The 57,671-nt window shown below is 40.1% G+C and carries 58 protein-coding genes, 1 tRNA gene and 1 pseudogene (1 of these 60 running past the window's edge); 42 read left to right on the top strand and 18 right to left on the bottom strand.

Features of this window, described 5'->3' with window-relative positions:
• The 6 genes from N8M93_RS16940 to N8M93_RS16965 all read left to right on the top strand — a co-directional run.
• A partial coding sequence (locus tag N8M93_RS16940; RefSeq protein WP_261133798.1) for a hypothetical protein occupies nt 1–785 on the top strand: 785 nt, incomplete at its 5' end.
• 691 nt (nt 786–1,476) lie between these two features.
• Entirely contained in the window at nt 1,477–2,067 is a 591-nt protein-coding gene (locus tag N8M93_RS16945) for a hypothetical protein (RefSeq protein WP_261133799.1), read from the top strand.
• Between the two features lie 21 nt (nt 2,068–2,088).
• Nucleotides 2,089–2,280: a hypothetical protein gene (locus tag N8M93_RS16950; protein WP_261133800.1), complete on the top strand. Its 192-nt coding sequence runs from the start codon at nt 2,089–2,091 to the stop codon at nt 2,278–2,280.
• Between the two features lie 89 nt (nt 2,281–2,369).
• Nucleotides 2,370–2,816 (top strand): hypothetical protein, encoded by a 447-nt coding sequence (locus tag N8M93_RS16955; protein WP_261133801.1) that lies wholly within the window; start codon nt 2,370–2,372, stop codon nt 2,814–2,816.
• A 66-nt stretch (nt 2,817–2,882) separates the two neighbouring features.
• Nucleotides 2,883–3,044, top strand: coding sequence for a hypothetical protein (locus tag N8M93_RS16960; RefSeq protein ID WP_261133802.1), 162 nt, complete (start codon nt 2,883–2,885; stop codon nt 3,042–3,044).
• A gap of 649 nt (nt 3,045–3,693) precedes the next feature.
• Nucleotides 3,694–3,831, top strand: a tRNA-Ser gene (locus N8M93_RS16965).
• A 116-nt stretch (nt 3,832–3,947) separates the two neighbouring features.
• Here N8M93_RS16965 and N8M93_RS16970 read toward each other — a convergent pair.
• Nucleotides 3,948–4,946: a glycosyltransferase gene (locus tag N8M93_RS16970; protein ID WP_261133803.1), complete on the bottom strand. Its 999-nt coding sequence runs from the start codon at nt 4,944–4,946 to the stop codon at nt 3,948–3,950.
• Between the two features lie 245 nt (nt 4,947–5,191).
• Nucleotides 5,192–5,365, bottom strand: coding sequence for an aspartyl-phosphate phosphatase Spo0E family protein (locus tag N8M93_RS16975; RefSeq protein WP_261133804.1), 174 nt, complete (start codon nt 5,363–5,365; stop codon nt 5,192–5,194).
• 175 nt (nt 5,366–5,540) lie between these two features.
• Between N8M93_RS16975 and corA the strand changes: the two genes are divergently transcribed.
• Nucleotides 5,541–6,596, top strand: a complete 1,056-nt coding sequence (corA, locus tag N8M93_RS16980) for a magnesium/cobalt transporter CorA (protein ID WP_261133805.1) — start codon at nt 5,541–5,543, stop codon at nt 6,594–6,596.
• A 79-nt stretch (nt 6,597–6,675) separates the two neighbouring features.
• A complete protein-coding gene (locus tag N8M93_RS16985; RefSeq protein WP_261133806.1) occupies nt 6,676–8,199 on the top strand; it encodes an MDR family MFS transporter in 1,524 nt (507 codons plus the stop codon).
• Nucleotides 8,200–8,527: 328 nt separating this feature from the next.
• On the opposite strand, the gene N8M93_RS16990 is transcribed toward N8M93_RS16985, so the two are convergent.
• Nucleotides 8,528–8,896 (bottom strand): VOC family protein, encoded by a 369-nt coding sequence (locus N8M93_RS16990; RefSeq protein WP_261133807.1) that lies wholly within the window; start codon nt 8,894–8,896, stop codon nt 8,528–8,530.
• A 1-nt stretch (nt 8,897) separates the two neighbouring features.
• Nucleotides 8,898–9,638: a sulfite exporter TauE/SafE family protein gene (locus N8M93_RS16995; RefSeq protein ID WP_314728302.1), complete on the bottom strand. Its 741-nt coding sequence runs from the start codon at nt 9,636–9,638 to the stop codon at nt 8,898–8,900.
• A gap of 122 nt (nt 9,639–9,760) precedes the next feature.
• On the opposite strand from N8M93_RS16995, the gene N8M93_RS17000 reads away from it, so the two are divergent.
• From N8M93_RS17000 to N8M93_RS17020, 5 genes are all read left to right on the top strand, one after another.
• Nucleotides 9,761–10,636 carry a LysR family transcriptional regulator gene (locus N8M93_RS17000; RefSeq protein WP_261133808.1) on the top strand — a complete coding sequence of 292 codons (876 nt, stop codon included), beginning with the start codon at nt 9,761–9,763 and terminating at the stop codon, nt 10,634–10,636.
• 76 nt (nt 10,637–10,712) lie between these two features.
• A complete protein-coding gene (dapD, locus tag N8M93_RS17005) occupies nt 10,713–11,432 on the top strand; it encodes a 2,3,4,5-tetrahydropyridine-2,6-dicarboxylate N-acetyltransferase (protein WP_261133809.1) in 720 nt (239 codons plus the stop codon).
• A 21-nt stretch (nt 11,433–11,453) separates the two neighbouring features.
• Entirely contained in the window at nt 11,454–12,581 is a 1,128-nt protein-coding gene (locus N8M93_RS17010; RefSeq protein ID WP_261133918.1) for an N-acetyldiaminopimelate deacetylase, read from the top strand.
• Between the two features lie 946 nt (nt 12,582–13,527).
• Entirely contained in the window at nt 13,528–13,776 is a 249-nt protein-coding gene (locus N8M93_RS17015) for a YkuS family protein (protein WP_261133810.1), read from the top strand.
• 106 nt (nt 13,777–13,882) lie between these two features.
• Complete coding sequence (locus N8M93_RS17020) at nt 13,883–15,232, top strand: TrkH family potassium uptake protein (RefSeq protein ID WP_261133811.1); 1,350 nt, start codon at nt 13,883–13,885, stop codon at nt 15,230–15,232.
• Nucleotides 15,233–15,353: 121 nt separating this feature from the next.
• On the opposite strand, the gene N8M93_RS17025 is transcribed toward N8M93_RS17020, so the two are convergent.
• Complete coding sequence (locus tag N8M93_RS17025; RefSeq protein ID WP_261133813.1) at nt 15,354–15,557, bottom strand: ChaB family protein; 204 nt, start codon at nt 15,555–15,557, stop codon at nt 15,354–15,356.
• Between the two features lie 55 nt (nt 15,558–15,612).
• Nucleotides 15,613–16,455, bottom strand: coding sequence for a mechanosensitive ion channel family protein (locus N8M93_RS17030; protein WP_261133815.1), 843 nt, complete (start codon nt 16,453–16,455; stop codon nt 15,613–15,615).
• Nucleotides 16,456–16,784: 329 nt separating this feature from the next.
• On the opposite strand from N8M93_RS17030, the gene N8M93_RS17035 reads away from it, so the two are divergent.
• The 6 genes from N8M93_RS17035 to N8M93_RS17060 all read left to right on the top strand — a co-directional run bounded on the left by N8M93_RS17035 (nt 16,785) and on the right by N8M93_RS17060 (nt 24,605).
• Nucleotides 16,785–17,333, top strand: coding sequence for a peroxiredoxin (locus tag N8M93_RS17035; RefSeq protein WP_221563948.1), 549 nt, complete (start codon nt 16,785–16,787; stop codon nt 17,331–17,333).
• A 242-nt stretch (nt 17,334–17,575) separates the two neighbouring features.
• On the top strand, nt 17,576–19,330 hold the full coding sequence (locus tag N8M93_RS17040) for an ABC transporter ATP-binding protein (protein ID WP_261133817.1): 1,755 nt from the start codon (nt 17,576–17,578) through the stop codon (nt 19,328–19,330).
• Between the two features lie 13 nt (nt 19,331–19,343).
• Complete coding sequence (locus N8M93_RS17045) at nt 19,344–21,146, top strand: ABC transporter ATP-binding protein (RefSeq protein WP_261133818.1); 1,803 nt, start codon at nt 19,344–19,346, stop codon at nt 21,144–21,146.
• A 376-nt stretch (nt 21,147–21,522) separates the two neighbouring features.
• The gene (locus N8M93_RS17050) at nt 21,523–22,851 is read left to right on the top strand and encodes a cytochrome ubiquinol oxidase subunit I (protein WP_261133819.1); all 1,329 of its coding nucleotides are present in this window, start codon (nt 21,523–21,525) and stop codon (nt 22,849–22,851) included.
• A 12-nt stretch (nt 22,852–22,863) separates the two neighbouring features.
• Complete coding sequence (locus N8M93_RS17055; RefSeq protein WP_261133820.1) at nt 22,864–23,883, top strand: cytochrome d ubiquinol oxidase subunit II; 1,020 nt, start codon at nt 22,864–22,866, stop codon at nt 23,881–23,883.
• Nucleotides 23,884–23,942: 59 nt separating this feature from the next.
• Nucleotides 23,943–24,605: a TrkA family potassium uptake protein gene (locus N8M93_RS17060; protein WP_221563958.1), complete on the top strand. Its 663-nt coding sequence runs from the start codon at nt 23,943–23,945 to the stop codon at nt 24,603–24,605.
• A 629-nt stretch (nt 24,606–25,234) separates the two neighbouring features.
• Here the strand turns inward: N8M93_RS17060 and rnjA are convergent.
• Both rnjA and N8M93_RS17070 read right to left on the bottom strand, forming a co-directional pair.
• The gene (rnjA, locus tag N8M93_RS17065) at nt 25,235–26,902 is read right to left on the bottom strand and encodes a ribonuclease J1 (RefSeq protein ID WP_261133821.1); all 1,668 of its coding nucleotides are present in this window, start codon (nt 26,900–26,902) and stop codon (nt 25,235–25,237) included.
• A gap of 3 nt (nt 26,903–26,905) precedes the next feature.
• Nucleotides 26,906–27,115 (bottom strand): DNA-dependent RNA polymerase subunit epsilon, encoded by a 210-nt coding sequence (locus tag N8M93_RS17070; RefSeq protein WP_261133822.1) that lies wholly within the window; start codon nt 27,113–27,115, stop codon nt 26,906–26,908.
• Nucleotides 27,116–27,570: 455 nt separating this feature from the next.
• On the opposite strand from N8M93_RS17070, the gene N8M93_RS17075 reads away from it, so the two are divergent.
• Both N8M93_RS17075 and N8M93_RS17080 read left to right on the top strand, forming a co-directional pair.
• Entirely contained in the window at nt 27,571–28,503 is a 933-nt protein-coding gene (locus N8M93_RS17075; protein WP_261133823.1) for a DMT family transporter, read from the top strand.
• On the top strand, nt 28,493–29,272 hold the full coding sequence (locus tag N8M93_RS17080) for a Cof-type HAD-IIB family hydrolase (RefSeq protein ID WP_261133824.1): 780 nt from the start codon (nt 28,493–28,495) through the stop codon (nt 29,270–29,272). Before N8M93_RS17075 ends, N8M93_RS17080 begins: the two co-directional genes overlap by 11 nt.
• Before the next feature lie 56 nt (nt 29,273–29,328).
• Here the strand turns inward: N8M93_RS17080 and def are convergent, their stop codons facing one another.
• Nucleotides 29,329–29,880: a peptide deformylase gene (def, locus tag N8M93_RS17085; protein WP_261133825.1), complete on the bottom strand. Its 552-nt coding sequence runs from the start codon at nt 29,878–29,880 to the stop codon at nt 29,329–29,331.
• 736 nt (nt 29,881–30,616) lie between these two features.
• Here def and N8M93_RS17090 point away from each other — a divergent pair.
• The 5 genes from N8M93_RS17090 (at nt 30,617) to lpdA (ending at nt 36,952) form a co-directional block, all read left to right on the top strand.
• Nucleotides 30,617–31,288: a YkyA family protein gene (locus N8M93_RS17090; RefSeq protein WP_261133827.1), complete on the top strand. Its 672-nt coding sequence runs from the start codon at nt 30,617–30,619 to the stop codon at nt 31,286–31,288.
• 793 nt (nt 31,289–32,081) lie between these two features.
• Nucleotides 32,082–33,167, top strand: a complete 1,086-nt coding sequence (pdhA, locus tag N8M93_RS17095; protein ID WP_261133828.1) for a pyruvate dehydrogenase (acetyl-transferring) E1 component subunit alpha — start codon at nt 32,082–32,084, stop codon at nt 33,165–33,167.
• A 3-nt stretch (nt 33,168–33,170) separates the two neighbouring features.
• Nucleotides 33,171–34,148, top strand: a complete 978-nt coding sequence (locus tag N8M93_RS17100; RefSeq protein ID WP_261133829.1) for an alpha-ketoacid dehydrogenase subunit beta — start codon at nt 33,171–33,173, stop codon at nt 34,146–34,148.
• Nucleotides 34,149–34,202: 54 nt separating this feature from the next.
• Complete coding sequence (locus N8M93_RS17105) at nt 34,203–35,537, top strand: dihydrolipoamide acetyltransferase family protein (protein ID WP_261133830.1); 1,335 nt, start codon at nt 34,203–34,205, stop codon at nt 35,535–35,537.
• A gap of 2 nt (nt 35,538–35,539) precedes the next feature.
• Nucleotides 35,540–36,952 carry a dihydrolipoyl dehydrogenase gene (gene lpdA, locus N8M93_RS17110; protein ID WP_261133831.1) on the top strand — a complete coding sequence of 471 codons (1,413 nt, stop codon included), beginning with the start codon at nt 35,540–35,542 and terminating at the stop codon, nt 36,950–36,952.
• A gap of 163 nt (nt 36,953–37,115) precedes the next feature.
• On the opposite strand, the gene N8M93_RS17115 is transcribed toward lpdA, so the two are convergent.
• Nucleotides 37,116–37,505: a thioredoxin family protein gene (locus N8M93_RS17115; RefSeq protein ID WP_261133832.1), complete on the bottom strand. Its 390-nt coding sequence runs from the start codon at nt 37,503–37,505 to the stop codon at nt 37,116–37,118.
• A gap of 201 nt (nt 37,506–37,706) precedes the next feature.
• Here N8M93_RS17115 and N8M93_RS17120 point away from each other — a divergent pair, with 201 nt between their 5' ends.
• Nucleotides 37,707–37,946 carry a hypothetical protein gene (locus N8M93_RS17120; RefSeq protein WP_261133833.1) on the top strand — a complete coding sequence of 80 codons (240 nt, stop codon included), beginning with the start codon at nt 37,707–37,709 and terminating at the stop codon, nt 37,944–37,946.
• Between the two features lie 81 nt (nt 37,947–38,027).
• Here N8M93_RS17120 and N8M93_RS17125 read toward each other — a convergent pair.
• A pseudogene (locus tag N8M93_RS17125) lies at nt 38,028–39,533 on the bottom strand (BCCT family transporter).
• 233 nt (nt 39,534–39,766) lie between these two features.
• Between N8M93_RS17125 and N8M93_RS17130 the strand changes: the two are divergent.
• A complete protein-coding gene (locus N8M93_RS17130; RefSeq protein WP_261133834.1) occupies nt 39,767–40,618 on the top strand; it encodes a polysaccharide deacetylase family protein in 852 nt (283 codons plus the stop codon).
• 314 nt (nt 40,619–40,932) lie between these two features.
• On the opposite strand, the gene N8M93_RS17135 is transcribed toward N8M93_RS17130, so the two are convergent.
• A complete protein-coding gene (locus tag N8M93_RS17135; RefSeq protein WP_261133835.1) occupies nt 40,933–41,346 on the bottom strand; it encodes a DUF1885 family protein in 414 nt (137 codons plus the stop codon).
• A 255-nt stretch (nt 41,347–41,601) separates the two neighbouring features.
• Between N8M93_RS17135 and N8M93_RS17140 the strand changes: the two genes are divergently transcribed.
• Both N8M93_RS17140 and N8M93_RS17145 read left to right on the top strand, forming a co-directional pair.
• Nucleotides 41,602–41,901 carry a DUF3055 domain-containing protein gene (locus N8M93_RS17140; protein ID WP_261133836.1) on the top strand — a complete coding sequence of 100 codons (300 nt, stop codon included), beginning with the start codon at nt 41,602–41,604 and terminating at the stop codon, nt 41,899–41,901.
• Nucleotides 41,902–42,678: 777 nt separating this feature from the next.
• On the top strand, nt 42,679–42,807 hold the full coding sequence (locus N8M93_RS17145) for a GapA-binding peptide SR1P (RefSeq protein ID WP_261133837.1): 129 nt from the start codon (nt 42,679–42,681) through the stop codon (nt 42,805–42,807).
• Nucleotides 42,808–42,881: 74 nt separating this feature from the next.
• Here N8M93_RS17145 and N8M93_RS17150 read toward each other — a convergent pair whose 3' ends face one another.
• Nucleotides 42,882–44,357 (bottom strand): aminotransferase class I/II-fold pyridoxal phosphate-dependent enzyme, encoded by a 1,476-nt coding sequence (locus N8M93_RS17150; RefSeq protein WP_261133838.1) that lies wholly within the window; start codon nt 44,355–44,357, stop codon nt 42,882–42,884.
• Nucleotides 44,358–45,165: 808 nt separating this feature from the next.
• Here N8M93_RS17150 and N8M93_RS17155 point away from each other — a divergent pair.
• Nucleotides 45,166–46,122, top strand: a complete 957-nt coding sequence (locus tag N8M93_RS17155) for a nitronate monooxygenase family protein (protein WP_261133839.1) — start codon at nt 45,166–45,168, stop codon at nt 46,120–46,122.
• A gap of 341 nt (nt 46,123–46,463) precedes the next feature.
• Here the strand turns inward: N8M93_RS17155 and N8M93_RS17160 are convergent, their stop codons facing one another.
• A complete protein-coding gene (locus tag N8M93_RS17160) occupies nt 46,464–47,105 on the bottom strand; it encodes a YktB family protein (RefSeq protein ID WP_261133840.1) in 642 nt (213 codons plus the stop codon).
• Nucleotides 47,106–47,312: 207 nt separating this feature from the next.
• Between N8M93_RS17160 and N8M93_RS17165 the strand changes: the two genes are divergently transcribed.
• The 3 genes from N8M93_RS17165 (at nt 47,313) to N8M93_RS17175 (ending at nt 48,887) form a co-directional block, all read left to right on the top strand.
• Nucleotides 47,313–47,501, top strand: a complete 189-nt coding sequence (locus N8M93_RS17165) for a hypothetical protein (protein ID WP_221563994.1) — start codon at nt 47,313–47,315, stop codon at nt 47,499–47,501.
• A gap of 125 nt (nt 47,502–47,626) precedes the next feature.
• Nucleotides 47,627–48,424, top strand: a complete 798-nt coding sequence (locus N8M93_RS17170; protein ID WP_396125656.1) for an inositol monophosphatase family protein — start codon at nt 47,627–47,629, stop codon at nt 48,422–48,424.
• Nucleotides 48,402–48,887 (top strand): GNAT family N-acetyltransferase, encoded by a 486-nt coding sequence (locus tag N8M93_RS17175; protein WP_261133841.1) that lies wholly within the window; start codon nt 48,402–48,404, stop codon nt 48,885–48,887. The genes N8M93_RS17170 and N8M93_RS17175 overlap by 23 nt, the downstream gene beginning before the upstream one ends.
• Before the next feature lie 260 nt (nt 48,888–49,147).
• Here the strand turns inward: N8M93_RS17175 and N8M93_RS17180 are convergent, their stop codons facing one another.
• Nucleotides 49,148–49,339, bottom strand: coding sequence for a YlaF family protein (locus tag N8M93_RS17180; RefSeq protein WP_261133842.1), 192 nt, complete (start codon nt 49,337–49,339; stop codon nt 49,148–49,150).
• 192 nt (nt 49,340–49,531) lie between these two features.
• Between N8M93_RS17180 and typA the strand changes: the two genes are divergently transcribed.
• From typA to N8M93_RS17195, 3 genes are all read left to right on the top strand, one after another.
• Nucleotides 49,532–51,373 carry a translational GTPase TypA gene (gene typA, locus N8M93_RS17185; RefSeq protein WP_261133843.1) on the top strand — a complete coding sequence of 614 codons (1,842 nt, stop codon included), beginning with the start codon at nt 49,532–49,534 and terminating at the stop codon, nt 51,371–51,373.
• Nucleotides 51,374–51,394: 21 nt separating this feature from the next.
• Complete coding sequence (locus N8M93_RS17190; RefSeq protein ID WP_261133844.1) at nt 51,395–51,721, top strand: YlaH-like family protein; 327 nt, start codon at nt 51,395–51,397, stop codon at nt 51,719–51,721.
• Nucleotides 51,722–52,064: 343 nt separating this feature from the next.
• Nucleotides 52,065–52,334, top strand: coding sequence for a hypothetical protein (locus tag N8M93_RS17195; protein ID WP_261133845.1), 270 nt, complete (start codon nt 52,065–52,067; stop codon nt 52,332–52,334).
• Nucleotides 52,335–52,338: 4 nt separating this feature from the next.
• Here N8M93_RS17195 and N8M93_RS17200 read toward each other — a convergent pair whose 3' ends face one another.
• On the bottom strand, nt 52,339–52,539 hold the full coding sequence (locus tag N8M93_RS17200; RefSeq protein ID WP_261133846.1) for a YlaI family protein: 201 nt from the start codon (nt 52,537–52,539) through the stop codon (nt 52,339–52,341).
• A gap of 278 nt (nt 52,540–52,817) precedes the next feature.
• On the opposite strand from N8M93_RS17200, the gene N8M93_RS17205 reads away from it, so the two are divergent.
• Nucleotides 52,818–53,273: a pyridoxamine 5'-phosphate oxidase family protein gene (locus tag N8M93_RS17205; RefSeq protein ID WP_261133847.1), complete on the top strand. Its 456-nt coding sequence runs from the start codon at nt 52,818–52,820 to the stop codon at nt 53,271–53,273.
• Nucleotides 53,274–53,412: 139 nt separating this feature from the next.
• Here N8M93_RS17205 and N8M93_RS17210 read toward each other — a convergent pair whose 3' ends face one another.
• Nucleotides 53,413–54,036, bottom strand: coding sequence for a YhcN/YlaJ family sporulation lipoprotein (locus N8M93_RS17210; protein WP_261133848.1), 624 nt, complete (start codon nt 54,034–54,036; stop codon nt 53,413–53,415).
• A gap of 244 nt (nt 54,037–54,280) precedes the next feature.
• Complete coding sequence (locus N8M93_RS17215) at nt 54,281–54,772, bottom strand: peptidyl-prolyl cis-trans isomerase (RefSeq protein WP_261133849.1); 492 nt, start codon at nt 54,770–54,772, stop codon at nt 54,281–54,283.
• A gap of 141 nt (nt 54,773–54,913) precedes the next feature.
• Here N8M93_RS17215 and glsA point away from each other — a divergent pair, with 141 nt between their 5' ends.
• The 4 genes from glsA to ftsW all read left to right on the top strand — a co-directional run.
• Nucleotides 54,914–55,843, top strand: a complete 930-nt coding sequence (gene glsA / locus N8M93_RS17220) for a glutaminase A (RefSeq protein ID WP_261133850.1) — start codon at nt 54,914–54,916, stop codon at nt 55,841–55,843.
• Between the two features lie 89 nt (nt 55,844–55,932).
• Nucleotides 55,933–56,211, top strand: coding sequence for a YlaN family protein (locus tag N8M93_RS17225; protein ID WP_261133851.1), 279 nt, complete (start codon nt 55,933–55,935; stop codon nt 56,209–56,211).
• Nucleotides 56,212–56,779: 568 nt separating this feature from the next.
• Complete coding sequence (locus N8M93_RS17230; RefSeq protein ID WP_261133852.1) at nt 56,780–57,256, top strand: site-2 protease family protein; 477 nt, start codon at nt 56,780–56,782, stop codon at nt 57,254–57,256.
• An 83-nt stretch (nt 57,257–57,339) separates the two neighbouring features.
• Nucleotides 57,340–57,671: the 5' portion of a putative lipid II flippase FtsW gene (ftsW, locus tag N8M93_RS17235; RefSeq protein WP_261133853.1), read on the top strand. The gene runs 859 nt beyond the window's last position; 332 of the gene's 1,191 nt are visible here — the first part of the coding sequence; the start codon lies at nt 57,340–57,342; the stop codon falls past the right edge of the window.

Below are 57,671 nucleotides of genomic sequence, written 5' to 3' on the forward strand. Positions count from 1 at the left end.
CTAAAATAAAAGAATTACTAACAGAAAGAAATCATTTGTTAGAAGCAATGAGAGAATATGTTATTGAAAATAAAACTGATCGTTTTGCTGTCACAAACAAAATTTTCACGTGGTTAAAAGCTGAAAATGATGAACAGACAATTGAATACTTGCTTGAGACTGGTTTTATAACTTATGAAACTGCACCTAAGATTTATGAAAGAGGTTTTTTAGGTATGTTTATGAACGATATTAATTTTATTTTTGCGGACTCAGAAATAGAAATAATTGATTTAGATGATTCCATAAATTCGTATATTATCAAACCTTTCGTAAATAGAAACTTTAAAATTTCATGCTCATATAAGAATTTTATACATTATTTTGGCTGGGTGTTATTTGGTGCAAAAAGGTTTGTTGCATTCGAAGTAAAAAACATATTAAAAGTTAGTACCATTTATGATAATCCATCACTAGATTTAGCTTTTGATGAGTTAAGGAAAGTATCTAGGAGCCCAGGCTCGCAATTTAATTTACGAAGGGAGCAATACAGTGGTGATGGATTCGCTTTAAACACAATCGACATATATGATAAAAAAAGAAAAAAAGTATGGGTGCTTAATAATAAAAGAAAATTTTTAAATAAATTTAAGACCTATGCTTTTGAAGTTGAGGATTTTAGCAATGATGAGTTTGAATATTATTTAACTAATCTTAGCCCAAGTGAATTTGATTTATACACTGATGAAGAGTTGAAAGACCTTCGAGAAGTAAGTAAAGAAATGGATCAAATTAAAAAACGGTAAAGTAATATGCCGAACTTCCCATAATATATAAAATGGGGGATGTGGTTATGAGTAATGAAAAAGGGCTTACATAATTAGATTACAAGATTTTAAAAGCTTTATTTGAAGTTTAATTATGGAGAGAGGTTAAACTTTAAGGAAATGGGATTGAGAATAATCAACACGCTGCTTATCATTTAGAGTTGAGAGATCTACAAAATTGTACAAACCGAAACCGGTAAATGATGTAAATTGTTGTTATTTCAAGTTATACCGACCAATCAGCCTATCTTTGGACATCATTATATTGATTACGATAAAAGTAAAACATTTGGTACCAGTGGAATGAAGCATGAGATGTACCACAACAATGTAGTTAACATCTGGGATGAAAATATTGATATTCTAAAAGATGGACTAGAAGTAATTAAAGTAAAATAAATAATTATTAATTGGCATCTCCTATGAGGTGTCTTATATTATGGAAAAAGAAGGGGTTCAAATGCTTCTTGGAGAATATTGTAAGTAATTATCTTTAAGGAGTGATTTTGTTGTCAAGTATTTAGGAAGATCAACAACATTCAGAAAAAGTATTACATGAAAGTGAGAGCAATTATAGTCTGGATAACATATAGGGGCTGATCTTTAGTTTTTAGGATTAGTGTTGTAATACCATAAGCCTTATAATTTGCTATAAAAAAAGAGGGGTTTCATGGAGAGCATAAACATTACTACATTTAAAGAATTCTGGGTACAATTTAATCTACCTATTATTATGGGGTTAATAGGTGCTGTTATTGGTCACTATCGAAATCATGGTGTTATTCAATTACCTACAATTTCAATACCTTATAGAATTCCGATTCAATTAAAAGGTTGGTATAATATTACTAAATTTCCTTTACATATTATTATATTGATTGTAATTGATTTTATTTGTTTTATAATTGGTCTTAGGATATGGAAAAGAGATACAGATGATGAAGAAATATTAGATGAAACGATTATGATTGATTTAGGCTTTTTGGGAGATATGTTAATTGGGGTTGCGGCAGGAATACTTGCTAAAACTGCAATTGAATTGGCTGATGTTCAAAGTCAGTTTGCTTTAATTTCAACTTCTTTATTAGCAGGATTTGCTGGATTGTCATATTTAAAATCCCAACAGCTAAATAATTGGCTTTTAAATTTAGAAAGTACAGAAGACACATTAGAACAAGTGAGATCCAGATCAGCCGCAAAAGAAGAAATGTCACAAAGTTATGATCAAACGGGCAGTGGTAAACATAAAGATATTAAATAAGACTAAATGAGGTGGTTAAGAATGTCAACAGAAATGTTGCCTCATAAAAAACAAAAAGAGGAAGAAATTTTAGGAGTATTAGAAAATCTATATAAAATAATAAATAACCCCGGTATTTCAATGGGGAGAAGACGTATTGCAATGGCAAAGTTTAATAAAATCGTAAAAAAATATCGATTAAATATTCGTGAACTAAATCAAAGGAATCATTAAGGCACCCTTAAGGTGCTTTTTATTTTTTATAATATATTTATAATAAATAAGTCCCGACCTGAATACATTCAATTTGGGAGGGAGTAAACATGACAATTGAACCAAAAGAATTGCTTTTAAGGATGAAGGAATGTGAGTATTTATTTGATTCAAAATTAGGGCAAACAATCAACAAAAATTATGAAGAGGACAAAAAACATGTCTTGAAGATCCTTGATTTATTGTATCAAAATTATGAAAGAGTAAGATATGTTGATGATTTAAGTGACAGTAAAATTGGTAAAAAAAAGTGGGGTTTGTTGATTTCTGAGAAATTTGCAATGATGGATAAAAGGGTACCTATTCCTCAAGTACCTTTTCACCTTGTAGCAGAAGGGAAAAATAAAGTATTAATAAAACCTAAACATGCATATTTAATGCTCCAAGGATTCTTTCATGAGTTAGAGGATGAAATATGTGTAGTGCTAAATTTTAAAGATAAAGAATGTAGGAAGGTATTTAGAGAGAATGTGTCATATGAAAACTTAGCTAAATAACAATTTTATTGAGCATCCGGAAGGGTGCTTTTTATTTTGTCTATTTTATTGAGAGGAGTGATAATAATGGCGTTAAGGAATTTATGGACAGAGCATTATATTGCTATTGAATATCTTGTTATGCCTGACCGTGGTGGATTAACCTTAGAAGAAATCGCAGAGAAATGTTCTGTAACAAGGAAAGTCTTATACAATTGGAGACAGGATGATTTATTAATAAGGAATTAAAAAAGAAGATAGTCCGTATTACAATTGACAGGTTGCCTGAAGTAATGGAAATTAAGGATGGTAACATAGTAATGTTAAAGAATTTCCTTCAAGTGCATGATTTATTTACTGAGAAGCAAGGAGTGGTGAATAAGAATGATGGGCAATGTTATAAGATGAAGATGAAATGAAGAAGAAGATCGAGGAATATAAAAGAAAGAATAAAAGTAGGACTATATATAGTTGTAAATGAATTGAGGTAGTGTGAAATGTGCTGTGGGAATATGTGTGGTAATGTGCTGATGTGGTTATAGTGCTATGAAAGGGCTTACGACAATCCGATTTAGTGTAATAAAGGATAAATTCCTAGTGTGGAACAATAGGGTGAATACATCGACTGTAATACGCTGACGGACAACTTACAAAAATTTTTCATGATTGGGGCTGATAATTCAACACCTCACCTAGTTTTATAGGTGAATAATGCTATGGGATATGCAGGATTATATGCAATATGTTATGGCTACTGGTAATAGAGAAGTGTTGATATTAAAGAATGTATAATATAAACTGATTAATTCACAATTCAATGCGGTGATTGGAATTAGAAATCAAAACGTAAAAAAATGCTTTTACTAATTAGAATTTGTTGCATGGCAGCATTCAAGAAGACAATAGTCAATCGGTAAATCAAGGTGTGTGATAGTCAATCTTTATAAATGTTGGCTAACCCTTTATACATCAAGTTTCGTGTTTCGCCACCTTGACAGGGTGGAGGTCACTGGTTCGAGCCCAGTACGGGTCACCATACATACGATAACAAAACCACGAAGCACAAAAATGTGTTCCGTGGTTTTTTATATAGGCTTTTTTCTAAGTTTACGAAAACAGCACTTATATAAGAACGTAAAAAGTGTTTTTCACTTATCCCCAATAGCCAGCCCAAATTTTAAAAAGGTTCTTGTTCAATTCCATCCCTTTATCCTCTAGAGCTTGAAACGTGGTATTGAATTGGAGCCCTTCCAATACGACCACGCCATCGATTTTGTTTTCATGAAAAAGCCGATAGATTTTTTCACTGTTATCAGAACCAGTCGTTTTTATATAGCTGTGAACCTTCATATTACTGACCATAGATACTTCCTTGAATTCATTACATGCTTGGGAATTACCCAAAACAATGATCTGGGGATCACGTCCTGAGTTGCGTTCGTTCTTTACAGACTTTTTTATATAATTGGATGCAACGACCCAATCTTCATTATAAAGTTGCTTTTTATTGCTTATGGAATCAGCATGTATTCTATATTGATAAAGTTTCTTGTTGATTTTGTGGATTTCACCTACTTCAAACATCCTCATCCATAAATCGTAATCATAGCAAATTCTGTAAGAAGTATCATATCCACCAACTTCCTCAAAGATTTTCTTTGAAAATAGGACGGATCCATGACATAAGGGGTTGATGTAGAATCTGTATGCTTTCATATGCTCACTTGAAATGAGAAAATTACCGAATTCTTCGGAACGTAATCGCTTAGACGGAATTTCTTTATTACCGCTAAAACATTTTTTAAGTGTCCCGAGTGCTGCTAGATGAGGATGTTCTTGTATATAAACGGCTTGTTCTTCCAGTCGGGTGGGGATGCTTATGTCATCTGCGTCTTGGATAGCGATCCATTTACCGGTAGCCTTCCTGATTCCGATGTTCAACGCATTCGCGGCACCCTTATTTTCAGGAATGTGGATGATCCTTACTCTTGAATCTTGTACGTCCTTCAAAATTTCAGCGGTATTATCGAATGAACCATCATTGACAATGATGAATTCAAAGTCCTGATAAGTTTGATTTAAAATGCTTTCTATCGCTTCTTGTAGATAATGGTCCCCATTGTATACAGCCATTACGACAGAAATGAGCATATCAAGTCTCCTCACTCATTTTTTAGTATGTATATTACTTCATTTACTGTATATGTCACTACACGGGATGGATGCAAAAAGGAAACCTCTCCGATACTTGGATCGAAGAGGTTTTATTTGCGCCACACTTTTTTGAAGTGTGGGAATGAGTAAATTGGGGAATAGTTTTCTCCATAAGATCTGCCCAATTTTAATCTTTGAAATGCTCTTTCAAGTTCATATGACCATATTTCAATATATTAAAATCAGGAAATCTTGAGTTTGTTCAAGTTTCGTTCACGAATGTTGTTTGCTAAATGTAGTTGTAGAAGCTTGTCCAACTCTTGGCTGCATTTAAGGGTTTCGCTAGATGACATGCCATAAACACGAGCTGTCTCTAGCATTTGTTCTCTTTTTCGTTCGATTGTGTGAACTAACATTTTTTTACCTCCATACCTAAGTTTCGAGTTGACCTTGTACATTATCTTACAAAAACAAGATCTATGGAAGTCTTTCGCCGAAACTTCTGATGATTCGACAATAATAGAATAAAATTAACATGCGTTACAATCAGCATTTAGATAAAAAGTCATAGATGGATAAGGAGATGATCGAATGGGGAAACAAGAAGATTTGGAAAAGAAAAAGGGATTACCCCCTGGTTCATTAGTATATGTCGGGGATGAAGAAGCCTCGTTTACAAAAGTCTCTTTGATCGACTATGAAGGTGATGCATTAGAAGAAAAATCTGTCGATACGATCCAGGAAGCATTAGCGTACGCAGAAACAGACAGTGTGACCTGGATTAACATTGAAGGTCTTCACAATAAGGAGGTATTTAAAGGAGTCCGTGATGATTTCGGAGTACATCCTTTACTTATAGAAGACATATTGAATACAGAACATCGCCCGAAGATCAATGTGTTAGATAATTATGTGCTGATGATTTTGAAAATGGTCTGGTATGATCGTGAGGAAATTGATATTAAAGAAGAACAAATCAGTATCATTGTAAAAGATCAAGCCATAATCACTTTCCAGGAGAAGGAGGGGGATGTACTGGATCCTGTCAGGCAAACAATTCGACAGAATCTAGGGAATATCCGGAACATGAGTGCTGGGTATCTGGTCTATTCCATTTTGGATGCAATCGTCGACCAGTATTTAGTTGAATCTGAGCGGATTTCATCTGATATCGAGCAGGTAGAAGAGGAAATGGTCTTGCACCCCGATCAAACGGTTCTACAGAAGATCTATAATTATAAGAATGTAGGTATGTATCTTCGAAAACAAGTGTGGCCTGTAAAAGAAATCATAACCGGGCTTGAAAAATCGAAAATCATTGATTTGAATACAGGCTTTTATTTGAAAGATGTATCCGATCATGTCATTCATGTGATGGATATGGTGGAAATGACACGTTCGATGGCGGCCAATCTGTTGGATGTCTATTTTTCAAGTGTCAGTAACAAGATGAATGAGGTCATGAAAGTATTAACGATTGTTTCAACGATTTTCATTCCGCTGACATTCATTGCTGGAATTTACGGGATGAACTTCGAGTATATGCCAGAATTGAATGACCGGTGGTCGTATCCGATCGTGTGGGGTGTCATGATAGCAATGACTTTGGGGATGATCCTCTTTTTCAAAACAAAACGTTGGTTCTGATGAATTGTCTAACAAATAAAGGAATAAAGTTGATATAATGGGAGGGCATTATTAATACGTAATAAACGGAAGTGAATCTATGACGAAAGAAGATATTCTGATTGGAATCAAGGAAAAGACTACGCTGAGACCACTTGTTCTAACAGCGGTCATTTTGGCGATGTTCATGGCCGCCATTGAAGGTACGATCGTTTCAACCGCCATGCCAAGTATCGTCGCTGATTTGGGAGGCTTCAGGTTATACAGTTGGGTGTTTTCAGCTTATCTGTTAATGCAGGCTGTGACGATATTGATTTATGGAAAATTATCCGATTTGTTCGGTCGAAAACCCGTTTTCACATTCGGAATCAGCATGTTCATGATCGGTTCGGTGATGTGCGGTTTTGCAGGAACGATGGAAATGCTCATCATCTCCCGTTTAATCCAGGGATTCGGTGCAGGAGCAGTGATGCCGATCGCAACTACGATAGTTGGAGATATGTATACGATGGAGGAACGGGCGAAAATCCAGGGGTATTTAGCAAGTGTCTGGGGAATTTCGGCTGTCCTTGGACCAGCTCTCGGCGGGTTCATCGTCCTTTACTGGGAGTGGGCCTGGGTTTTCTGGCTCAATATCCCACTCGGCATCCTCGCGATATTGGGGACGAATTTATTTTTACATGAGGACATCGAGAAGAAAAAACACAAGATTGATTACATAGGCGCATTGTTGATTTTCGTTGCTGTCAGCAGTTTGATGATTGCCCTGATCCAGGGGGGAGTCTCACTTCCTTGGACTTCCTGGCAAATCATCGGGTTGATCGGAACATTTGCTGTAAGTTTCTTATTGTTCATCATCCAGGAACGTCGTGCTGCTGAACCGACAATGCCTCTCAGTATTTGGAAGGATCGCTTGATCACTTTAGCGAATCTTGCTTCACTGACCACCGGTGCAATCTTATTCGGTATTTCTTCTTTTTTACCGGCTTATGTACAAGGGGTCATGGAGGAGTCCCCTCTTGTAGCAGGTTTCACGCTTACAACCATGTCGATCGGTTGGCCGATTGCCTCTACCTTGGCTGGAAGATTGATTATAAAGCTAGGTTTCCGGACAGTCGCTCTTGGTGGAGGGATCGCACTTGTATTGGGATCGTTGTTTTTTGTTGCGCTTGACCCGGTAAAAGGACCGATCTGGGCTGCCATCGGTTCATTCATCATCGGTGTTGGAATGGGCCTCTCGACTACGACTTTCATCGTTTCTATCCAATCCTCGGTCAACTGGGAAAAACGAGGAGTCGCAACAGCTTCAAATATGTTCATGAGGATCCTTGGAAGTGCAATCGGTGCAACGCTTTTAGGAGGTATTCTGAACAATCGGCTTCAAAATTACTTAGAGGAACATGGAGCGAATCTGGATGACTCATTATCAATTGATGCCGCAAACATCCTTCTTGAAAAATCGCAGCGGGAGAAATTATCCCCGGAGACCCTTGAGATTTTACAAGAAGGTTTGACGTTTTCGCTTGATAGTGTCTACATCGGAGTGTGTATATTAGCGATCATAAGCTTTCTGTTAATTGCTTTTCTTCCGAAGAAGGATGAGCAGAAGCTAGAACACAAATAAGGGGATGATCTTTTTGCCGGCTTGACTGACTGAAAAGTTTCAGCTCATGACAGTCCGGTCGTTTGTGTGGTATTAACACAACATTAGGTGTGAACTTTTTAGAATTAGAGGACAATCGTGCCGCTATTTTTGATAAAATGGGTTGTTTTAAAAATTTAGAGGACATCTGTTCCGTTATCCGGGGTAAAAATAGACTTTATTTTAATGAATAGAGGTAGATAAGGTCTCTGGTGTCCTCTAAATTCCCAATGTAAGTGTTTTTGGAGCAAATAAGGTCTCTGTTGTCCTCTAATTGTAGGGATGATTTCTCCGTTTAACAACTACCATGTCAACGGTTCTTTTCAAGAAGTTCGATTCGATTATGAAAGGGATCGAGAAAGGAAAAGCGCTTGATTCCTGGAATTTGTGTTTCTTCCTTGACCGATACACCACTTGCTACAAGGTGTGCTTTTACATTGTCAAGCTCGGTAACCTCGAAAGCGGGATGACGTTTGCTTTTTTCCGTATAAGGTTCCGTTCCAATATGCAATTCGATGTCCGCAACCTGGAACCATAATCCGCCATTCCTTTTCAATGCTTCCGGTTTCTCGATTTCTGTCATTCCCAAAACCTCGCTGTAAAACCTGCGAGCTTTCTCCTCTTCCCCAGTGGGTATACAGATCTGAACATGATGAAGTCTTTTGAATTCGATTTTCATCCTATAATTTCCCTCCTAGAAACTGATAGATGAGTTGAGTGAAAAGTAACACTGTGATAATCCGTAAAATCAATTTCACTACTGATTTTGATAACTTGCCAGCAAGCCGGACGGCGACTTGAGCTCCAATCAATGAACCGATGGATAACGGAATTGCTACATCCCATCGGACATATCCTGTGACATAGAAACTGATGAAGCCTCCGAAACAGCTTAGAAAAGTATTGAATCTAGTATAAGCGATGGTGCGCAGGTATGAGATTCCTTGATAAAAGAAAAGGTACATTTGAAAGGTTGCCTGACCAGGCCCGAACATGCCATCATAGGTCCCGATTCCTAATAATCCCGGATAACTCCATAATGATAATTTTTCATGTCCATCCTCTTGTTGTGGCGGTTTCTTGATGAAAGAGGTGAGAAAAGCGATAACCAAAAGGCAGATTCCTATGATGATCATCGTCCGTTCTGATAGTGACGAAGCAATCAAACCGCCCATGATTCCTCCAATAAAGCTGAAAGGGGCGATTTTCAAGGCGGCGTTCAGCTTTACTTCTTTTCTTTTCAAGAGGACGAAAAAACTTGAAAAGGAACTGAGCATATTAGAGAATTTGTTAGAAGCAATGGCATTATGAACTGGGATTCCAGCCAGCAGCATGGCTGGCAGATTGATGAGACCACCGCTTCCAGCAAGTGTACCAATAAATGTAGCCACAAAACCGATGAAGATTAATAATAGAGTCATAATGGTACCTTCTTCCATTTTAGCGTCTATTGTTATCATATGGGAAAGTCAGCTATAATAAAATGACGGTTTTTTTATGATCTATGATAAGAATAACTTATCAGTGAAGGTGTGAACAGTGCATGCAGATGACCGAATTTAGAGTATTGAATGTGTTGGCTGCCGAATTGAATATGCGTAAAGCCTCTGAACGGCTTTATGTCTCACAGCCAGCTCTGAGTCAGAGATTGCAATCGATCGAACAGAGATGGGGAGCCAAGATTTTTATACGATCCCAAAAAGGATTGACATTAACTCCAGCGGGGGAAAAGGTCATTGAATTCGTAAACCAGACCCTCCAGACTGAAGAGGATCTGCAGGATGAAATTTTATCGCTTGGGGATGTCGTACACGGAACGTTGAAGATCGCTGTTGCATCGATCATTGGTCAATACTGGCTTCCGAACGTCCTTAAGGAATATGTGGAACAGTATCCGAATGTGAAAATTTCACTTGTTACAGGGTGGAGCAGCGAGGTCCAGCGGCAGCTGTTCAGTGATCATTACCATGTGGGGATCATCCGGGGTTATCCAGATTGGAAGGGACCAAAAGAGCATTTGATGAGTGATGAGCTTCATCTCGTCGATACGAAAATCCAATCTCTTGAGGAATTGAATGATACCTCCAGACCTTTCATCCAATTCAAGAGTCATTCCACCTATTATCAGGAGATACAGGACTGGTGGGTGAAGAAATTCAAGTCTCCCCCCAAACGGACAATTGTCGTCGATCAGATCGAAACCTGTAAACAGATGGCCTTGAATGGTATTGGTTATGCGATCCTTCCTTCAATAAGCTTGACCAGGCAAGACAGGAATATCCACACAATCCCGATATTGAATGAGCATGGTGAACCCTTGAGCAGGGACACTTGGATCATCAATAGTGAGGCTTCCCATCAATTGAAGCAAGTCCGAGCATTCATCGATCTGATCAAGTCGGTGAAACATAGAACGTAATACTTAACATCCGTAGGAAAATACGATAAAATGAACGCGATTGAAAGAAAAAACGAGCCTATAGGAGGATACACACATGAAAATGATGGATGCAAACGAAATTATCTCGTTTATTCAAAATAGTGAAAAGTCTACACCCGTAAAAGTACATATCAAAGGTGTTCTGGAAGGAATTGATTTCGGATCGAATACGAAATCATTCATTACAGGAAATACCGGAGTACTTTTTGGTGAATGGAAAGAAATAAAGGAAGCAATCGAAAAGAATGAAAAAGCGATTGAAGATTACGTGGTAGAAAATGATCGCCGTAATTCAGCGATTCCTTTGTTGGATCTGAAAGGTGTACAAGCTCGTATCGAACCAGGCGCAGTCATTCGTGACCAAGTAGAAATCGGGAAGAATGCAGTCATCATGATGGGCGCGATGATCAACATCGGTTCTGTCGTCGGAGAAGGTACGATGATCGATATGAATGTCGTCCTTGGTGGACGTGCGACGGTCGGGAAAAACTGCCACATCGGTGCAGGTTCAGTCCTAGCCGGTGTCATTGAACCACCTTCTGCAAGCCCAGTCGTTGTTGAAGATGGTGTTGTCGTTGGAGCGAACGCGGTCATCTTAGAAGGTGTACGTGTCGGTGAAGGCTCTGTGGTAGCTGCAGGAGCGGTCGTTACAGAAGATGTACCTCCAATGTCCGTGGTTGCTGGAACACCAGCTCGCGTCATCAAGAAGATTGATGAAAAGACGAAAGGGAAGACTGAAATCAAGCAAGAGCTTCGTCAATTGAAAGAAGACTAATAAAGGGGAGAGCGACAGATGATGCCTCTCGAACAACTGATACAAATCCGACGTGCATTGCATCGGATTCCTGAGCTGGGTTTTCAAGAGGTGAAAACCCAGCAATTTTTATTAAAATACATTGATACACTTCCTCAAGATTTTCTTCAGATTACAGAGTGGAGAACAGGGTTTCTGGTGAAAGTGGCTGGTTCTGCCCCTGAACAGACGATCGGTTATAGAACCGACATTGATGGCTTGCCGATCAGCGAGGAAACCACTTATGATTTCCGTTCTGAACATCCTGGAATGATGCATGCTTGCGGTCATGATTTTCATATGACAATCGCTTTGGGTGTATTGACACACTTTGCAACAAAACGCCCGAAAGACAATCTTTTATTCGTATTCCAACCTGCTGAAGAAGGTCCTGGAGGAGCATTGCCGATGCTGCAAAGTGATGAATTTAATGCGGAGCGCCCGGATATGATGATGGCACTGCATATCGCTCCAAACCTTCCAGTAGGGACGGTTGGTATTAAAGAAGGGTTGCTGTTTGCTAATACTTCTGAGCTTTTCATCGATTTGAAGGGCAGGGGAGGGCATGCGGCATATCCCCATGAGGCGAATGACATGGTAGTGGCAGCAAGTCATCTGGTAACGCAGCTGCAAACGATTGTGTCCCGGAATATGGACCCGCTCGATTCTGCGGTAGTGACCATCGGTAAAATTACAGGCGGAACAAAGCAGAATATCATTGCAGAAAACGCTCGAATCGAAGGAACGATCCGAACACTATCACCAGAAGCGATGAGTATTGTGAAGAAACGGATCGAGGCACTGGTAAACGGTATAGAATCCGGTTTTGAATGTCACGCTGCCATTGATTATGGTGCTAACTATTATCAAGTTGATAATCACCCAATACCTACGAGGGAATTTTGTGAGTTCATGGAAAGTAATCTGCCTCAATATCCCATACGTGTTGTTGATAAAGCAATGACAGGGGAAGATTTCGGTTATTTCTTGAAAGAAATACCGGGGTTCATGTTTTGGCTAGGTGTTGACACGCCTTACGGCCTCCATCATTCGAAAATCGAACCGCAAGAAGATGCGTTAGAGGTAGCGACTACCGTCTTGATCGGTTATTTAGAAGATAAAATGAAGTAGGTAATCAGAGTCCTGTGATTAAAGGGTTCCGTTAAGAGGTGCAAAATCAAAAATAGTGATCATAATGACACGCGTTTTGTCACTGTAACTGGAATAGAGTATAAAAAAAGACTCGTTTATTTGACGAGTCTTTTTGTCTTTACAGAAAGGGATCTTAATTTTCTTCTTATTCCATTAAAGCTCCCTTTAAATGACTCATTTATAAAACCTAACGGACACAGAGGACCTTATTTTTATGAAATACATGTGATTACAAAATCTAACGGACACAGGAGACCTTATTTGCTCCAAAATCATCCAAAACAATAGACTTTTTTACAAATAACGTCTCTGGTGTCCGTTAGCATACTGAAATTGGCTTTTTTGTCACAAATAACGGCTCTCCTGTCCGTTACGCCCAATCTGCATTCCTTCTTCAACAATCCGGCCTTTTAATGGAATTACAATATTCATTTACACATCCTTATTTTACCGCAAGAAAGAGCTGCTAAAGAAAAAATGACATCAAAAATGGCAACACAAACGGCACGCATTTTGACAACCTCCTTTGATCGTACAATAACTGTTGTCCAATAAAAATACCGTGTCATTTGTACTGTCAATTTCTCATTAATTATTTGAGAAGCCTTGATATTAAAGCAAAATTTTCTGTAGTCAATTCACAGAACATTTCTGATGTCATTAATAGGTTTTGCACCCCAAAACGGAATGGGCTCTTTTTTTATATTGGCACTTTACTAAAAGATTGTTGCTTTTGAGTCCTTTTAATAAACTACCTTGTGCAAGTTGATGGGAGAGCAAGGTGCGAGACTCCTGTGGGATCCATCTGAACTATTTGGACTACCTGAATAGATTTTTTAGCAAACAGATTTCCGAGCTTCCATATTATGTATAGCACTCCTTTGATGAGGTTACATTAACAATATTCGCAGAGGAGGTGGATGAAATGCCAAGAATCGGAGTAGAACAATCGTTGACAGATGTCCAGGAGGCATTGCAAAGCAAAGGGTATGAAGTAAAGCAATTACGCCAGGAACAGGATGCTGAAGATTGTGATTGCTGTGTGATCACTGGCCAGGATCAAAATGTAATGGGGATCCAAAATGCAGTAACAAAAGGTTCAGTAATCAATGCACACGGCTTTTCGGCAGATGAAGTTTGCCAACAGGTTGACCAACGTTTGAATCAACAGTAGGGGATGGCATCAGCTGTCCTCTTTTCTTTTTCAAATGTACATAATGGGCATATTTGGGTATACTTAGTTCTCAAGAATGTTTGTGATTTGAGAGGGTATTGTACATATGAATCTTCAGAATATAGGTATTCCTGAACAATTTAAACGAATTGTATTAACACCGCCAAGGATTTTAGCGTTTTCTTTTATCGCTTTGATTACACTTGGAACGTTATTGTTGAAATTACCGATAGCTACCGAGAAAGAGATTACCTGGCTGACCGCCTTGTTCACATCGACCTCAGCTTCTACGATTACGGGGCTTGTTGTGGTTGATACAGGTTCCGTTTATACGCTGTTCGGTGAAATCGTCATTTTATGCTTGATACAAGCAGGCGGCGTAGGAATCATGACCTTTGCGGTGTTGATTGTTCTGATGCTAAGTAAAAGAATAGGGATACGATTCATGCTTTTGATCCAGCAAGCACTAAACCAATCATCCTATGGGGGAATTCTCCGGTTGGTTAAAGTCCTGTTGATTTTTGCATTCGTTTCTGAAGCGATCGGGGCACTGATTTTAATGTCTATGTGGGTACCGGAAATGGGGTGGAAACAGGGGACTTATGCAAGTATTTTTCATAGTATCTCAGGTTTCAACAGTGCTGGTTTTTCCATATGGTCCGACAGTCTGATCAGTCACAACACCAACCCTGTCATTCTGACGGTCATCTCCACTTTATTCGTATTGAGCGGGCTAGGATTTACAGTCATTCTCGATCTATACTATAGCAGGAAGTTCAGGGAACTTTCCCTCCATTCGAAACTGATGATCATCGGTACGGTGGTAATTAATTTTGTCGCATTGATTGTCATATTCACACTCGAGTTTACGAATGTTAAAACGATCGGTCAGATGACACTCTCCGATAAATTGTTCAATTCTTATTTCCAGGCGGTGACTCCAAGATCGGCAGGGTTGAACTCTGTGGATGTAAGCAGTATGGAAGATGCTTCAGTCTTTTTCACAATCATCCTGATGTTCATCGGTGCAGGGAGTACCTCGACTGGCGGAGGAATCAAATTGACCACCTTCATCGCTTTATTGCTCTCAGTTGCGACCTTTTTAAGAGGGAAAAGTGAAGCGGTCATACTGGGGCGGACAATCAGTGATAGTACGATCATCCGTGCATTTGCTATAACTGTCATTTTGATGGGTATATTATTCAGCACAGTTTTCATCATGATGATAACTGAAGACGCATCCTTCATTGAAATTTTGTTTGAAGCGGTATCGGCGATTTCAACATGCGGTCTTTCGATGGGAATCACGGGTGAATTATCTTCAGTCGGACAATTCGTCATCATCTTATTGATGTATTTTGGGAAACTTGGACCTCTCACACTTTTATTTATACTTGCAAAACCAAGTATACGCCGAAAAGTCCGCTATCCGTACGGTGAAATCATTACAGGTTGAATTTTGTTAATCCAAAAAAAGCCCCGTCAAGCTATTGTAGCCTGATGGGGTTCTGTTTGGTGCCAGGTACACTTTTGTAACTCAACAGCACCAAGGGATCTGAAAGTGTACCTGGCACTGATCAGCTATCCTTTTTTACCCAGTTGTCGTTTTCGTTCTTTTCGTATTTTTCTTTCACGGCATTCCATGCTACTTTATGTGCGGTTTTCTCCTGTTCATATTGTTTGCTGGCTGAGTTGAATGCTTCTTTATAAATTTCGCGTGCATGTTTTGGAAGATTGTTTTTGACTTGATCAGGAAGTTCTTCATGAGAATCATATGGCATAAAAAGTACCCTCCTTTTGTGAAGAAGGGTACCCGTATATTCAGTCTTATAAACATTATTGATTTTCGTTCTTGTGTACGTAGACTTGATGTGGGAACGGGATTTCGATGCCGTTTGCGTCCAATGCTTCCTTCAGTGCTTTGCGTAGCTCTCGCTCCACGCCCCATTGCATATCATTCTTCGTTTTTGCGATTACCCGGAGGACTACATCAGAGGAACCTAGTGATTGTACGCCAAGGACATTGGGACCTTCAACGATCTCTTCATTTGTCTCGGCGATCCGGTCACATGCTTCTTGCAAGACACCAATCGCTTTATCGATATTGTCATCATAAGAAATGCCGATATCCACCACCGCTCTCATATTTCCCCGAGTGTGGTTGCTGATGGCACTGATTTCACGGTTCGGAACGTAATGCAGGGTTCCGTCAAATCCACGGATGTGTGTCGTCCTCAACCCAGTGTCTTCTACAATGCCGTCAAAGCCAGCTGCCGTTACATAATCACCTACGTCCAGCTGTTTTTCCAATAGGATGAAAAAACCGGTGACAACATCACTGACAAGTCCCTGCGCGCCGAATCCGATCGCTAAACCGATGATACCAGCACCAGCCAATAGACCGGTGACATCCAGTTCAAAAGTTCCCATGACGGCCACTACTAAAATAAAGATGAGTGCGTAAGAAAAGATGCTTTTCGTTATACTTTTCAGTGTAATCGCTCGACCGGCTGACATATTGTTGCGATTCTGGACTTTTTCAAATGATTTATTGATGACCCGGTTACCAACCACTCTTACGATCAGGAACGCAATCAAGATGAATAGCAACTTAAACGTCAATATTCCCGCATCTTTCAAAATCTCAGCCCAATCAATCTTCGATAATAATTCTTCCAAGTTATCAGCTCCTTGACTCTAGTAACAAACTAGTAATACTATAACGAAATCTGAGAGTTGCGTGCAATTGATAAGACGTATAATGAGTATATCCTTTGAGATGGTATTCGAAACAAGTTAGAATAAATGGTGTGACATGCTTAAAGTGTTTACTTATAGCTATTTTTGGTTATAGTAAGCATGTCGAGCATGCTATATTAAATTAATTCTCATTTAATATTGACTATTAACTAGATAGAGACTATAATATAGCATGTACAATAATTGTGAGGAAAGTTCGGCTTAAGTGCCGATCTTACATTACAAACATTTTTTTGGAGGGATTACGAATGGCAGAACGTATGGTAGCAAAACAAGCACCGCGCTTTGAAATGGATGCGGTACTTCCAAACAAAGAATTCGGAAAAGTAAGCCTTGAAGAAAACATGAAGAATGACAAGTGGACAGTCCTTTTCTTCTATCCAATGGACTTCACATTTGTTTGCCCTACAGAAATCACAGCTGTGAGCGATCGCTATGATGAGTTTGAAGATCTTGATACAGAAGTCATCGGTGTATCAACTGATACGATCCATACTCACTTGGCTTGGATCAACACAAACCGTGACGATAACGGATTAGGCGTATTGAAATACCCATTAGCTGCAGACACGAACCATAAAGTCTCTGAAGACTATGGCGTGCTGATTGAAGAAGAAGGTGTAGCACTTCGTGGATTGTTCATCATCAGTCCAGAGGGCGAGCTCATGTACTCTGTTGTCAACCATAACAACATTGGACGTGACGTAGACGAAACACTACGTGTCCTTCAAGCTCTTCAAACAGGTGGACTTTGCCCGGCGAACTGGAAGCCAGGTCAAGAAACACTTAACGTTTAATGGAGATTTTGATATAGAGCCTAACTTAACGTTAGGCTCTATTTTTTTCTTCCAATAAATTCAGAAAATTAGTTCATTTAAAGATTCGGTACTATTATCCGATAGGTACTAATAAGGATTTTAAATATGCAAATTTAAAATTAACTATTTAAGCAAAATTATGGTTATTTATTTCGGAATCCGTTATATTATTTATATTATGACTTTTTAAACAATACATAAATGAAAAGGCAGGTGCTTTTGTGGATACTTTTAAACGTTTGAAGGAATTTTACTGGCCTTATCGTAACTATTTCTTACTATCCGTATTTTCATTATTATTTGTATCAGGTATCACCGTCATATATCCGATGCTGCTGCAGTTCACGATTGATGAAGTGATCATCAATGAACAATACAGATGGATTCCTTACCTGGCGATCGGCTTCATCATTGTGATGGCGATCAAAGGAACAGCTACATTCTTCCATCAGTATTTAGGGGATTTATTCGGTGTCACCGCGGTCTATCGACTAAGGGAGGCATTGTATAAAAAGCTGCAATACTTACCGTTCAGATATTATGACAATGCGAAGACCGGAGACCTGATGTCGCGTTTGACTGCTGATGTCGAGGGGTTTCGGTTCTTTTTATCCTTCGGGTTCGCACAGGTCATCAACTTCTTATTGCTCGTATCCTTCAGTTTAGGTGTAATGTTCTACTATTCTGTCCCTCTTGCATTCGTCACATTAGGCATGCTGCCGTTCTTAGCTGTCGCTGTCTATCGTTTCGATAAGAGAGTCCATCCGGCATTCCGGGGAATCCGGAAATCGATGGGGCGTTTGAATACGAAAGTCCAGGAGAATGTAAGCGGAATAAATACGATCAAATCCCTTTCTCGTGAGGACTTCGAAATCGGGAAATTCGTCAATAACAATAAGGATTACCGCGATAACTACTTGAACACCTCAGATATCTGGGCAAAGTATTTTCCGCTCATGGAAATGATCGGGAACCTATGTGTCGTTTTCTTGCTTTCATATGGTGGATTTCTTGTCTTCAACAACCAATTGAACCCTGGGGAGCTTGTTGCATTCTTCAGTTTGGTCTGGTATATCATCTGGCCGATCATGAACCTTGGATTCGTAATCAATACGTTCTCCCAATCAAAAGCTTCTGGTGAACGTCTTCTGGAAATTCTAGATGAACCAGAAGATATCCAGGACAAAGAAGACCCGCTGCATATCGACGAGTTGAATGGAGATGTGGAGTTCGCAAATGTTACACATAAATACGCAAGTGAAGAAGAATATGCATTGAAAGATGTTTCATTCAAAGCCACAAAAGGAACGACGATTGGTCTTTTAGGAGCAACTGGCGCAGGTAAAACCACCATCACTCAATTGATTTCAAGATTCTATGAACCAAAGGAAGGCAAGTTATTGATTGACGGTATAGATATCAAAGAGTATTCCATCAAATCGTTAAGGAAGAATGTTGGTGTGGTTCTGCAGGAAACATTCCTATTTTCCTCATCAATTAGAGATAACATCGCATATGGAGATGCTGATATCGAACTTGAAAAAATTGTTGATGCTGCAAAAAGGGCTCAAGCTCACGATTTCATCATGGAACTTCCGGATGGGTACGATACTATCCTCGGAGAACGGGGCATGGGGCTATCCGGTGGTCAGAAGCAGCGGATTGCAATTGCGCGTGCCATCTTATCTGATCCTAGTATTCTTATATTGGATGATGCGACAAGTGCTGTTGATATGGAGACAGAGTTCAAGATTCAGAAGGCTTTCAGAGAAGTGATGAAAGGCAGGACAACATTCATCATCGCGCATCGTATTTCTTCTTTAAAGCATGCAGATGAAATCCTTGTGCTTGAGGACGGTCGGATCGCACAACGTGGTACACATGAAGATTTGATCGATCAGGAAGGAATGTACCGCAGGGTTTATGACATCCAATACAAAGATAAAAAAGTAATAAAAGAAAGACAGACAGGATAAGGGGGGTGGTACGATGAGCAGCAATACGAAAAAACGATTTCATTATTCACAGGATCAAGCGATTGAGAAACAATTCAACTGGTCTCAAATGTTGCGCCTTTTTGGGTATATAAAACCATATAAGTCGAACTTATTGCCGAAATCAATCATTGCAATGTTGATTTCAACAGCAGTTCGCCTGGTCGTACCGATCTTCATCGGGGTTTTGCTTTTCGACCATGCAATCAAAGATAGAAACGAAACCCTTCTGATGCAATTGATATTTGGAATAGCGGGACTCTATATCTTAGCGTGGATTGCGAATACATTCCGGATCAAATGGACGAATCAATTAGGCCAATACATCATTTATGATATTAGACAAGGATTATTCAAGCATATCCAAAGGCTTTCACATCGATTTTTCGATCAACGGTCAGCAGGATCGATCCTGGTCCGGATTATAAATGACGTCAATTCATTACAGGAACTTTTTACGAATGGGGTTATCAATCTATTGATGGACTTCATTCTGCTTGTAGGGATTCTTGTCATCATGTTCTTCTTAAGTCCAGAATTGACGTTAGCAATCATGATTGTCTTGCCGATCATGTTTTTCATCTCAACCAAATTACGAAGAAACATCCGCCGTTCATGGCAGACAGTCCGGATCAAGCAGGCAAAGCTCAATTCCCATTTGAATGAAAGCATTCAAGGCATACGGGTTACCCAATCCTATACACAGGAACAAGAAAACATGGGGTTCTTTGAAGGCGTGAATGGGGAAACCTTTGAAAGCTGGAAAGATGCCACTCGGAAAAGTGCAGTCTTCCGTCCATTCGTAGAAATGTCCAATGCAATTGGAACTGCCATCTTGATCTGGTATGGTGTCTATCTGATTCAAAATGGAATGGATTATGGTGTCTTCGTAACCTTTGCATTCTATCTAGGAATGTTCTGGGAGCCGATATCCAGAATGGGGCAAGTATACAATCAATTATTGGTTGCAATGGCTTCCAGTGAGAGGATTTTTGAATTTTTAGATGAACAGCCGAATGTGTCAGAACGGAAAGACGCGATCACCTTTGATGAAATCGATGGAAAAATCGAATTCGATCAAGTTGAATTTTCATACGATGAAAAGCGTAAAGCACTGAATGGAATAGATATAACGATTGAAGCTGGTGAAACAGTCGCTCTTGTCGGTCATACTGGGTCTGGGAAAACAACGATCGCAAACCTTATCAGCCGATTTTATGACCCAACAAAAGGCTCAGTAAAAATAGACGGTGTAGATTTACGGGATGTAAAGCTTGATAGTTTGAGACAAAAAGTTAGTGTGGTCTTGCAGGACACATTCATTTTTTCAGGAACAATCATGGAAAACATCCGTTTCGGACGTCCAGATGCGACAGATGAAGAAGTGATCTATGCAGCTGAAGCAGTCGGAGCAAGTACATTCATTGAAAAATTGGAAAATCAATACAAGACTGAGGTTGAAGAGAGAGGAAATGTCCTTTCTGTCGGGGAGCGTCAATTGATCTCCTTTGCACGGGCGTTGCTTGCGGATCCGCGGATTTTGATTCTCGATGAAGCGACAGCGAGCATCGATACTGAAACGGAATTGAAAATCCAGAATGCTTTGCAAACCCTTCTTAAAGGCCGAACAGCAATCATCATTGCCCACAGGCTATCAACGATCCGTGAGTCAGATAACATCTTTGTCCTCGATCACGGAAATCTCATCGAACAGGGGAACCATGATTCACTCATGCGCCAAAAAGGAGAATATTACGATCTGATCGTTTCCCAATTTAAAATGCTGGATGCAATGTAAAAGCGGAAGACCACGAATGGCTGAAAAGCCGTTCGTGGTTTTTCACTTTAAGAAAGTACCTTCATAAGTCTAAAAGGATCTTCATATGACTAAAATCTTATTATCACACCTAAATGCTCATTACTTCACAAATTAACTGCAACTTGATAAAATAATAACACGATATATTTGTGAAATATTTCACAAATATTTCACACGATCAGAATCAATTTGTAACATCTGTTTGCTATTTTTCGTTTGTAGAAGATTATAAATATGGTAAAGTAACAGTAATATATTTTCGTATAGAAGAAATGGCCAACTTGGCTCAAATCTCTTAAAAAAGAGAGGTTTAGCCAGATTTTTGGATAATGTATTTCAGAGGGGGAAATCGGTGATGCCAGAATTAGATAGCGTTATGCTAAGTCGTTTGTTGACAAGTTTGACTCTAGGATTTCATATTATTTTTGCAACCCTCGGTGTTGGTGTCCCATTGCTCATCAGTGGGGCAGAGTGGCTAGGTATCCGAAGAAAGGATAATCATTACAGATTACTAGCTCGACGATGGACAAGAGGTTTCGTTGTAACGGTGGCGGTAGGTGTTGTCACTGGTACATGTATCGGTTTGCAGTTGTCCTTGTTGTGGCCAAGTTTCATGGAAGTGGCAGGTCAGGTGATTGGACTACCTTTATTCTTAGAAACATTTGCATTCTTCTTCGAAGCTATTTTCCTGGGGATTTATCTATACACGTGGGACCGGTTCAAAAATCCTTATTACCACTGGTTACTCTCAGTACCTGTGGTGATCGGGGCATCAGCGTCAGCTTTTTTCATTTCAACCGTCAATGCATTCATGAATTCACCTAAGGGGTTCAAGTTGGAAAATGGCCAGATCACTGAGATCCAGCCATTGATTGCGATGTTCAATCCAGCTACACCCACTAAGGCTGCGCACGTGATATCATCGGCATATTTAACTTCAGCATTTGTTTTAGCAGCGATAACCGCTTTCATGATCTTGAAAAAGGGCAATAACGAATATTATAAAAAAGCCTTGCATTTTACGATGGTGACAGGTTTTGTCTTCGCGGTCTCGACTGTTTTGATTGGTGACTTTTCGGGGAAGTATCTCGCTGAATACCAGCCTGAAAAATTAGCAGCTGCTGAGTGGCACTTTGAAACGGAAAAAGGAGCTGACTTGATCGTAGGCGGGGTTCTTGATGAGAATGGAGAAGTGAAGTATGGATTAAGACTCCCGAAATTTTTAAGCATCCTCGCGCATGGAGATCCGAATTCGGAGGTCATCGGCTTAGAAGAGTTTCCAAAAGATGAAACAGCACCGCTTTTCATACATTATCTATTTGTTATGATGGTCGGAATCGGGATGTTCCTGCTAGCTTTATCAGCACAGTATATATGGATGTATAAATGGAAAAAAGGAAACCCCTATTCTAAATATCTTTTGATGGCGATTGTCGCATCTGGACCACTTGCAATGCTGGCTATTGAATGTGGCTGGATATTCTCGGAAGTTGGAAGACAGCCATGGATCCTGTGGCATGTAATGCAAACGTCAGAAGGGGCGACCACAAGTGAACACGTCGGCTCGATGTTCATTTTATTCTTCTGTCTTTATGTCGTCCTTGGCTGGATTTGTACAACAGTATTATTGAAAATGTTCAGGAGTAACCCGGCAGAAACTGAATTTGAAGAAATGGATCGATAAGGAGGGGATAAGATGGAAATACAATTACTCGGCATCACGGTACTGTGGGTTTTTCTTTATGGATATCTGATTGTGGCATCAATCGATTTCGGAGCTGGTTTTTTTGCCTATTATGGAAAAATCACAAAACGGGATCACATCATCAATTCAATCATCAGCCGCTATCTATCCCCTGTATGGGAAGTCACCAACGTGTTCTTTGTCTTCTTCTTTGTTGGACTGGTAGGTTTCTTTCCAAGCACAGCCTATTATTATGGGACTGCCTTATTGGTTCCAGGAAGTATAGCTTTAGTTCTACTCGCAATCAGAGGATCATTTTATGCTTTTGGAAATTATGGAGCAAAGGATAGTAATATCTACACATTTCTATATGGTGCTACTGGATTATTGATTCCAGCATCTTTATCTACTGCATTAACAATATCAGAAGGTGGATTCATTACAGAAGAAAACGGGACTGTGGTTTTTCTTGTAAAAGAATTGTTTACAAGCTTCTACTCCTGGTCTGTTGTATTTTTAGCGATTGTAAGTGTATTGTATATCAGCGCCATGTTCCTGAGTTTTTATGCAAATAAAGCGAAAGATTGGCCAGCTCTTGAGATTCTAAGGAAATTTGCTCTCTTTTGGAGCCCGCCAACGATTCTTGCAAGCTTTCTGGTATTTCTTGCCTTACGTGAGCATAACCTTGACCATTTTAATAGAATGATCGATTACTCATACATGTTCATTCTCTCGTTCATCTGTTTTAATATTGCAGTTTGGTACGTATATAAGAACAAGCGGTATGGGACAGCGTTCATTTTCGTCATGCTTCAGTTCTTGTTTGCATTTTTCGGGTATGGTGTTTCCCATCTGCCATACATTTTGTACCCTTACATCACACTGGATACTGGGTTCACAAACGAAACGATGGGAATTGCTCTGGTCATCGCTTTTATCGCAGGATTGTTTTTACTCATCCCTTCGTTGCTGCTTTTGATGCGCATGTTCCTTTTTGATGCTAAATATGTTGAAGGAAATCGAGAAAAATAATTTCAGGATATGGTACAATGTGATGAGATTGAACGTTTAGGGCAATTGGAGGAATGAGAATGAAAAAGCAATTCGCTGTAATTGGGCTAGGACGCTTCGGGGGAAGCATCTGCCGTTCATTAAGCAATAATGATATGGAAGTACTGGCAATTGATATTGATGAAGACCGGGTCAATGAGTTTTCTTCGATTGCCACCCATGCTGTGATTGCGGATACGACGGATGAGAGTGTCCTCAAAAGCTTAGGGATCAGGAATTTCGATCATGTCATCGTTGCAATCGGTGACAATATTCAGGCAAGCATCCTGACCACCTTGATTTTAAAAGAACTTGGGGTTGCTCATATAACTGTGAAAGCACAAAACGACTACCATGAAAAAGTAGTCCGTAAAATCGGTGCAGATCGGATTGTCCACCCTGAGCGAGACATGGGGCAGAGGATCGCGCACAACATCATGTCCAACAATGTGCTGGATTACTTGGAATTGTCCGATCAGCATAGCATTGTAGAATTGATTGCAAGCCAGAAAATGCACGACAAGACGTTGATTGAACTCGATGTCCGTGCAAACTACGGCTGTAACGTCGTTGCGATCAAGCGAGATGAAGAAATCATTGTATCACCGCAAGCAACCCAAACGATCGTTGAAGGTGACATCTTGATCGTAATCGGAGCCGATAACGATATAAGCCGATTAGAAAAGAATCTATTGATGGATTGAGGGGAAGCCTGATTTCAACACAAGTTGAGATCAGGTTTTTTTAATATGGGCTTGAGGTTTTTTAGGACTGTATAAACATGGAACAACTTCGATTCGGGACAGAGGTAGGTGGAAAAGTGTGAGAGCTATCTCGAAACAAGTCTTTACGGGACAAGAGCAGGTGAAAAAGTGTGAGAGCTGTCTCGAAACAGTGCGTTACGGGACAGGAGCAGGTGAAAAAGTGTGAGAGCTGTCTCGAAACAGTGCGTTACGGGACAGGAGCAGGTGAAAAAGTGTGAGAGCTGTCTCGAAACAAGTCTTTACGGGACAAGAGCAGGTGAAAAAGTGTGAGAGCTGTCTCGAAACAAGTCTTTACGGGACAGGAGCAGGTGAAAAAGTGTGAGAGCTGCCTCGAAACAGTGCGTTACGGGACAGGAGCAAGAGAAAAAAGCGAGAAGCTGTCTCGAAACAGATTCATACGGGACAGGATAGCGAGAAAACAGCACAAGGCTGTCCGAACATGGAGCAACTTCGGAGAACAACACAGAAAACTGAATCGCCCGTGGAAATTTGCAAAACTCAATAGTAATTTTACAATCAAAACAAAATAAAAAAACGAGCAATCCAGTAAAGGATCACTCGTTTGATAATCAGATTTCCATGATGATCGGTAAAATCATCGGTCGACGTTTTGTCTTCTCATATAAGAAAGGAGCAAGTACGTCTGTGATTTCATTTTTGATCTCAGACCATTGTGTTGTTTTACGTTCCATCATGCCATTCAAGTGTTTGGATAAGATACCTTGAGCATCATTGATCAAGTCTTCTGATTCACGCATATATACGAAGCCGCGTGAAATGATATCTGGTCCAGAAACGATTTTGAACTCTTTCATGTTGATACTGACAACGACAACAACAAGACCTTCTTCAGAAAGAATTTTTCTATCGCGCAGAACGATATTTCCAATATCACCGATTCCATTTCCGTCAACGTAAACCGAACCGGATGGGATTTTACCAGCAATTGAAGCTTCATTTTCACTCAATGCAAGAACTTCACCATTATCCATGATGAAACAGTTCTTCTCTTCAACTTCACAATCGATCGCAAGTTTTGTATGCATCTTCAACATACGGAACTCACCATGGATCGGCATGAAGTATTTTGGTTTCATCAGACGTAGCATAAGTTTTTGTTCTTGTTGTCCGCCATGTCCTGAAGTATGGATGTCATTCAATGAACCAGCGATGACATTTGCACCTGCACGATGCAGTTGGTTGATGATACGACTTACACTTAACGTGTTTCCTGGGATAGGAGAAGAAGAGAAAACGACTGTATCTCCAGGAATGATTTGAATCTGACGATGAGTACCATTGGCGATTCTGGATAACGCTGCCATTGGCTCACCCTGGCTTCCTGTACAAAGGATCGTCACTTCGTTATCAGGAAGACGGTTGATCTGGTTCGCATCAATAAACGTATCTTTAGGAGCACGGATGTAGCCAAGCTCATGGCCGATCGAAATGGCAGAATCCATACTTCGTCCGAAAACAGCCACTTTACGGTTATGTTGAACAGACGCTTCAACAACTTGCTGTAACCGGTGAATGTTCGATGCGAAAGTCGCAAAAATGATCCGTCCATCTTCTTTTCGGAAAATATCCTGGATGCTTTCTCCGACACGGCTTTCTGACATTGTAAAACCAGGAACTTCACTGTTTGTACTGTCTGAAAGCAAACATAGAACACCTTCTTGGCCGATTTGAGCCATTTTGTTCAAGTTTGCTGCTTCTCCCACTGGTGTGAAATCAAACTTGAAATCCCCAGTGTGGACAATGTTCCCTGGTGGAGTTTTGACGACGATTCCATATGAATCAGGGATGGAATGAGTCGTTCTGAAAAACGTTACTGATGTTTTACGGAACTTGATGACGTCATCCTCCTGGATTTCATATAATTTTGCTCTGCGAAGAAGACCATGTTCTTCCAACTTGTTCTTGATCAAGCCTAGTGCAAGTTTACCGCCATAAATCGGTATATTGATTTGGCGTAGTAGATAAGGGATCCCGCCGATATGATCTTCGTGTCCGTGAGTAATGAATAATCCTTTGATCTTATCGACATTTTTGACGAGGTATGTGTAATCGGGAATGACATAGTCAATACCTAAAAGTTCGTCTTCAGGGAATTTGATTCCAGCGTCCACCAGAATGATTTCATCTTGAAACTGAATCCCATACGTGTTTTTACCAATTTCGTCGAGTCCGCCTAATGCGAACACTGCTGTTTGATGATTTTTTACGAATTTCATGTGTTATCTTGTCTCCAATTCAAAATCTTCAGATTGCTGTTCGTATTCCAAGTGTGATCCTGTCACTTCTTGAACAAATTCAATATTATAATTCCGATCAGCTAGGAATGAACGAACTGCTTGTACGGAGTCTGCTTCAACATAGAGGCTTTTCGTTTCTTCACGGACTGGTACCTCTTGAAGGTTCTCCTGATAAAATACTTTGTAAATCATGCTTAACTCTCCTTACCGTTTTCAATTAGAATCATCTTCGTATATTATAAATGAATTCTATCGGTTTTTCATGTTTTTTTGATTCGATTATGCAATTAGGGAGAAGGTGCCTATGTAAAAAGGTATCTGAATACATAAGATACCAAATTAATCTCATCAAAACAAATATTGAATTATCAAAGCATCGGTACACGTTGTTTCAAACCGAATAAGTCTTTCCATCTGTGTTTGATCTGATCCCTTAATTTTTTCATCCTAATCGATACCTCCTTACTGAAAAGATTATCCATAATAAACGTGAAAATTTTACGAGGCTTCTTCATGAGCAACTCATATCCAAATTTTCCATTGGTGGTGTTATACTTAGTATGGAAATCAGAGTAGTAAATTATCGAGGTAATTAGTGGTATAGGTTGGACAATGTATCATACTGGCTGCAAGAAAAGGTGAAAAAGATGAAATTATATGCTGCATTAATCACTTTAAGTTTAATTTGGGGAATGTCTTTCTATTTTATCAAGGTACTGGTGGAAGATCTTGGACCATGGGGCATCGTGTTCGTCAGATGTACGCTTGGGGCACTGACCTTGTTATTCATCATCCTTATCAAGAGAAAAGGTTTGTCCATAAAAGAACTACCATGGAAAGCCTTATTACTAGTTGGTTTGTTGAATGCACTACTGCCGTGGGGATTGATCGCGATCAGTGAAACCAGGATCTCGAGCAGTATGGCTTCGATTGTCAATGCTACTACACCAATCTGGACGAGTGTAATTGGTGTATTGTTGTTTTCGATAACGTTGAGATTCAAGCAATGGATGGGTGTTATTGTTGGATTCATCGGTATTTTGGTCTTGATTGATTTGAATGTGACACAGCTCATCAATGAAGATCTGATCGGAATGGGGACGATGATAGCTGCTACGCTTTGCTATGGTTATTGTTCGCAATTTACGAAGAGACATCTACAAGGTGTCAGTGTTATGATGATATCGTTGATCACTTTAATTACAGGTGCAATCGGAAGTTTGGTGATCATGGGTGTGACTGGATCCGTTTTCAGCTTTAAAGAAGTTGCATCTTGGAGTACATTTTTGGCAATGGTAGGGCTTGGGGTGTTCGGCTCAGGATTAGCATATTTATTATTTTACTATATGATACAAAAAGGAAGTGCAGAGTTTGCCACTTTCGTCACGTATCTTGTACCCATCACAGCGATGTTCTGGGGGTGGTTCCTCTTAGATGAACACATACCTGCACACGCGATCCTCGGCTTAGTATTGATTTTAGGTGGGGTGTATCTCTCGACAAGAAAGACTGTGAAAAACGAACCGCTTACAGCTAGTGCAATAAACAGCAAGAATAAAGGGGTATTGTATGACAAATAAAATTGTTTTTTTCGATATAGATGGAACTTTATTAGATCACCAAAAGAAAATTCCGGCAGGTACGATGCTAGCGATAAAAGAATTACAGGAGCGTAATGTACCTATTGCGATTGCAACAGGCAGGGCTCCATTCATGTTCCATTATTTGCTTGAAGAACTTGGAATCAATGGTTTTGTCAGCTTCAATGGACAATATGTTTCCTACGAAAACCAAAGCGTTTACGAAAATCCACTTGAGGAGACATTTTTACACGAATTGGTCATTCGTTCAAAGGAACATGATCATCCAATGGTATTCTTGAATACTGAAACAGGGAGAACGACACACAATGCTCACCCTCATGTCCAGAAATCCATGGATGATTTGAAACTTGTCCATCCCCAGCATGATCCGGAATTCTATAGAGGACGCAAAATTTTTCAGGCATTATTGTATTGTGAGACAGGAGAGAAAGAAAAACTATATCGTAATACGTATAATGATTTCAATTTCATCAGATGGCACCAGTATTCAATGGATGTATTGCCAAAAACGGGATCGAAGGCGATCGGGATCGAAAAAATGATTGCTCATCTCGGCTATCATCAAGAGGATGTCGTAGCATTCGGTGATGGTCTGAATGATCTTGAAATGCTCGAGTTCGCTGGCACCGGAATTGCGATGGGAAATAGTAAAGAACCTGCTAAACGAGTAGCGGACTTTGTAACGAAGGAAGTCGATGATGACGGAATTCGTCATGGATTGAAGAAAATAGGGCTAATTGGATAATGTGAGGTAAAAAGGCGGATCCGTTTCGGATCCGCCTTTTTCTCTTCGATAAGAATTTATCTGCCGATAGATATGCCATCCGGTCTTTCGAATGGGTCATTTTTGTTGATATGGTCATAGAACATTACACCGTTCAGATGGTCGATTTCATGTTGGAAAACGATTGATGGCAGACCTTTCAGTCGTAGTTCGATTTCTTCACCGTTAATATCTACGCCTTTTATTTTCACCTTAAAATACCTGGGTACGAAGCCAGGGACATCCCGGTCGACTGAAAGGCAACCTTCGCCACCTTCCAAATATGATTTTTGAACCGAATGGCTCATAATACGCGGATTGAATAAAGCATAATCATATAATTGACCATCCTCATCTTCAACTAAAACAGCAATCATCCGTTTACTTACTCCGATTTGGGGTGCAGCAAGACCGATACCAGGACGGAGGCTATATTTGGCACTCAGTTCAGGATCCTGGCTTTGCACTAGAAATTCGCGCATCTTCTGCAATGTATCTTTATCCTCTTCAGAAGGAGGTATGGCGACATTTTCAGCTCGTTTTCGAAGAATCGGATCGCCTTCTCTTACAACATCATTCATTGTCAACATAAATCAATTTCCACTCCTTAAGCTAACTGTCTCTTTTATAGAATTACGTTCGTTAAAGCACTGTTTTAATTTTAACACAACTTGCTTTTTGCACGTAAAGAAAGGGATGAATAATTTTGCTTTCGCAAGGGGGTGAATATCGCGGAAGCAACAATCAAAATATAAAGAAAACTTGGTAAAGCCAGGCCATAGGCGCGGGCTGAGCCATTAGTTGCGCTTATGCTTTCATAAAGTAACCAAAGTCTTTTTATAAGCCTCTTTTCTAAAAGATAGTTGCTTTTGAGTCATTTTTAAAAAATCACCTGGTGCAAGTTGATTGGAGAGCAAGGTGCAAGACTCCTCGAAAATAAAAATCGCATTTTCTTCGTGCGATGTAACGCTGCTGAAGCTTTCCTTGTCCTGCGAGCTCACCTTATGCCCCGAAAGCGAGCATCCTGGAATGGAAATCAACGACTTTTAAAGAAAACTTGGCGAGACCAAGCCTTTTGTAGGTCGAGCCTTAGTTGCCCTATACTGAAGAAAGTATTTTATACTTTCTTTAAGTGAAAGAGCAACAAAGTTTGCGAAAACAGCCTAAAGGGTTTTTTAAAAGAATATGTACCTATAGTCGAATCTGTTCTAAATCGATTGAACCAGACATAATGTACTAATAAGTTTGTCCGATATAATTTATCTTGTATAGGTTTCCAGAAACGTATATCATAAATAACTAGAGAGAGGGATAGGGGGAGCAATATTGTACATCAGGAAATTTTTATTTTTCATTTGTTTTTGTTTATTGATTGTGGTCGCTTCCGGTTGTACGATCGGTGAGTCGGCGTCTGAAAAAATCTATGACCATCTGGAGAAAACGGTCTCTTTGGAAGCTGGTTTTGCTGAAGTGCAAGAGCCGCTTATCGAAGCTGAACAGAAAGAACAACAACTATTCAATGAAATGCTTGGATTGAGCATGAAAGAAATAGATCAAATTCGCAAGATGGCTGATGAAGCTGCTGGCCTGGCAGATTCCAGAGAAGAATTAATCAACAAGGAAAAAGAAAGCATTGAAGCTGCATACGAAGAATTCAAATCAGTGAATAGTCTAGTGGACGAACTTGATGAAGAGCCGTTGAAGAAGCAAGCAGATACGCTGGTTAAAACGATGAAACAACGCTATGAAAGCTACAATGAGCTGAATAAGGTGTATGTGGAAGCACTCAACATGGATCGTGAATTATATGAAATGATGAAAAAGGAAGACCTGGCAATTGAAGACTTGAAATCATTTACGGAAGAACTCAATAAGAAATATGAGGAAGTCCTTGAATCTCAAGATACTTTCAATAATTTAACGGATCGATATAATGATGAGAAAAAGGCATTTTATAAAGAAGCAGGTTTCAGTACGTCAGAGGAAAAGAAATCTTAATCACAATAAGCAATATGTAATTAAATATATCATATATAAAAGCTGACCATTAGGATGGTCCGCTTTTTTTCTTTTTGGGTGGCATTTTATTTCTTTGAAATTAATTCTCTTTCCTCGGGTCGTATGGGGCGTTCATACGGCCAAACAAACGCGATCTTGCTCTTTGAATCGTCTTATGAAGCTCTCATACGGATAACAAAAATAGCGGAAGGTTAGCGATTAGTCATGAAGATGCTTGAACCAAACAAAGAGTTGTTTTTTCTGTGTTGGATTACACAAAAGGAATCAAACATTTTGTCGATACCGCCAGTTAATCTTGATGACTACAGGTTATGAAGGATGATTTCTTACTATAATTTTTCTTGGAGTTGTATTAATACAGATGGATGAACTATACTAATACAGTTTTGGTTTTTTTGTGAATTGGTGAGCACTGGAAATCACCAGTTAACTTAAGTTAAATCAATAAGATTGACGTATTTTCAATTTGTAGTGTACACTAGGAATTGTGTTGAGTTGTACTACTGTTAATTCTCCCTAAACTAGTACAGATTTCTGTCGGTTCGGACGGTGAAGTAGTTTGAGAGGATTGACGATTATTGAACCTTGAATAAGGGTAAAACATGATGTAGTCGTAATGTTAAAGCATAATGATACATCCAACAAATAGAAGAGAATTAGACATGCTTTATACCAAAAGTGGACAATCTAAGTATTGTGTATATAATTGTCTGGCTTTCGAATTTTGACACATCATATTAATTTTCAAGTATGAAAGGAAGAGGTGACCTTCATGGGTACAAAAACCCTAACACAAATCGAAGAGGAATTTGAAACATTCCAAATTCTGAATGAAGAAGGCGAAATCGTTAACGAGGATGCTATGCCTGACTTGTCAGACGAAGATTTACAAGAATTGATGACACGTATGGTGTATACAAGAATTTGGGACCAACGTGCGATTTCACTTAACAGACAAGGACGTCTTGGATTCTATGCACCAGTTGCGGGTCAAGAAGCGTCTATGCTTGGAAGCCAGTATGCACTGGATAAAGAAGACTTCATTCTTCCAGGTTATCGTGATGTTCCACAGATCGTGTATCACGGCCTGCCTTTATACCAGGCATTCTTGTTCTCGCGTGGACATTTCCAGGGGAACCAGATTCCAGAAGGTGTAAACGTGATTTCTCCGCAGATCATCATCGGCGCTCAAATCACACAAGCAGCTGGAGTCGCTTTAGGACTTAAGAAGCGTGGAAAGAAAAACATTGCCATCACTTATACTGGAGACGGTGGAGCTTCACAAGGTGACTTCTATGAAGGAGTCAACTTTGCAGGTGCGTACAACGCTCCAGCTGTATTTGTCGTTCAAAACAACCGTTTTGCGATTTCTGTTCCTGTTGAAAAGCAATCTGCTGCAAAAACAATTGCACAGAAGGCAGTTGCTGCGGGGATTCATGGGGTACAGGTTGACGGGATGGATGTACTTGCTGTTTATGCTGTAACCCAGCAAGCTCGCGAGCGTGCAGTAAATGAAGAAGGTCCGACATTGATCGAAACACTTACTTATCGTTACGGACCACATACAATGGCTGGGGACGACCCAACAAGATACCGTACAGAAGACATGGATAATGAATGGGAAAAGAAAGATCCATTAGTTCGTTTCCGTAAGTATCTTGAAAGCAAGGATCTATGGTCTGAAGAGAAAGAGAATGAAGTTGTTGACAAAGCAAAAGAAGACATTAAAGCTGCAATCAAAAAAGCAGACGAAGCACCGAAGCAAAAGGTGACTGATTTGATTGACATCATGTATGAAGAGCTTCCGAAAAATTTACAGGAGCAAATGGAAGAATATAAAGAAAAGGAGTCGAAGTAAGCGATGGCCCAAATGACGATGATTCAAGCGATCACTGATGCGATGCGCATTGAACTTAAAAATGATGAAAACGTTCTGGTCTTCGGTGAAGATGTCGGCCAAAATGGCGGCGTATTCCGTGCTACTGAAGGCCTGCAAAAAGAATTCGGGGAAGATCGCGTCTTTGATACCCCGCTTGCCGAGTCAGGGATTGGTGGTCTTTCAATTGGTTTAGCATTGCAAGGATACCGTCCTGTACCTGAAATCCAATTCTTCGGATTCGTATATGAAGTAATGGATGCTATTTCCGGACAAATGGCACGTTTGAGATACCGTTCAGGTGGTGTCTACAATGCACCAATTACAGTTCGTTCTCCTTTTGGTGGAGGCGTTAAAACACCAGAACTTCACGCAGACAGCTTAGAAGGACTTATGGCGCAGCAACCAGGATTGAAAGTCGTAATTCCATCAACTCCTTATGATGCAAAAGGACTTTTGATTTCGGCAATCCGTGACAATGATCCGGTCATTTTCTTAGAACATATGAAGCTATATCGTTCTTTCAGAGATGAAGTTCCTGAAGAAGAGTATACAGTTGAAATTGGAAAAGCAGATGTTAAGCGGGAAGGAAAAGACATCACGATCATTACTTATGGTGCAATGGTTCATTCTTCTCTTAAAGCTGCTGAAGAACTTGAAAAAGAAGATATCGAGGCAGAAGTGATCGACTTGCGTACAGTGAGTCCAATTGATGTAGACACGATCATTGAATCTGTAAACAAGACCGGCCGTGCTATAGTCGTACAAGAAGCACAAAAGCAAGCAGGTATAGCAGCGAGCGTTGTTGCCGAGATCAACGACAGAGCGATTCTTTCATTAGAAGCACCAGTACTGCGTGTTACAGCGCCAGATACTGTGTTCCCGTTCTCCGCAGCAGAAGATGTTTGGTTGCCTGATTATAAAGATATCATGGAAAAAGCGAAGCAAGTAATCAACTTTTAATAAGACAGAAGTAAACTCCAAACTGACTATATAGAAAACAAGGAGGCGAACCCTGTGGCGTTTGAATTTAAACTGCCTGATATCGGTGAAGGTATCCATGAAGGTGAAATCGTAAAATGGTTTGTCAAAAAAGGCGACGAAATCAAAGAAGATGATATTCTTCTTGAAGTACAAAACGATAAAGCAGTAGTAGAAATTCCTTCACCTGTTGATGGAACGGTAAACGATATTAAGGTTGACGAAGGAACAGTTGCGGTTGTTGGTGATGTACTTGTAACGATCGATGCTGAAGGTTATGAGGGCGACAGCGAAGAAACAGATGCTGAGCAACCAAAAGCGGATGAAGATAAGAAGCCTGAAGCAGATGAAGCGAAAAAAGAAGATGACAAAAAAGACGATAAGGAAGAAGAGTCGAAAGAAACAAAAGAAACGAAGAAAGAAGACTCTGATTCTGAAGATGACGATCCGACTAGCCGTGTTAAGGCGATGCCATCAGTTCGGAAGTATGCTCGTGAAAAAGACGTCAACATCAAGAAAGTAAGTGGTTCTGGCAAGAACGGTCGTATCCTTAAAGAAGATATCGATGCATATCTTGACGGTGGACAAGAAACTGCTGAAACTGAAGAACCAGCGAAAGAGGATCAACAAGCAGAAGAAAAAGCGAAGCCTGCTGCAGCAACTACAGAACAAGCAGAAACCCGCGAAAAGCTTAAAGGTATGAGAAAAGCGATTGCGAAAGCGATGGTCAACTCTAAGCATACAGCACCTCATGTTACACATATGGATGAGATTGTCGTTACAGATCTTGTCGCACATCGTAAGCAATTCAAAGAGCTTGCTTCTGAAAAAGGAATCAAACTCACTTACTTGCCTTATGTTGTCAAGGCGTTAGTGTCAGCACTTCGCGAATACCCGATTTTGAATGCTTCAATTGACGATGAAAATGAGGAAATTGTCCACAAGCATTACTATAATATCGGAATTGCTGCAGATACAGATGCGGGACTAGTCGTGCCTGTCATTAAAGACGCAGACCGAAAATCCATCTTCTCATTGTCCAATGAGATCAATGAACTTGCGAAGAAAGCTCGGGACGGTAAACTTTCTGGGGATGAAATGAAAGGCAGCACATGTACGATTTCCAACCTTGGTTCTGCTGGTGGACAATGGTTCACACCGATCATCAACCATCCAGACGCAGCAATACTTGGTGTCGGACGTATCCAAGAAAAGCCGGTTGTTGAAAATGGTGAGATCGTAGCAGCCCCTGTATTAGCGCTTTCAATCAGTTATGACCACCGCTTAGTCGATGGCGTTACTGCACAAAATGCGTTAAATCATGTCAAACGACTCTTGAACGACCCACAACTATTGATAATGGAGGCGTAAAAATGGTAGTAGGCGATTTTGCAGAAGAAATAGACACACTGGTCATTGGTTCAGGCCCGGGAGGATATGTCGCAGCAATCCGTGCTGCTCAAATGGGGCAAAAAGTGACGGTCGTTGAAAAAGGCGATATCGGCGGGGTTTGTCTCAATGTAGGTTGTATCCCATCTAAAGCGGTCATTCACGCAAGCCATAGATTCGAACATGCACAACATTCGGATGATATGGGAATTACTGCTGAAAATGTAAAGGTAGACATGGGGAAAGTCCAGGAATGGAAAGCCAGTATCGTTAAGAAATTGACTGGCGGAGTAGAAGGTCTTTTGAAAGGGAATAAAGTTGAAATCGTCAAAGGTGAGGCCTATTTCTCTGATACGAATACTGTGCGTGTAACGAAAGACGAATACACTTCACAAACGTATAAATTCAAAAATTGTATCCTGGCTACAGGTTCAAGCCCGATTGAGCTTCCATCGTTCAAGTGGAGCGACAGAGTCATCTCCTCAACTGGTGCTTTAGCATTGAATGAAGTACCGAAAAAGATGGTCGTCATCGGAGGAGGGTACATTGGAATTGAACTTGGTACAGCATACGCAAACCTTGGTACTGAAGTGACGATCCTTGAAGGCGGTAAAACGATCCTTCCAGGCTTCGAAAAGCAAATGAGCACGCTTGTTTCACGCCGTCTTAAGAAAAAAGGCGTTGAGATCATCACAAATGCGATGGCTAAAGGTGTTGAAGAGTCTAAAGATGGTGCCAAAGTCACTGCCGAAGTGAAAGGCGAAGAAAAATCCTTCGATGCAGATTATGTATTGGTAACTGTCGGACGTAAACCTAACACTGAAGAACTTGGTCTTGAGCAAATCGGTGTCAAGTTGGATGATAAAGGGCTTATCGAAGTGGACAAGCAATGTAAAACTACGGTAGATGGACTTTATGCCATCGGTGATATCGTTCCTGGTCCTGCTCTTGCTCACAAGGCATCTTATGAAGGTAAAGTAGCTGCAGAAGCTATTTCTGGTGAAGCAGCAGAAATCGATTATCTTGCAATTCCTGCAGTGGTCTTCAGTGACCCTGAACTTGCAAGTGTCGGGTATTCTGAAGCAGAAGCGAAGGATGCTGGATTTGACGTACAGGCATCAAAATTCCCATTCGGAGCAAATGGACGCGCATTGTCGTTGAATGATGCTGAAGGGTTCATGAAGCTCATCACTCGTAAAGAGGATGGTCTAGTCATCGGTGCGCAAATTGCAGGTCCTAATGCTTCTGATATGATTGCTGAGCTTGGTCTAGCAATTGAAGCTGGAATGACTGCCGAGGATATTGCATTGACGATCCATGCGCATCCAACACTTGGTGAAATCACGATGGAAGCAGCAGAAGTTGCTATCGGACTTCCTGTGCACATCGTAAAATAAAGCTGTAAAAAAACTGCTGGAGGGATCCAGCAGTTTTTTCATGGGGCTTGCTTGGCATGCTATACCCAAAAGAGTGTCATGATTTTTGTAAGGCTCATTGTTTTCAGGTCCTTCTAAACTAATGAAATAAGGCAATAAAAATAAGGCTGGCGTATGCCGGCCTTTATTTTGAATAAACCTTATCTAACTTTTTCTTGATTTCCTCAACTTGTTTCTTCCCCTCAAGTCTGACGATTTCATCTTTTCCATCAAAAACGATGACTGTTGGAAATTTGGACACATTGTAATAATCAGCGATCTGTTTATTCTTCTTCTTTATGACTCTGATGGAATTCAACATTTGCGGGTAGTCCTTTTGCAGTTCCAGTAGTGCATCATAATATATCTTTTCTTCTGTCTGGTTTGTTTTTGATGAAAATAGAATCGTATTGATTTCGTCTGTTTCCAAGTCAACAGGGAGATGTCCATATTCGGGTATGAATTGACAGCTGCTCAGTAATGCAATAATGGAAAGTAAGGGTATAGAAAGAAATCCAACTGATCGAACATTCATGGAGTTCACTTCTTTCTTTTTGTATTACAGTGTTGACGTGAAAGGAACATTTGACTTGATTTTATCATGAAAAACTGTCGAATTATGAATCGTAAATGAATTGTTACAGAATTGATAAGTAGCGGGAGGGGGATTTCAAGTCGTAATATGCTTGTAATCTACATATGATTAGTTATAGAAGTTGTCTTAGGGGGAGTGTCGATGTATACCATTTTAATTTTATCTTCAGTTCAAATGATCATATGGAGCATCTATGCACTCGTCACTTTTTTATCCCATCAAGATCCATCGATTTTTGAATATATATTATTCATCGTTTTTTGTTATTTTGGCTATTTATTTGGCGTTTATCTAAGAAGCCCGAAATTCTATTCATGCCTATCAAGCATACTAGGTGCCATGTCATTTCTCTTATTCCGGTATTTCATGATGCTTTTTTGAATAATAAATGAAGGCTGTTTTCGCAAATAAAAAATGACCTCAAAAGGATTATCTTCCTTGTCGAGGTCATTTTTCATAGTACTATTTATTTTTGAAATTCATTTTGTGATCTTCTTTCAGTGCTTTGACTGTTGCAAAAATGATAGCAATCATAATGAATGTGAACGGGAAGGCGGCTATGATCGATGCCGTCTGCAAGGCTTGTAATCCTCCAGAGTAAAGGAGTATTGCAGCAGATGCCGCTACCACACCACCCCAGATGAATTTGATATAATTCGATGGATTCAAGCTTCCGTTCGTGGTCTGCATTCCAAGTACAAATGTAGCAGAGTCAGCTGATGTAATAAAGAATGTACTGATCAGGAGTATTGCGATAATCGACATGATCCCACCAAGAGGGAATTGTTCAAACAATGCGAATAACGCAACCTCTGTACCACTGTCAGTCATTACCTGATACAAGCCTGTGCTTTCCATCCGATCCTTAAATACCGCTGATCCCCCGAACACCGAGAACCAGAGTGCTCCGAAAATAGTCGGTACCAATAGAACACCGAGTACGAATTCACGGATTGTACGTCCCTTTGATACGCGGGCGATGAACATACCGACAAAAGGTGCCCACGCGATCCACCATGCCCAATAGAAAACCGTCCAAGCTTGAGTCCAATCTTGTGTAGTCTCACTATATGGCCCAAGCCTGAAACTCATGCTAGGCAAGTTTTGCAAATAGGATCCAATTGTTTGGGTGAATACATCCATGATGAAATTCGTAGGACCTGCAAATAGGAGGAAGAACATAAGTCCAATTGCAAGTACGATATTGATGTTACTTAAGTATTTGATTCCTTTGTTCAGGCCAGTTGACGCAGAAAGGATGAATAAAAAGGTAACAATCACAATAATTATCAGTTGAGTACCTTTAGTGTTTGCGATGCCTTCAAATACGTAAGAGAGACCTCCACTTATTTGTGCAGCACCGAATCCAAGCGATGTAGCAACTCCAAACACAGTAGCAAAAACAGCGATTACGTCAATCAAGATTCCAATTGGACCATTTACACGATCTCCGAGAAGTGGTCTGAAAATAGCGCTTATTAATCCTGGTGCACCTTTACGGAATTTAAAATAAGCTAGTGCCAATCCGACTACCGTATAAATACCCCAAGGATGCAAGCCCCAGTGGAACATCGCGTATCTTAGGGAAGCATTTGCAGATTGTACAGTCTCTCCATTCCCTGATGGAGGATCATAATAATGGAACAGCGGTTCAGCAACACCCCAAAATACAAGGCCGATTCACATTCCGGCACTAAATAGCATTGCAAACCATGTAATGACGTTGTAGTCAGGTTCGTCTTCGTCTTTTCCTAATTTGATTTTACCGTATTTACTGAAAATCAAATAGATTGAAAAGATCAAGAATCCTGTAGCGGATAACAGATAGAACCAGCCGAATTTGACTTGAAGGAAATTCTGGATGGCTCCAGTGGCACTCTGTAATCCTTTTGGAGACAATACGCCCCATGCGATGAAAAATACTGAGATGATGAGTGAGATGATAAAGACTTTGGTGAATTTTTTCATTAATTTTCTCCTTTCGTAAAGTTTTATGACACGTTTTACATTCTACTAATAAACCCATTTTCATTTCAAGGATTTTGTAGTCTAATAATCCTAGCCCAATAATTCCTATACCCTATTTTTTACTTAGATAACCGATTTAATTCCTATTTTAGGCGTTTCGACTCTTTGATTACATATATAGACAATTTATACTAAATAAAGGACAAAAAGAGATAAAATGGGGGAGAGACATCATGAAGAAAGCATTGATAGGTTTATTGATTTTATTATTGGCAGGTTGTGCCGCAGAGACGACTGCAGAAAATGATCAGGATGGAATCGACGGAGGAAATCGGAATACAGGTGAAGAAACGGAGCAACCCGAAGCCGATGTAAGTGATGAGGATAAAGAGCAGGATGGAAACGATGACGAAGATGTAAACCAGGATTCTGAAGATGAACCTGTTGATGTTCCTGCGATTACATATACCGTACATCCCGCCAACTGGACGTTGAAGACTGAAGCAGAGACCGATGAAAAAGTAGTTTTATTGACGATTGATGATGCCCCGGATAAGCATGCATTAGAGATGGCACAAAAACTGAAGGACCTGGATGTTCCAGCTATTTTCTTCGTCAACGGCCACTTTATGGATACAGATGATGAGAAAAACATTGTAAAAAAGATTTACGAAATGGGATTTGAAATCGGAAACCACACGATGTCCCATGCAAATCTCAAAAATAGCAGCGAAGAAAAGCAAAGAAATGAAATCATCACTTTATCCGAGGAAATTGAAGCAGTGACTGGAACAGCGCCACGTTTTTTCAGAGCGCCATTTGGAATCAATACTGATTTTTCAAAGAAATTGATAGAAGAACAAGGGATGCTTTTCATGAACTGGACCTATGGGTATGATTGGGAGAAAGAGTACCAGAGCGGGGAAGGAATTGCTGATATCATGGTCAACACTCCATTGCTGACAGATGGGGCAATTCTTCTGATGCACGACCGGGACTGGACGAACGAAGCCCTTGTGGATATCGTTAAAGGGTTGCAAGCAAAAGGATACACCTTCGTACATCCAGAGCAAATTGTAGAGTGAACGTGTGAGACCTGTAGACCTGCAGCGGGGCTATTTATGCGGCTTCGCTTACAGGTCTTTTTTGCTAAATTACAAAATTGTAGTTTGATTTTAAAAGGTTAAGTGGCATAATGTGAATTAAAGTAAGCATGGCAAAGGCATACCTTTGGCGCTGGATGAGGCTTAGTTGTCCTAATACTGAAGCACGTATTATTTTACTTTAAATACAAACCATTACGCACTCAGAATACTAGTCTGAAGGCGTGTTAACCCGGATTTTATCTTCACCACAAAAAAGGACAACCAATTTGGTCATCCTTTTGGTATTTCCTCGATCATCGTTTGTAGTAATACATGATTCTTCCGTTAAACAGATGTAGCTCGCCATCTAATTTTTTAGCAAGGAATTTACTGAATTCATTCGCTTTGCCTTTGTCCCCGTGGGTAGCCCCTTCAGGTAATACGATTTGTATGTATGTATACTCCGAGCCTTCATCATCATTCCCTGCTCCCACCAGCATATAATGATATGCTGAAGTGTTTCCTTTCAAAAAATAATACGTTCCGCTGCCGTTTTTCCGTTGTTCAATTGAGTAGGGGAAAGCTGCTGAGCCATACTCCCAATTTAATTGTTCACCTGTTTTATTGGTGATTTCAATATAATAGTGAATCAGCTTTTCAATTTCTTCTAAAGTGATCGTCTGTTGTTTTGATTTAGCAACAAGCTTTACATAAGCACTACTGGACACTATCTTTCACTCCTGTCAGGCACGCCTAAATTTATAATCAATTTTATCATTCAATGAGAAAAAATGACAGACCGTGTCACGAAGAATTGCGAATTTTCACTATCACCTTATTTCGATGTTCCTTAAAACTTTTATAAGACAGGATTTACAACTAAAAAAAGTAATTTAAAAAGATTGTCGAATAAGTTGTGTTTTCTTAGAGGAGTCAGTATAATTAATTATAATATTCAAAAAAATTCAAAAGGAGGGCGTGGTATGGAATTCTTTGACAAACTCTACGATGAAGACGAAACGGTTAAAGTGAGGTTTGTTGGATTTACCACGGAACATGTACGTTACGATTTCGGAATCGTCTATACCAACATGTTCTTCGGGAAACCGCTCGTCGTTTGCATGCAGACCGGGCGCTCGACTTTGATGGATGCCGCTGACCTCAGGAACACGGAAAATATTCAAAAAGCCTTCAAAATTCAATCAAAGAAAGAAGCGGAAGAGCTTTTGACTTTCTTTGAAGAAGCACTCCCTTACTCTCCGATTGCAGAACAATATGATTGAATAATCGATTAACCAGGATTGACCAGAAACGGAACTAGCCGTTATCATGGTTGATCCTTTTTCATTTTGGAAAAAGCAAAAATAACTTTGTTCAACCATGACCGCTTGACCCAATATTCTTTACTTTAAGGTCTTTTCTAAAAGATTGTTGCTTTTGAGTCATTTTAAAAATCCTTGTGCAAGTGGATTGGAGATCAAGGTGCGGGACTCCTACGAAAATGAAAATCGCATTTTCTTCGTGCGATGTAACGCTGCCGAAGCGTTCCTTGTCCAGCGGGATCAGCGTGCCTACTACCTGAATAATCTCCTCGCAAGGCATGCGACGAGGAAGCTCGCTTCGACAGGACTTTCTTGTAGACAGGAGCACAAATGCTTCCTTGAAAAGGAGACTCCTGAGGTCGCAAGGCGACGAGTGATGCGAGTATCCTGGAGCGGAAGTCAACGCCTTTTAAAGAAAACTTGGCGAGACCAAGCCTTTTGTAGGTCGAGCCTTAGTTGCCCTTATACTAAAGAAAGTATTTTATACTTTCTTTAAGTGCAAGAGCAACAACGTTTGCGAAAACAGCCTTCCTTTAAGATATACTATTTCCTGTTTCAGAACTTTAAAAATGTGGCTCTTCTCAAGTGTAGCTTTCTCTCGTTGCATTTTGGAATAAATATGCATATAAATATTTAATGTGACATACAATTTAGCCTTGACATTCTATATGTGACATCATATTATGGATGTAACGAATAAATAAAGCGCTTACAAAAGCGAAGGGAGAGGAAAGAACGATGGGAACAGTAGTATGTGTAAATTGCAACACGACCATTGAACATTATGAATTTGAAAAGGTAACCACGTTGTATTCCAATTGTCCTGATTGCAAAAATAAAAAAAGACATGGTAAAAAGACTGCATAACATAAATGAGAAAACGAAAGAGGCTGATACCCTTACGGCGGGTAGTCAGCCTCTTTTGATATTTCAGTACTGGTTTATTTGATCGGTTTATGTTCTTTGATTACCCGAATTGTTTTCAACGTTTCGTCCTCAGGTCCTTGCACAGGTAATCCAGCATCGATGTTCTCGAAGATATAGTCGATATTTTCCTGAGTGATGATTTCACCAGGGATGAAGATCGGAATACCAGGAGGATATATCATAACAAATTCAGCAATGATCCTGCCTGTTGATTCTTCAAAAGGAATGCTTTCTGTATCTGCATAAAAAGCATCACGTGGTGATAGGGATAATACAGGAATACCAGGAACACTTACCGGCACAGCTTTTGTAACAGTTTTGTCGGAAGTTGTGTGCATGCTTGCTAATTCTGTCAAAGCGCTGATCAGCCTTTGTACTTCTTCTTCACGGTCTCCAGCAGTGATGATACAGAGGATGTTGTACAAGTCTGAAAGCTCGACCTCTATATTGTGCTGTTCTCGTAGCCAAACCTCTACATCGTAACCGGAAATATTCAGCTCCTTTACAGATATGATCAGTTTTGTCGGATCATAATCATACGTTGCAGGAGTGCCTAAAATCTCTTTCCCGACACAATATAAGTTTGGGATCTCATTGATTTGTTTACGAGCAGTCTCGGCTAAATGGATTGAATGTTCAGCTAACTCGTACCCTTGAGTAGCCAACCTTTTACGAGCTACATCCAGTGATGCAAGTAAGATATATGAAGTTGAAGTTGTCGTCATCATACTTAGAATTGATTGGACGCTCTCTGGAGAAACCAGATTTCCTCTTACATTCAATATCGAACTTTGGGTCATGGAGCCGCCTAATTTGTGAACACTTGTCGCAGCCATATCCGCACCTGCTTGCATTGCAGACAATGGTAATTTGTCATGGAAGTGAATATGCACGCCATGCGCTTCGTCTACTAGAACAGGAATATCATAAGTATGAGCAAGCTCTACGATTTCTTTTAAATCCGCACTGATACCGAAGTAGGTAGGGTTGATGACGAACAATCCCTTTGCATCAGGATTTTGGGAAAGTGCCTTTTTGACTGATTCAGTTGTAATTCCATGAGATATCCCTAAGTTCGGATCGATATCAGGATGGATGAAGACTGGAACAGCCCCGGAAAAAATGATCGCTGACATGACGGATTTATGCACATTCCTTGGGACAAGAATTTTATCTCCTGGATGACAAACAGCGAGAATCATCGTCATGATGGCGCCGCTCGTTCCTTGTACTGAAAAGAATGTATGGTCCGCGTCGAATGCTTCTGCAGCAAGCTGTTGCGCTTCTTTAATCATGCCATGGGGATGATGGAGGTCATCCAATGGGCCGATATTGATCAAATCGATTGATAATGCGTTTTCACCGATGAAATCCCGGAATTCAGGGTCCATCCCGCGGCCTTTCTTATGGCCTGGTATATGGAATTGAATCGGATTCCGTTTGGCGTGATTCATGAGCCCGGTAAAAAGCGGTGTTTCATATTGAGACAATCATTACACCTCATTCAATGTATTTGTTAAACCTTAATGTTGATTAGAATTGAAATCAGCGGCGCACCGAAGGGAACAGCGCCTAGGGAGAATCGCCAGCTGAAAGCGGTGACTTTCACGAGAATCAACACTAAGCTTTTATTATATTTCAAGCTGAATCGCTTGTTATGCTAAACTTATATAAAACAAAGAAAAGTATATCAAATCCACAGACGCTTGCAAGCTATTTTTTTCTGAAAATCCATGAACTGCTAAACATTCATGTCTACAGTTTAACAATTATTATGGCTCTGTCATATGTTTGTTGATTTAGAGGGGAATTTACGACACTCCGGCGGGAACATCGAGCAAGGGGAGGCCGCAGCAATGTTACAGTTAACGGACATCAGAGCCCTTATTTGTGACAAATTCGCTGCTTCCGAAACCTTAACGGACACCACAGCCGTTATTTGTGAACAAAGCAGCTGATTTCTTATTTGATTTGGGAAATAAGGTCCCTGGTGTCCGTTAGGTTTGAAAAACACCATTCTTTTAGTCAAATAAGGTCTCCTGTGTCCGTTAACGTGTTCGTTAAACTTGGTTTCAGCGAGGATAGAGTGCTCACAGGAAGTGAGGTCCAATTCAGCGACCAATCACATGGATCACTTCAAACTTTCATCCACAGACTCCTCGTCAATCTTCCAATGTTGCGTCACTAAACAGGTCACTTCCGCTTTTCGTTTGCCCGTGGGAAGGGAGTGAATTTCGTGGAAAATCAACACTAAAACGAATAGTGCCATTATTTTATTCAATCCGTTGGGGTGATTTTGTGAATTGGGAAACTCGTGTAACCGAATTATTAGGAATCAAGTATCCGATCATTCAAGGAGGTCTTGCTTATCTAGCGTATTCTGAGTTAGCTGCAGCAGTCTCAAATGCAGGGGGACTAGGTCAAATAACTGCCATGTCTTTAACAACACCCGATCAATTGAAAACTGAAATTCGAAAAGTAAAAGAAAAGACGACTCAACCATTTGGGGTGAATTATGCCATCGGGCAACACGGTCGGCCATTTGAAGATATGCTCCAAGTTTCGATTGATGAGCAGGTTCCCGTCATTTCGATGACTGGTGGTAATCCGAGTCCAGTTTTCAAGCAACTGGAAGGGGTGAATGTGAAAAAACTTGTCCTTGTAGCTGCGAAAAGGCAAGCAGTCAAAGCCGAGCAGTTAGGTGCCGACGCAGTGATGGTTGTTGGTCAAGAAGGTGGCGGTCATATCGGAAAAGATGATATAAGTACTATGGTTCTGACACCTCAAGTAGTTGATGAAATATCCATACCTGTCATTGCTTCTGGAGGAATCGGTGATGGTAGAGGACTGATGGCAGCATTGTCATTAGGGGCGGAAGGCATAGAGATGGGTACCCGATTCATTGCAACAAAAGAATGTACGCATGCCCATCAGAACTATAAAGAAGCAATACTCTCCGGTACGGAAACTGACACTTCCATTATTAAAAAGTCGTTGGGAGCCCCGGGGAGGGTGATTCGGAATGGATGGACTGATCAGATCTTATCGATTGAAAAAGTGGAACCGACATATGAAGCGATCAGCACTTATATTTCAGGTAAAGCAAATCAAGCATTTGCAAATAAAGGAGTGTTGGACCAAGGCTTTGGGTGGGCAGGTCAAGTTATGGGAAGGATTAATGATATCCCATCAGTGGAAGAACTTTTCACAAGAATGATAACCGAAGCAGAAGAAATACGAAACAAATGGTCATGACAAAGATGTCGCATAGATTGTTGTTTTAGCGCAAGGGCGATCGAAGTTCATTATCACTCCAAGATCCTTCATTCGTTTATGGGATCTGCTTAGCGCTATTCTGCAGGAGTCTCGCATATTTCCAATTTCATAACCACTTATTAACTTTCCTTGAAGACTCCCATTAGAAACAACCAGTCAATAATAAAGAGCTGAACCCGCAATCGGGCAGCTCTTTTCTATCTTCTTACTAACAAAATTATAGATACTTAACCCATATCCATTAAAAAAATGAAAATGTAAGGATAAATACCTATACGTTCAATTTAGAACTGTAATATAATACATTAACTTTAATGGATTTAACTAGATGCATGAACCTTACTAGCATAATTATAAAGAAGGGTTAATGTATGGAATGTCTGATCCATTTTTGAAAGTAAGGCTTCCCCGTCTTGTAGAATTTGGTCATGATTCGGGATGTGGATCCCACAAAGTAATTCTGCTTTTTTTATATCTTTCAAACGGGTAGTCATTTTAGAAAACGTTTCTTCATCAACCTCAGAATGAGGGATAGCGTCTGGCTTCGTATGATCCACTGACCATACGAAATCGTCTGGAATCTGTTTAAGGACCTCACCCTGATGTTCACTAAGTATTTTTGCAAAATCCTTCTTAATTGGCGATTCATAAATCACTGCAAACCATACGAAGAGATGACTCTCAAACAAACCGATTTGAAAGTGTGGAAGCTTTTTGTACCCACGTTTACTGTTTGCGAAAGCTACCCAGGTATCATCCGGGGGATTCACTGTTCTCCTCGCATGTTTAGCCGTATGATAAAACATCTCATCACCCGTGGCTGCAGATAGTGTCGGGGCAAAATATCCACCTAAATTTTCAAGCTTTGGCCGAATTTGGTTTTGTATAGCTTCCATTCTTGCATCAAGCCCTTGAATATTGAATACATTGAAATCCTGTTCTGTAAAACCATTGAAATTCATGCGATTCACCTCGTTGTGTATATAAAATGAGTGTAGCATACGAATATTGTCTATCAAAATGTTAAACAGATTCAGGTAAATATATAAGTTGAAAAAGTGGGAAGCTAAAAAAGAACAGCGGAATTGCACGCGAATATTTCAGAATAGTATGATAAAAACAAGCTTTGAAGTGTAAACAAAGTTAAAAGAAAAGGAGTGTGAGTTACCATGAAACAAGTGATTCAAACGCTGAAATTAACGGAAGCTGAGCGTCGAATCCCAGTTCTTCGACTCGAAATCGATTATGAATTGGCAACTCTACACGAGGCACTCGTAGCGAAAAATACTGAACAAATCAAACGATCAAAGAAAAAATTAGAACGATTGAGACAAGAAATGTTACAATTAGAGGCATAATAATTGTAAATAGATAGAACGAACCTTTTACTTGCAGGGTTCGTTTTTTATGGACGCTTAGAGACAATGCATTTATGCTATAAATACAAAATACATACTGGACCGCACTTAAAAGGAGTGAGGATGTGGCTATCAATTGGGATGATATACGGGATCAAGCCGTGTCATGGGCAAATGAAGCTGGGGATGTGATCCGCAAATCTTTCGAGAAGGAATTGACTGTGGAAACGAAGTCGAATGCGGATGATCTGGTAACAAACATGGATCGTGAAGTAGAACAATATTTGATTGATAAAATAAGTGAAACATACCCACAACATAAAATATTAGGAGAAGAAGGCGTGGGTGAGGAAGTTACATCTTTGGATGGAACTGTCTGGATCATCGACCCGATTGATGGAACGATGAATTTTGTCCATCAGCAAACGAATTTTGCCATTTCTATTGGTGTATATCACGAGGGGATCGGAATGGTAGGCGTCATATATAATGTCATTTATGATGAAATGTTTCATGCTGTGAAGGATGACGGTGCCTATCTGAATAATGTAAAACTCCCTGATCTTGAGGAAGTTCCTATCGAAAAATCGATCATTGCCATCAATGCAACTTGGATTACGAGGAACAAGCGAATTGATCCAGCGCGGTTAATACCAGTGGTTGATCGCTGCAGAGGGACACGGTCGTACGGATCAGCAGCCATCGAGCTCGCATTCGTAGCCGCTGGACGGTTGGATGCCTATATTACGATGCGCTTATCACCATGGGATTTCGCTGCAGGAAAGATTTTGATAGAAGAAGTAGGAGGGCGTGTCACGAATTTGGATGGTAAACCTTTAGACATGCTGGGCAAGAATTCGATATTCGCAGGTAAATCAGGTCTCCATGAACAGATACTTGATGAATACCTTACAAATGATTGAACGGAAATTGACTGAAGATGATTTTGAAGTGATCACGGAATGGCTTGAACAATCACCAGAATGGCTATCTGAAGAAGGATTATTAAAGAAAGAAATGGACCTTCAGAGGACAAAGGTATGGATGTCCCTTTATGACAAATATGATGGGAACTGGTTGATGTGGGAGGAAAATCATTCTCTCAAGGGGATCAGCTTTCATATCATAAACGCACCCTCAAACAATAAACCTTGGATTGGCATGATCATGGTGAACCCTGAATATAGGGGTAATGGGTATGGAAGTTCGATAGTGCATCACTTATGCAAGAGATTGGAACTGAAGGGCTATAATATCGTATTTACTGCATGTCCGTTCCAACGTGTGGGATGGCTTCGTTTTCTCGCTACGTGTGGTTTTGAACAAATTGGCACCGAGACTACCTCAACAGATAAAAGATATATCAAATTAGCCAAGCCACTATAAATAAAGGCTGTTTTCGCAAACGTTGTTGCTCTTGCACTTAAAGAAAGTATAAAATACTTTCTTCAGTATAAGGGCAACTAAGGCTCGACCACAAGGATTTTTAAAATGACTCAAAAGCAACACTCTTTAAGAAAAGTGCCTGAATAAAAAACAGGGAATTTCCTGATCGGTCTAAAATTCAAAATCCGATCGAAGGTAATTCCCTGTTTTCATTTTGTTTTTGTCATACTTTATTGCTGATATTTTGGAAGACGCCTTCTTCAAAGGTTATTCTGGTTTTCATCTCTGAATTTTTTCTTCAGTTTGAATCCTATCCCCATAAGAATGAAAGTAGCGGCCAGTGCAACAAATGCCAGCAGGATGCTTTGTTCCCCAATGGCTACACCAATCAATGCGATATTAAAAGTCACTAAAACCGAAATTAAAATGAATATGATGGATTGTTTATTCATGTTTCAACCTCCTAGAACCCAGTGTATCGGAAAATGAGTGAAAGAAAAAGTTTATTATTTATGTTATAATAGGAAAGTTGAATTTAATTAGGTTGACACCATTAAGAAGATGTTCAAAAAGTCATCAACGATAATGTTTATATACAGTGTGATTCACCACTTTTTGAACACACATATTAAGGAGAGATTGAAGTGAATCTTCGAGAAGAACTACGCAATATAGCGATCATTGCCCACGTAGACCACGGGAAAACAACATTGGTCGATCAGATGCTCCATCAATCAGGAACGTTCAGAGATAATGAACAGGTTAGTGAGCGTGCGATGGATTCCAATGATTTGGAAAAAGAACGTGGAATTACGATTTTGGCTAAAAATACAGCAATCAATTATAAGGAAAAGCGGATCAACATCATGGATACACCTGGACACGCAGATTTCGGTGGTGAAGTCGAACGTATCATGAAAATGGTAGACGGTGTTTTACTTCTTGTTGATGCGTATGAAGGATGTATGCCGCAGACACGTTTCGTGTTGAAAAAAGCACTTGAGCAGAAATTGACACCGATCGTGGTCGTCAATAAAATCGATCGCCCATTTGCTCGTCCGGTTGAAGTTGTAGATGAAGTCCTTGATCTATTCATCGAGTTAGGTGCAGACGATGATCAACTTGAATTCCCAGTCGTTTATGCATCTGCATTGAATGGTACAGCTAGCATTGATCCTGAACAACAGGATGATAACATGAACGCGATTTTCGAATCGATTCTGGAACATATCCCAGCACCAGTGGATACGAGTGAAGAACCGTTGCAATTCCAGGTATCGTTATTGGATTACAATGACTACTTAGGGCGTATCGGAATCGGACGTGTATTCAGAGGAACGATCAAAGTTGGACAACATGTCGCATTGATGAAATTGGATGGTTCTGTCAAGAAATTCCGCGTTACGAAACTATTCGGCTTCCTTGGATTGAAACGCGTTGAGATTCAAGAAGCGAAGTCCGGTGACTTAGTAGCTGTATCCGGAATGGAAGAAATTAATGTTGGGGAAACGGTTTGTCCTGAAGACAACCAGGATCCGCTTCCAATTCTTCGAATCGATGAACCAACCATCCAAATGACTTTCCTTGTAAACAACAGCCCATTTGCTGGCCGGGAAGGAAAATATTTAACAAGCCGCAAAATCGAAGAGAGACTAAATCAGCAACTTGAGACCGATGTCAGCTTACGAGTTGAAAATACGGATTCTCCTGATGTATGGACTGTTTCAGGACGCGGAGAACTTCATCTATCGATTTTGATCGAAAATATGAGAAGAGAAGGCTACGAACTACAGGTATCTAAACCTGTTGTCATCATCCGGGAGATCGATGGACAAAAATGTGAGCCCGTCGAACGTGTGCAAATCGATGTGCCTGAAGAGCATACTGGTGCGATCATGGAGTCGCTTGGTGAACGTAAAGGCGAAATGGTCAACATGGTCAATCATGGCAACGGCCAAGTAAGACTAGAATTCCTAGTCCCTGCCCGTGGATTGATCGGTTATACGACAGAGTTTTTGACGTTGACTCGTGGATATGGGATTTTGAATCATTCCTTCGACAGCTATCAGCCTTATATCCAGGCAAAAATTGGCGGTCGTCGTGAAGGTGTTCTCGTTTCGATGGAATCCGGTAAAGCTTCTCAATATGGAATTATTAACGTCGAAGATCGGGGAACAATTTTTGTTGAACCTGGAACAGAAATTTATGAAGGTATGATCGTTGGAGAACACAATCGGGAAAATGACATCACAGTCAACTTGACAAAAGTAAAACAACTGACAAATATGCGTTCAGCAGGTAAAGACAATACTGTATCGATGAAGAAGGCTCGTGTGATGACACTTGAAGAAGCTCTTGAATATTTGAATGATGATGAGTATTGTGAAGTCACACCAGAATCCATTCGTTTGCGGAAAAAAATTCTTGATAAGAATGAACGTGAACGGTTAGAGAAGAAGAAAAAGCTGGCACAGCAAAATTCTTGATGAGAAAAGGAGACGGTACCATTGGAAGTAGATATCAACGAACGTCTTCAGTTCTTTGCTAAACTTTACAATGTCGATACGAATCCTGAAGTCGGTATGTGGTTTTTATATTTGACCGTACTACTATTATCGATCGTCGTTTTCAAGCTTGGTTTTTCACGGAAATTACCATTGTTGAAAGCGGCAGTGGTTTATATATTCCTTGGACTCGGTTGTACGGTCCTGACTTTTTTTGCTGTATTCCTTCCTGTAACAGAAGGGTTAATGGTTGCAGCAGCGATTTTGATCATTTATAAAATCAGATTAAATCAATCAAAAAAAGAAGAACAAAAAGAACAAAGCCAATAAATAATTAAAGGGACTGACTTGATTTTAAGTCAGTCCCTTTTTAAACTTAAAGGAAAGCTCTAAAAGATTGTTGCTTTTGAGTCATTTTTCAAAAAATCACCTTGTGCAAGTTGATTGGAGTGCAAGGTGCGAGACTCCTGCGGGCTCATCGCACGCCCCGCGGAATGCGAGCATCCTGGAGCGGAAATCAACGACTTTAAGAAAACTTGGCGAGACCAAGCCTTTTGTAGGTCGAGCCTTAGTTGCCCTTATACTGAAGAAAGTATTTTTTACTTTCTTTAAGTGCAAGAGCAACAACGTTTGCGAAAACAGCCTAAAGGAAAGTTGTAATCGGAGGTATTTGATGAATTTACAAGATGCTTTGTATAATTGGCTTACAATCAAGAAGGTTTCTGATGAAAGAAAAGACGACCAAGCTGCAAAAGATACGTTGGATTTCTTTGAAGAAATCCTTAGGGATGATCATGCAGTTAACGACATTCAAATTGAACAGGAACCCCCCTTTTATATCATCCACTATAAAATAGAGGGTAAAAACTACAAAAAGCAGTTTCCGATCGAATTAATCGATGCGTTATATGAATCGATCGAATCTGAACCTAAATATAATTGATTAATTACCACGTTTCTTCTTTAGAGGAATGGCGGTAGGTTACAAAGTTTCCTGATGTCTTCCGATCTTCTGTCCGTTCTTTTATCCTTGAATGGCAAGACTCACACATGTATGTGTGTATCGGTCTGTTTCTTAGTTTCTTAGCTAAAGGGCTTTGATCTTCGAGTTTTTCGATTTTATCACATAAGACACATTTGACACGCATTTTGTCCACCTCTTTCTACAACAAGTATACCATGAAGGTGGTAACGTATAAACTACTCGGTGAAGGTGTTGAGGGTCATCTGTAGAAGGTATATATATCATTGATCGATCAACACTATATTAGATTGAAATGATAGTTCATTATTGAGGATCAATTGGCATTTATCATGTTAAGAAAACTTGGCAAAGTCAAGCCTTAGCGCAGGTTGAGCAGTAGTTACCCTTGTATTGACGAAAGTATTAATACGTTCTTTAAATGGAAGAAAAGGAGCTGGTAAGATGGCAACGAAAAGTTTATCATCGTTGAACGAAACCCAATTTCGCTTACTACAAAAAGAGTGCTATGTAATAGTAAATACTGTTGATCCTGTTAAACATACTCCATATGTCAATGCTATCTCCTGGGTATATGCCCCTGATGTCGAAACAATCGTATTTGCTGTGGATTCCCGCTCAAAAGCGGTCACTAACATCAAGTCGAATGAAAACATTTCTATTACGTTGATTGAAGACGAAACCACCTCTGTCATTAATGGAAAAGCTCAAGTTGTACAGGAACGAATGGACTCCGTACCGATTAAACTGTCAATGATCAAAGTGCAAATTTCAGAAATAAGAGATGCTATGTTTTATGGGGCAAAGATATCTCAGCCGCCTCAATATGAAAAGACCTATGATGCCCGGGCTGCAGCACGACTTGATAAGCAAGTCATGAATGCTTTGAAAGAAAACTGAATCTGGATGGCGGAAACTTCTGAAGGAAAAGTGACTCACGTTTCGAGGTTAACGACTATAAGAATGAAATAATAAAAAACGGCTGTCCATAAAGTGTTTGATACTTTTTGGAACGGCCGTTTTAAATTCCTGAGGGTATTTATCTAGTTTCTTTAATTTTATTTGGATCGCTAGGTGTGCTTTTTCCTTGTTTTTGCTGTTGATTTTGAAGGTTTTTCTCTTCGTTTTTAGGAATGCTCTTATCATTTTTACGCACCGGATCTGGTTCTTTTTTGTTGATTTGACCCGGAATCTCTGGCATAAGCCGACCTGTGATGGCTGCTAGTTCTTCAAGTAGGCCGCCGACAGGTTGACCCGCACTGATTTGTTTACCCATTTCTTGCAAACGTGCATATATGTCTGGATCAGCTGTTATGACAGCATTAGCGCCATAAGGGTCGTGTTGAAGAGCTTCAGCTACACTATACTTGATTGACCCTACTCTGGATCGGTCGATATGATCAGCAACATCGATTCCGACCACTGCATACTTTCCGAGGACGACTGCAGTCGCATCCTTGACATCAGGTTCCCTTGTCGCAATATCTACAAGCCGTTTTGAGATTTGTCTAGAGCTCTTACGCTCATCTTTGTTATATTCGACACTTTGCTTTACTTGAACTCGTTTTTCATCATTACCTAAGCTTTCGTCATTTTTATTATTTTGACATGAGATCAACAGTACCACACAAAGCATAACCAAGAAATAAGGAAGTTTCCGCAACGTTGTTCATCCTTTCATATAACTCAAGTTACGGTTATTCTTCGTATATTCTTCTAACTTTATTCAAATAGACATAGGTTATTGTGAGAGCACATGCCTTCAATAAAAAAGGGTTGAGCCAAAGTGAAACACCCTAGGTTCAGCCCTCAGGTTTTTTATTTTGCCGGTTTCCACATAAATTGTTGTCTTTGAGTTTGCGAACGTTTTCGAATCAAATCCAGCACCTACCCCAAAAACAAAAAAGCTATATTACAATGATCCGGTTGATGTCCCGGACAGGATCGTTTTGGTTGGAGCCATCTCCATGATAAAAATGGACCGGTCCATCTGTTAGTGGTTTTCCATTAAGTGAAAAACCTAGAATCCCACTTTTAGCTTCTTCTATCGTGAGGGATATAACCTTATCTGTAGATGTATGCAATTCAATGGCTTCGGCATTCGTTGGTTTTGCATTTTCGAGGAAAGGATTTAACGGGATACCATAGGATTTTGTGAATAACTCATCCTTATTAAACCGAATCTTATTTTCGTTTGTTCGAGTAGGGACTTTGGCTCCTTCCGTCCTCTCCCTGTCCCAATGCTGGGACACGTCTTTCGTATATGAATCTTCATGCTCGATTTTTTCTTCGTTGAAATATGTACTTAAATCAACTTTTCTATCATCAAAAATCCAGACACCTGGATCCAGTGTGATTGGGTATGAGACCTTTCCTTTAATCAAAACGATGGATTCCATCTTATTCACTCCTTAAAAAAATTCAGTATTAAGTATAACGTTCCCTCTTCATTTTGTCACATTAGGGTATAGTACTACTAATAGAAGAAATGACCATTGTAATTTTAGTAGCAGCTGATGATTTGGAGGTGCTCGTATTTCATGTATTGCGAAACAGATGAGGAATTATTAGAACTAGTTGAGCGTGCTAGAAAATACACAGATCAAGGAAAAGTTGCAAGTTATATCCCTGCATTGGAAAGAGCGGATCAAAGTGATTTATCGCTTGCTCTCTACTATACGAATGATAAATGTGTCAAGGCTGGCGATGTTGAAAAGAAGTTCACTCTGCAAAGTGTGTCGAAAGTGTTGGCTCTGGCCCTGGCAATCATGGACCGTGGAGAATATGAAGTTTTCCAGAAAGTGGGGATGGAACCTACTGGAGATCCATTCAATTCAATTGCGAAGTTGGAAACACAAGTACCAGCAAAGCCTTTGAATCCAATGATCAATGCTGGAGCTTTAGTGGTGACAAGCATGATTTACGGTAATTCAGTCCATGAAAAGCTTGGGAGGTTATTAGCTCTCGTTCATGATATGACCAATAATTCAAGTATCGATATAGACGAAGAAGTTGCCCGATCGGAATTTGACACGGCTAACCTTAACCGTTCGTTATGTTATTTCATGAAACAGCATAGCATCGTCCATGGCGATGTAGACGAATTGATCGAGTTATACACGAAGCAGTGTGCGATACAAGTGACTTGTGTGGATTTGGCTCGGATCGGGATGATCCTTGCAAACAAAGGACTGGATCCTGAGACTAACCGCAGAATCCTGCCTGAGAGGATTGCTACCATTGTCAAGACATTCATGGTGACATGTGGAATGTATAATGCATCAGGGGAATTTGCAATTCAGGTTGGAATTCCATCAAAAAGCGGTGTTTCTGGAGCAATTCTTGGTCTTGTTCCACCATCGATAGGAATAGGTGTATATGGCCCTGCGCTGAATGATAAAGGTAACAGTATTGGTGGTGTGAAATTGCTTGAAATGCTTTCCCAACGTTACGACTTAAGCATATTTTAAGCGGATGCTGTTTGATTTGTGTTGCAATTTAGGCTTTTAAACGATAGTATAGGTAATAGAGAGAGGCACTTGGAACGGAGGGATTCGATTTGTCGACTGAGTTGGTTACCGGTCATCGTGAAAAAGCATTTGCATTGCTTCAAGCGGATGCTGAAAAGATACTTAAATTGATTGAGGTTCAGATGGAAAACTTGACGATGCCGCAATGCCCTCTCTATGAGGAAGTCCTTGACACTCAAATGTTCGGACTTTCCAGAGAGATAGATTTTGCAGTCCGTTTGGATTTGATTGAAGCTGAGCAAGGAAAGGCGTTACTAGAATCGCTTGAACGTCAACTGACAGCTTTACATGATGCTTGGTCTAAATGATGGCATGGTCAAAGTTCATCTATATAAATAAAGCTCAAACTATCGTATGATGGTTTGAGTTTTTTACTTTCGTTGTTTTCGCAAACTTTGTTGCTCTTGCACTTAAAGGAATTATAAGGGCAACTAAGGCTCGACCTACAAAAGGCTTGGTCTCGCCAAGTTTTCTTTAAAAGTGGTTGATATCCGCTCCAGGATGCTCGCTTTCCGCGGGGCGTGCGATGGGCCCACTTGTCGCCTTGCGACCTCGGAAGTCTCCTTTTCAAGGAAGCATTTGTGCTCTTGCGTCTACTAGAAAGTCCTTTCGAAGCAAGCTTCCTCGTCGCATGCCTTGCGAGGAGATGATTCAGGTAGTAGGCACACTGATCCCGCAGGACAAGGAAAGGTTCGGCAGCGTTATATCGCACGAAGAAAATGCGATTTTCATATTCGAGGAGTCTTGCACCTTGTTCTCCAATCAACTTGCACAAGGTGAGTTTTTAAAATGACTCAAAAGCAACAATCTTTTAGAAAAGAGCCAAGAAAAACGGTTCTCATGCTCAGGAAGCATGAGAACCGTCCCCAGAGGAGGATGCATATCGTTTTGCTAATTGTTCTTGTACTATTTCCGTTAGCTACGTTCATACATGAACTTGGCCATTATCTTACTGCTCGTCTCACCGGGCTCAAAGATTCACGGATGCAACTCGGTATAGGTCCGCGGGTTTTACATATCAATAATCAGTTTCTTTGTATCGAATACCGCTTGTTTTATTTTATTGGTGCTCATACATTATCAGGGGAAATGGATGAAACAAGCTCACTCAATCGTTTCCTCATCACTTTAAATGGACCTTTGATCAATGCAGTTACTGCTTTCTTTATTTTCGGTTTCTATCCTATGGATTTTTCATCCATTTTAGATAAAGCTCTCTCAATATTTGCTTACATTAACATATGGATCGCTATTGGGAATCTACTCCCTTATAAAATCAAAGGGCGGAAATCTGACGGCTTTATTCTATTGGAAAGTTTATGGAGTATTATTACAAACCCTAGACAAATCTAGGAATTCTTCCTTTCTAGGAAGGAAAAATGTCGTTTTACTCGAATAGTTTTGGATATAACAAATCATTGTGAGGGTTGCCCATCATGTTCAAAAAAATGTTTAAAAACTATGATTATTCAATGATAGCGGTTGTACTGGCTTTATGTACAATCGGTCTCGTGATGGTGTACAGTGCCAGTATGATTATTGCGGTTACACAGTATGGATTCCAAAGTGACCATTTTTTCAAGAAACATTTCGTCTGGGTCTTGCTTGGCATTATCGCATTTTTCATATTCATGATTTTACCATATAAGATGTACCAGAAGTTGATCGTACCAATAACCCTTGCGATGCTCGGTTCGTTAATTCTGGTGAAATTCATAGGATCCGAGGTGAATGGAGCGAAAGCATGGTTTTCAGTCGGTGGATTCAG

This window comes from Bacillus sp. Marseille-Q3570, assembly GCF_946151055.1.
Taxonomy (GTDB): Bacteria; Bacillota; Bacilli; order Bacillales; family Fictibacillaceae; genus Pseudalkalibacillus.

Bases quoted from the DNA above. Each gene is read 5' to 3' on its own strand.
- N8M93_RS16995 (WP_314728302.1), bottom strand. From the start codon at position 9,638: ATGACTCTATTATTAATCTTCATCGGTTTTGTGGCTACATTTATTGGT.
- N8M93_RS17230 (WP_261133852.1), top strand. From the start codon at position 56,780: ATGCATATCGTTTTGCTAATTGTTCTTGTACTATTTCCGTTAGCTACG.
- N8M93_RS17215 (WP_261133849.1), bottom strand. From the start codon at position 54,772: ATGGAATCCATCGTTTTGATTAAAGGAAAGGTCTCATACCCAATCACA.
- N8M93_RS17165 (WP_221563994.1), top strand. From the start codon at position 47,313: ATGAAACAAGTGATTCAAACGCTGAAATTAACGGAAGCTGAGCGTCGA.
- N8M93_RS17180 (WP_261133842.1), bottom strand. From the start codon at position 49,339: ATGAATAAACAATCCATCATATTCATTTTAATTTCGGTTTTAGTGACT.
- pdhA (WP_261133828.1), top strand. From the start codon at position 32,082: ATGGGTACAAAAACCCTAACACAAATCGAAGAGGAATTTGAAACATTC.
- N8M93_RS17045 (WP_261133818.1), top strand. From the start codon at position 19,344: ATGAGCAGCAATACGAAAAAACGATTTCATTATTCACAGGATCAAGCG.
- N8M93_RS17075 (WP_261133823.1), top strand. From the start codon at position 27,571: ATGAAATTATATGCTGCATTAATCACTTTAAGTTTAATTTGGGGAATG.
- N8M93_RS17140 (WP_261133836.1), top strand. From the start codon at position 41,602: ATGGAATTCTTTGACAAACTCTACGATGAAGACGAAACGGTTAAAGTG.
- N8M93_RS17205 (WP_261133847.1), top strand. From the start codon at position 52,818: ATGGCAACGAAAAGTTTATCATCGTTGAACGAAACCCAATTTCGCTTA.
- corA (WP_261133805.1), top strand. From the start codon at position 5,541: ATGGGGAAACAAGAAGATTTGGAAAAGAAAAAGGGATTACCCCCTGGT.
- N8M93_RS17050 (WP_261133819.1), top strand. From the start codon at position 21,523: ATGCCAGAATTAGATAGCGTTATGCTAAGTCGTTTGTTGACAAGTTTG.
- N8M93_RS17025 (WP_261133813.1), bottom strand. From the start codon at position 15,557: ATGCCATATGATTCTCATGAAGAACTTCCTGATCAAGTCAAAAACAAT.
- N8M93_RS16970 (WP_261133803.1), bottom strand. From the start codon at position 4,946: ATGCTCATTTCTGTCGTAATGGCTGTATACAATGGGGACCATTATCTA.
- lpdA (WP_261133831.1), top strand. From the start codon at position 35,540: ATGGTAGTAGGCGATTTTGCAGAAGAAATAGACACACTGGTCATTGGT.
- N8M93_RS17000 (WP_261133808.1), top strand. From the start codon at position 9,761: ATGCAGATGACCGAATTTAGAGTATTGAATGTGTTGGCTGCCGAATTG.
- N8M93_RS16960 (WP_261133802.1), top strand. From the start codon at position 2,883: ATGGCGTTAAGGAATTTATGGACAGAGCATTATATTGCTATTGAATAT.
- N8M93_RS16975 (WP_261133804.1), bottom strand. From the start codon at position 5,365: ATGTTAGTTCACACAATCGAACGAAAAAGAGAACAAATGCTAGAGACA.
- dapD (WP_261133809.1), top strand. From the start codon at position 10,713: ATGAAAATGATGGATGCAAACGAAATTATCTCGTTTATTCAAAATAGT.
- N8M93_RS16945 (WP_261133799.1), top strand. From the start codon at position 1,477: ATGGAGAGCATAAACATTACTACATTTAAAGAATTCTGGGTACAATTT.
- N8M93_RS17070 (WP_261133822.1), bottom strand. From the start codon at position 27,115: ATGATTTACAAAGTATTTTATCAGGAGAACCTTCAAGAGGTACCAGTC.
- glsA (WP_261133850.1), top strand. From the start codon at position 54,914: ATGTATTGCGAAACAGATGAGGAATTATTAGAACTAGTTGAGCGTGCT.
- N8M93_RS17060 (WP_221563958.1), top strand. From the start codon at position 23,943: ATGAAAAAGCAATTCGCTGTAATTGGGCTAGGACGCTTCGGGGGAAGC.
- N8M93_RS16955 (WP_261133801.1), top strand. From the start codon at position 2,370: ATGACAATTGAACCAAAAGAATTGCTTTTAAGGATGAAGGAATGTGAG.
- N8M93_RS17035 (WP_221563948.1), top strand. From the start codon at position 16,785: ATGGCAGAACGTATGGTAGCAAAACAAGCACCGCGCTTTGAAATGGAT.
- N8M93_RS17195 (WP_261133845.1), top strand. From the start codon at position 52,065: ATGAATTTACAAGATGCTTTGTATAATTGGCTTACAATCAAGAAGGTT.
- N8M93_RS17020 (WP_261133811.1), top strand. From the start codon at position 13,883: ATGAATCTTCAGAATATAGGTATTCCTGAACAATTTAAACGAATTGTA.
- N8M93_RS17160 (WP_261133840.1), bottom strand. From the start codon at position 47,105: ATGAATTTCAATGGTTTTACAGAACAGGATTTCAATGTATTCAATATT.
- N8M93_RS17130 (WP_261133834.1), top strand. From the start codon at position 39,767: ATGAAGAAAGCATTGATAGGTTTATTGATTTTATTATTGGCAGGTTGT.
- N8M93_RS16990 (WP_261133807.1), bottom strand. From the start codon at position 8,896: ATGAAAATCGAATTCAAAAGACTTCATCATGTTCAGATCTGTATACCC.
- N8M93_RS16950 (WP_261133800.1), top strand. From the start codon at position 2,089: ATGTCAACAGAAATGTTGCCTCATAAAAAACAAAAAGAGGAAGAAATT.
- def (WP_261133825.1), bottom strand. From the start codon at position 29,880: ATGTTGACAATGAATGATGTTGTAAGAGAAGGCGATCCGATTCTTCGA.
- rnjA (WP_261133821.1), bottom strand. From the start codon at position 26,902: ATGAAATTCGTAAAAAATCATCAAACAGCAGTGTTCGCATTAGGCGGA.
- N8M93_RS17015 (WP_261133810.1), top strand. From the start codon at position 13,528: ATGCCAAGAATCGGAGTAGAACAATCGTTGACAGATGTCCAGGAGGCA.
- N8M93_RS17200 (WP_261133846.1), bottom strand. From the start codon at position 52,539: ATGCGTGTCAAATGTGTCTTATGTGATAAAATCGAAAAACTCGAAGAT.
- N8M93_RS17120 (WP_261133833.1), top strand. From the start codon at position 37,707: ATGTATACCATTTTAATTTTATCTTCAGTTCAAATGATCATATGGAGC.
- N8M93_RS17010 (WP_261133918.1), top strand. From the start codon at position 11,454: ATGCCTCTCGAACAACTGATACAAATCCGACGTGCATTGCATCGGATT.
- N8M93_RS17100 (WP_261133829.1), top strand. From the start codon at position 33,171: ATGGCCCAAATGACGATGATTCAAGCGATCACTGATGCGATGCGCATT.
- N8M93_RS16985 (WP_261133806.1), top strand. From the start codon at position 6,676: ATGACGAAAGAAGATATTCTGATTGGAATCAAGGAAAAGACTACGCTG.
- N8M93_RS17115 (WP_261133832.1), bottom strand. From the start codon at position 37,505: ATGAATGTTCGATCAGTTGGATTTCTTTCTATACCCTTACTTTCCATT.
- N8M93_RS17080 (WP_261133824.1), top strand. From the start codon at position 28,493: ATGACAAATAAAATTGTTTTTTTCGATATAGATGGAACTTTATTAGAT.
- N8M93_RS17055 (WP_261133820.1), top strand. From the start codon at position 22,864: ATGGAAATACAATTACTCGGCATCACGGTACTGTGGGTTTTTCTTTAT.
- N8M93_RS17145 (WP_261133837.1), top strand. From the start codon at position 42,679: ATGGGAACAGTAGTATGTGTAAATTGCAACACGACCATTGAACATTAT.
- N8M93_RS17175 (WP_261133841.1), top strand. From the start codon at position 48,402: ATGAATACCTTACAAATGATTGAACGGAAATTGACTGAAGATGATTTT.